This window comes from Sphingomonas sp. BL-S-28 (assembly GCF_055521515.1).
In genome coordinates this window covers 1,817,017-1,874,173 of sequence record NZ_CM145483.1, presented here as the reverse complement: position 1 = coordinate 1,874,173, position 57,157 = coordinate 1,817,017, and the positions used below count along the sequence as shown (strand labels likewise).

50 protein-coding genes (2 of these 50 running past the window's edge) are annotated in these 57,157 nt (G+C 65.2%); 17 read left to right on the top strand and 33 right to left on the bottom strand.

The annotated features are described in order from the left end of the window. The 6 genes from ACZ1JC_RS07980 to ACZ1JC_RS07955 form a co-directional block, all read right to left on the bottom strand. A protein-coding gene (locus ACZ1JC_RS07980; protein WP_465140077.1) for a TonB-dependent receptor crosses the window boundary here: on the bottom strand, positions 1-273 show its beginning. It extends 2,463 nt beyond the left edge of the window; the window shows 273 of its 2,736 coding nt (coding positions 1-273); the start codon lies at positions 271-273; its stop codon lies beyond the left edge, outside the window. 232 nt (positions 274-505) lie between these two features. Continuing rightward, positions 506-2,080 (bottom strand): family 43 glycosylhydrolase, encoded by a 1,575-nt coding sequence (locus ACZ1JC_RS07975; RefSeq protein ID WP_465140078.1) that lies wholly within the window; start codon positions 2,078-2,080, stop codon positions 506-508. Further along, positions 2,070-3,869 carry a DUF885 domain-containing protein gene (locus ACZ1JC_RS07970; RefSeq protein ID WP_465140079.1) on the bottom strand — a complete coding sequence of 600 codons (1,800 nt, stop codon included), beginning with the start codon at positions 3,867-3,869 and terminating at the stop codon, positions 2,070-2,072. Before ACZ1JC_RS07970 ends, ACZ1JC_RS07975 begins: the two co-directional genes overlap by 11 nt. A 1-nt stretch (position 3,870) precedes the next feature. After that, entirely contained in the window at positions 3,871-4,899 is a 1,029-nt protein-coding gene (locus ACZ1JC_RS07965; protein ID WP_465140080.1) for an Ldh family oxidoreductase, read from the bottom strand. A gap of 11 nt (positions 4,900-4,910) precedes the next feature. Further along, on the bottom strand, positions 4,911-7,277 hold the full coding sequence (locus ACZ1JC_RS07960) for a beta-L-arabinofuranosidase domain-containing protein (protein ID WP_465140081.1): 2,367 nt from the start codon (positions 7,275-7,277) through the stop codon (positions 4,911-4,913). Between the two features lie 257 nt (positions 7,278-7,534). Beyond that, complete coding sequence (locus tag ACZ1JC_RS07955) at positions 7,535-8,266, bottom strand: FadR/GntR family transcriptional regulator (protein WP_465140082.1); 732 nt, start codon at positions 8,264-8,266, stop codon at positions 7,535-7,537. 137 nt (positions 8,267-8,403) lie between these two features. On the opposite strand from ACZ1JC_RS07955, the gene ACZ1JC_RS07950 reads away from it, so the two are divergent. Beyond that, the gene (locus ACZ1JC_RS07950) at positions 8,404-10,797 is read left to right on the top strand and encodes a S9 family peptidase (RefSeq protein WP_465140083.1); all 2,394 of its coding nucleotides are present in this window, start codon (positions 8,404-8,406) and stop codon (positions 10,795-10,797) included. Positions 10,798-10,817: 20 nt separating this feature from the next. Then, on the top strand, positions 10,818-13,571 hold the full coding sequence (locus ACZ1JC_RS07945) for a DUF5695 domain-containing protein (protein ID WP_465140084.1): 2,754 nt from the start codon (positions 10,818-10,820) through the stop codon (positions 13,569-13,571). A 125-nt stretch (positions 13,572-13,696) separates the two neighbouring features. Here ACZ1JC_RS07945 and ACZ1JC_RS07940 read toward each other — a convergent pair whose 3' ends face one another. The 4 genes from ACZ1JC_RS07940 to ACZ1JC_RS07925 form a co-directional block, all read right to left on the bottom strand. Then, positions 13,697-14,584: a LysR substrate-binding domain-containing protein gene (locus ACZ1JC_RS07940; protein WP_465140085.1), complete on the bottom strand. Its 888-nt coding sequence runs from the start codon at positions 14,582-14,584 to the stop codon at positions 13,697-13,699. Positions 14,585-14,776: 192 nt separating this feature from the next. Beyond that, positions 14,777-16,207, bottom strand: a complete 1,431-nt coding sequence (locus tag ACZ1JC_RS07935; protein WP_465140086.1) for an NAD-dependent epimerase/dehydratase family protein — start codon at positions 16,205-16,207, stop codon at positions 14,777-14,779. Between the two features lie 151 nt (positions 16,208-16,358). Continuing rightward, a complete protein-coding gene (locus ACZ1JC_RS07930) occupies positions 16,359-18,743 on the bottom strand; it encodes a TonB-dependent receptor (protein ID WP_465140087.1) in 2,385 nt (794 codons plus the stop codon). A gap of 79 nt (positions 18,744-18,822) precedes the next feature. After that, positions 18,823-19,905 (bottom strand): hypothetical protein, encoded by a 1,083-nt coding sequence (locus tag ACZ1JC_RS07925; RefSeq protein ID WP_465140088.1) that lies wholly within the window; start codon positions 19,903-19,905, stop codon positions 18,823-18,825. A 232-nt stretch (positions 19,906-20,137) separates the two neighbouring features. Here ACZ1JC_RS07925 and ACZ1JC_RS07920 point away from each other — a divergent pair, with 232 nt between their 5' ends. Beyond that, positions 20,138-22,060: a flavin-containing monooxygenase gene (locus ACZ1JC_RS07920; protein WP_465140089.1), complete on the top strand. Its 1,923-nt coding sequence runs from the start codon at positions 20,138-20,140 to the stop codon at positions 22,058-22,060. 58 nt (positions 22,061-22,118) lie between these two features. Beyond that, on the top strand, positions 22,119-22,772 hold the full coding sequence (locus tag ACZ1JC_RS07915) for a TetR/AcrR family transcriptional regulator (protein ID WP_465140090.1): 654 nt from the start codon (positions 22,119-22,121) through the stop codon (positions 22,770-22,772). A gap of 6 nt (positions 22,773-22,778) precedes the next feature. On the opposite strand, the gene ACZ1JC_RS07910 is transcribed toward ACZ1JC_RS07915, so the two are convergent. The 19 genes from ACZ1JC_RS07910 to ACZ1JC_RS07820 are packed head-to-tail and all read right to left on the bottom strand — an operon-like array spanning position 22,779 to position 40,515. After that, complete coding sequence (locus ACZ1JC_RS07910) at positions 22,779-24,326, bottom strand: FadD3 family acyl-CoA ligase (protein ID WP_465140091.1); 1,548 nt, start codon at positions 24,324-24,326, stop codon at positions 22,779-22,781. 14 nt (positions 24,327-24,340) lie between these two features. Next, a complete protein-coding gene (locus ACZ1JC_RS07905) occupies positions 24,341-25,543 on the bottom strand; it encodes an acetyl-CoA C-acyltransferase (protein WP_465140092.1) in 1,203 nt (400 codons plus the stop codon). Positions 25,544-25,558: 15 nt separating this feature from the next. Further along, positions 25,559-25,936 (bottom strand): nuclear transport factor 2 family protein, encoded by a 378-nt coding sequence (locus ACZ1JC_RS07900; protein ID WP_465140093.1) that lies wholly within the window; start codon positions 25,934-25,936, stop codon positions 25,559-25,561. A gap of 10 nt (positions 25,937-25,946) precedes the next feature. Further along, positions 25,947-26,408 (bottom strand): MaoC family dehydratase, encoded by a 462-nt coding sequence (locus ACZ1JC_RS07895; protein WP_465140094.1) that lies wholly within the window; start codon positions 26,406-26,408, stop codon positions 25,947-25,949. After that, positions 26,405-27,190, bottom strand: a complete 786-nt coding sequence (locus ACZ1JC_RS07890; protein ID WP_465140095.1) for an SDR family oxidoreductase — start codon at positions 27,188-27,190, stop codon at positions 26,405-26,407. Before ACZ1JC_RS07890 ends, ACZ1JC_RS07895 begins: the two co-directional genes overlap by 4 nt. Continuing rightward, positions 27,187-28,365, bottom strand: a complete 1,179-nt coding sequence (locus ACZ1JC_RS07885; protein WP_465140096.1) for an acyl-CoA dehydrogenase family protein — start codon at positions 28,363-28,365, stop codon at positions 27,187-27,189. The genes ACZ1JC_RS07890 and ACZ1JC_RS07885 overlap by 4 nt, the downstream gene beginning before the upstream one ends. Further along, positions 28,362-29,417 (bottom strand): acyl-CoA dehydrogenase family protein, encoded by a 1,056-nt coding sequence (locus tag ACZ1JC_RS07880; protein ID WP_465140097.1) that lies wholly within the window; start codon positions 29,415-29,417, stop codon positions 28,362-28,364. Before ACZ1JC_RS07880 ends, ACZ1JC_RS07885 begins: the two co-directional genes overlap by 4 nt. Before the next feature lie 13 nt (positions 29,418-29,430). Continuing rightward, a complete protein-coding gene (locus ACZ1JC_RS07875; protein WP_465140098.1) occupies positions 29,431-30,336 on the bottom strand; it encodes an SDR family oxidoreductase in 906 nt (301 codons plus the stop codon). Positions 30,337-30,341: 5 nt separating this feature from the next. Further along, the gene (locus ACZ1JC_RS07870; protein WP_465140099.1) at positions 30,342-30,986 is read right to left on the bottom strand and encodes a phenylacetic acid degradation protein PaaY; all 645 of its coding nucleotides are present in this window, start codon (positions 30,984-30,986) and stop codon (positions 30,342-30,344) included. Between the two features lie 2 nt (positions 30,987-30,988). Then, positions 30,989-32,140 (bottom strand): acetyl-CoA C-acetyltransferase, encoded by a 1,152-nt coding sequence (locus tag ACZ1JC_RS07865; RefSeq protein ID WP_465140100.1) that lies wholly within the window; start codon positions 32,138-32,140, stop codon positions 30,989-30,991. Continuing rightward, on the bottom strand, positions 32,133-33,191 hold the full coding sequence (locus ACZ1JC_RS07860) for an acyl-CoA dehydrogenase family protein (RefSeq protein WP_465140101.1): 1,059 nt from the start codon (positions 33,189-33,191) through the stop codon (positions 32,133-32,135). Before ACZ1JC_RS07860 ends, ACZ1JC_RS07865 begins: the two co-directional genes overlap by 8 nt. 14 nt (positions 33,192-33,205) lie before the next feature. After that, positions 33,206-34,351, bottom strand: coding sequence for an acyl-CoA dehydrogenase (locus ACZ1JC_RS07855; protein ID WP_465140102.1), 1,146 nt, complete (start codon positions 34,349-34,351; stop codon positions 33,206-33,208). After that, on the bottom strand, positions 34,351-35,100 hold the full coding sequence (locus tag ACZ1JC_RS07850) for an enoyl-CoA hydratase family protein (RefSeq protein ID WP_465140103.1): 750 nt from the start codon (positions 35,098-35,100) through the stop codon (positions 34,351-34,353). The genes ACZ1JC_RS07855 and ACZ1JC_RS07850 overlap by 1 nt, the downstream gene beginning before the upstream one ends. Positions 35,101-35,117: 17 nt before the next feature. Then, positions 35,118-36,203, bottom strand: coding sequence for an NAD(P)H-dependent flavin oxidoreductase (locus tag ACZ1JC_RS07845; RefSeq protein ID WP_465140104.1), 1,086 nt, complete (start codon positions 36,201-36,203; stop codon positions 35,118-35,120). Then, the gene (locus ACZ1JC_RS07840; RefSeq protein ID WP_465140105.1) at positions 36,200-37,102 is read right to left on the bottom strand and encodes an enoyl-CoA hydratase; all 903 of its coding nucleotides are present in this window, start codon (positions 37,100-37,102) and stop codon (positions 36,200-36,202) included. Before ACZ1JC_RS07840 ends, ACZ1JC_RS07845 begins: the two co-directional genes overlap by 4 nt. 20 nt (positions 37,103-37,122) lie before the next feature. Then, entirely contained in the window at positions 37,123-37,932 is an 810-nt protein-coding gene (locus tag ACZ1JC_RS07835) for a CoA-transferase subunit beta (protein WP_465140106.1), read from the bottom strand. Next, positions 37,932-38,810 (bottom strand): CoA transferase subunit A, encoded by an 879-nt coding sequence (locus ACZ1JC_RS07830; RefSeq protein ID WP_465140269.1) that lies wholly within the window; start codon positions 38,808-38,810, stop codon positions 37,932-37,934. The genes ACZ1JC_RS07835 and ACZ1JC_RS07830 overlap by 1 nt, the downstream gene beginning before the upstream one ends. Further along, positions 38,810-39,742: a VOC family protein gene (locus ACZ1JC_RS07825; RefSeq protein ID WP_465140107.1), complete on the bottom strand. Its 933-nt coding sequence runs from the start codon at positions 39,740-39,742 to the stop codon at positions 38,810-38,812. Before ACZ1JC_RS07825 ends, ACZ1JC_RS07830 begins: the two co-directional genes overlap by 1 nt. Before the next feature lie 5 nt (positions 39,743-39,747). Continuing rightward, on the bottom strand, positions 39,748-40,515 hold the full coding sequence (locus tag ACZ1JC_RS07820; RefSeq protein WP_465140108.1) for an SDR family oxidoreductase: 768 nt from the start codon (positions 40,513-40,515) through the stop codon (positions 39,748-39,750). A 180-nt stretch (positions 40,516-40,695) separates the two neighbouring features. Between ACZ1JC_RS07820 and ACZ1JC_RS07815 the strand changes: the two genes are divergently transcribed. From ACZ1JC_RS07815 to ACZ1JC_RS07770, 10 genes are all read left to right on the top strand, one after another. Beyond that, positions 40,696-41,907, top strand: a complete 1,212-nt coding sequence (locus tag ACZ1JC_RS07815; RefSeq protein WP_465140109.1) for an acyl-CoA dehydrogenase family protein — start codon at positions 40,696-40,698, stop codon at positions 41,905-41,907. Between the two features lie 14 nt (positions 41,908-41,921). Beyond that, positions 41,922-42,737 (top strand): alpha/beta fold hydrolase, encoded by an 816-nt coding sequence (locus ACZ1JC_RS07810; RefSeq protein WP_465140110.1) that lies wholly within the window; start codon positions 41,922-41,924, stop codon positions 42,735-42,737. After that, positions 42,734-43,537: a fumarylacetoacetate hydrolase family protein gene (locus ACZ1JC_RS07805; protein ID WP_465140111.1), complete on the top strand. Its 804-nt coding sequence runs from the start codon at positions 42,734-42,736 to the stop codon at positions 43,535-43,537. The genes ACZ1JC_RS07810 and ACZ1JC_RS07805 overlap by 4 nt, the downstream gene beginning before the upstream one ends. 31 nt (positions 43,538-43,568) lie before the next feature. Beyond that, positions 43,569-44,510: an acetaldehyde dehydrogenase (acetylating) gene (locus tag ACZ1JC_RS07800; RefSeq protein WP_465140112.1), complete on the top strand. Its 942-nt coding sequence runs from the start codon at positions 43,569-43,571 to the stop codon at positions 44,508-44,510. A gap of 19 nt (positions 44,511-44,529) precedes the next feature. Beyond that, the gene (gene dmpG / locus ACZ1JC_RS07795; protein WP_021234620.1) at positions 44,530-45,567 is read left to right on the top strand and encodes a 4-hydroxy-2-oxovalerate aldolase; all 1,038 of its coding nucleotides are present in this window, start codon (positions 44,530-44,532) and stop codon (positions 45,565-45,567) included. 70 nt (positions 45,568-45,637) lie between these two features. After that, entirely contained in the window at positions 45,638-47,137 is a 1,500-nt protein-coding gene (locus ACZ1JC_RS07790) for an FAD-dependent oxidoreductase (RefSeq protein ID WP_465140113.1), read from the top strand. Further along, positions 47,134-47,904 carry an SDR family oxidoreductase gene (locus tag ACZ1JC_RS07785; RefSeq protein WP_465140114.1) on the top strand — a complete coding sequence of 257 codons (771 nt, stop codon included), beginning with the start codon at positions 47,134-47,136 and terminating at the stop codon, positions 47,902-47,904. The genes ACZ1JC_RS07790 and ACZ1JC_RS07785 overlap by 4 nt, the downstream gene beginning before the upstream one ends. A gap of 22 nt (positions 47,905-47,926) precedes the next feature. Further along, positions 47,927-48,475 (top strand): SRPBCC domain-containing protein, encoded by a 549-nt coding sequence (locus ACZ1JC_RS07780; protein WP_465140115.1) that lies wholly within the window; start codon positions 47,927-47,929, stop codon positions 48,473-48,475. A gap of 4 nt (positions 48,476-48,479) precedes the next feature. Continuing rightward, positions 48,480-49,016 carry a nuclear transport factor 2 family protein gene (locus ACZ1JC_RS07775; RefSeq protein ID WP_465140116.1) on the top strand — a complete coding sequence of 179 codons (537 nt, stop codon included), beginning with the start codon at positions 48,480-48,482 and terminating at the stop codon, positions 49,014-49,016. Between the two features lie 19 nt (positions 49,017-49,035). After that, positions 49,036-50,001, top strand: coding sequence for an aldo/keto reductase (locus ACZ1JC_RS07770; protein WP_465140117.1), 966 nt, complete (start codon positions 49,036-49,038; stop codon positions 49,999-50,001). 56 nt (positions 50,002-50,057) lie between these two features. Here ACZ1JC_RS07770 and ACZ1JC_RS07765 read toward each other — a convergent pair whose 3' ends face one another. Beyond that, a complete protein-coding gene (locus ACZ1JC_RS07765) occupies positions 50,058-50,864 on the bottom strand; it encodes a sugar phosphate isomerase/epimerase family protein (RefSeq protein WP_465140118.1) in 807 nt (268 codons plus the stop codon). Positions 50,865-51,132: 268 nt separating this feature from the next. Here ACZ1JC_RS07765 and ACZ1JC_RS07760 point away from each other — a divergent pair, with 268 nt between their 5' ends. Continuing rightward, entirely contained in the window at positions 51,133-51,828 is a 696-nt protein-coding gene (locus ACZ1JC_RS07760) for a hypothetical protein (protein ID WP_465140119.1), read from the top strand. A gap of 10 nt (positions 51,829-51,838) precedes the next feature. Here ACZ1JC_RS07760 and ACZ1JC_RS07755 read toward each other — a convergent pair whose 3' ends face one another. Further along, complete coding sequence (locus tag ACZ1JC_RS07755) at positions 51,839-52,921, bottom strand: DUF1214 domain-containing protein (protein ID WP_465140120.1); 1,083 nt, start codon at positions 52,919-52,921, stop codon at positions 51,839-51,841. Between the two features lie 31 nt (positions 52,922-52,952). Between ACZ1JC_RS07755 and ACZ1JC_RS07750 the strand changes: the two genes are divergently transcribed. Then, positions 52,953-53,432 carry a nuclear transport factor 2 family protein gene (locus ACZ1JC_RS07750; RefSeq protein ID WP_465140121.1) on the top strand — a complete coding sequence of 160 codons (480 nt, stop codon included), beginning with the start codon at positions 52,953-52,955 and terminating at the stop codon, positions 53,430-53,432. On the opposite strand, the gene ACZ1JC_RS07745 is transcribed toward ACZ1JC_RS07750, so the two are convergent. Beyond that, the gene (locus ACZ1JC_RS07745; protein WP_465140122.1) at positions 53,417-54,160 is read right to left on the bottom strand and encodes an SDR family NAD(P)-dependent oxidoreductase; all 744 of its coding nucleotides are present in this window, start codon (positions 54,158-54,160) and stop codon (positions 53,417-53,419) included. The two genes, ACZ1JC_RS07750 and ACZ1JC_RS07745, sit on opposite strands and share 16 nt — an antisense overlap. A gap of 38 nt (positions 54,161-54,198) precedes the next feature. Then, a complete protein-coding gene (locus ACZ1JC_RS07740; protein WP_465140123.1) occupies positions 54,199-56,598 on the bottom strand; it encodes a TonB-dependent receptor in 2,400 nt (799 codons plus the stop codon). A gap of 218 nt (positions 56,599-56,816) precedes the next feature. On the opposite strand from ACZ1JC_RS07740, the gene ACZ1JC_RS07735 reads away from it, so the two are divergent. Continuing rightward, a protein-coding gene (locus ACZ1JC_RS07735; RefSeq protein WP_465140124.1) for a GMC family oxidoreductase crosses the window boundary here: on the top strand, positions 56,817-57,157 show its 5' end (the start). It continues 1,315 nt past the right edge of the window; only the first 341 of its 1,656 coding nucleotides appear in the window; its start codon is at positions 56,817-56,819; its stop codon lies off the right edge, out of view.

Here is a 57,157-nt window from a genome sequence, read left to right as displayed (position 1 = left end):
CAGCGCGTCGACCACGTTGTTGTCGGGCAGCTTGCCCACGTCCTCGGCAACCACCGAGTCCACGATCTGCTTCGACTTCTGTTTCTTGGTCGCAGCAGCCTCAACCGCGCCGCGCACGCCGGTGACGACGATGTCGGTCCTGGCGGCTTCGTTCTGGTCCGACAATTCAGTGGCCGAACCGGATTGGTCCTGCGCCCAGGCCGGAGCGGCAGCGCCGATCGCGATCACCGTGGTGAGCGCAGTGGAAAGCTTCAAAATCTTTAGCGATGTCATAGCAAAACCCCCTGTTTCGATCCCTGCCGCCGTGCTTTCCGGCTGTCATGTTTATATCGTATACGTCCTACGATATCTGAATCGAGTCAAGGCGATTGTGACAGTGATTGTGATTTTTTGTCTGAGTAATGACGGTATGTGAAATTTCCGGAATGCGAATGCGAAGCGGGGCGCAAGTCCATCGACTTGCGCCCCGCGAAGAACCCGGCTGAATCCGGCGGAATTACGATGTTTAGCGGCAATCCGGCGCGCCAGCGTCCTTCCGTACGACGACGGACATCGGCTTCGGCGCCAGCGCCTCCCATTCCAGCACGCCGAGCGCCGCATGGGTCTTGCCGTCGGTGGATGCGTCCATCACCGCGCGCAGGCAGCGCGTGGTGATCGGGCGGAAAGACACGCTCTGGAACGCGTCGGTCGCGGTGCCGTAGGCGCTGGCGCCGGGAACCTGTTTCCAGCCCTTCTGCCAGTACTCAAGATGCCATTTGGCTGGCGGAGCGACGCCCACGCCCGAACCGGCGGGCTGGTCGTTCCAGAAGCGGATGCGCGATCCGTTCACTGTTACCGGCTTGTCCCAGCGATATTCGATCCACTGGCTGGGCGGGTTGTTCGGCGACCAGCTGCCCCACATGTCGGGCGGCAGCGGGGCCTCCTTCACCACGCCGTCGTTGAGCGACTTGATCCAGAACTGCACCGGCACCGGCACGTTCGAGGCAGTCGCCCATGCGGCACGCGCGATATTGCGCGTGGGCGCCAGTGGCGGCTGCGGGCGCAGTGTCGGCACGACCGGCAGGATGCGCGCGGGCGAGACGCTGTCGTCCCACTCCATCTTGTCCAGCGCGACGCTGCGGCGGAAATGGCCGCCGCCTTTCGCGTCCGCCGTGTGGTAGGCGAGGTACCACTGCCCCTGGAACTCCACCGCGCCGGAGTGCGAGGTGGTGGAGGACACCGGCTTCAGCACGACGCCGCGATAGGTCCACGGCCCCATCGGCGAAGGCGCGGTGCCATAGGCGATGCAGGCGTGGTAGACGGCGGGCGTGCAGTCCGAAGTCGGGCCGGCCTTGTTGCCGGCGTAGAGCATGTAATAGGCGCCCTTGCGCTTCATGATCCACGGCGCTTCGAAGAAGCCGGTCAGCCCCTTCATCTCCAGCTCCGGCCCCTTGGGCGTGACCATGTCGCGCGCGAGTTCCATGCCGCGAAGCTGGCCGAACGTGCCCCAGTAGATGTAGACCCGGCCATCGTCGTCGATCATCACGGTCGGGTCGATGTTCTGGATATCGTTGGCGACCGGCACCTTCTGCGAGATGATCGGGCCCGATGGATGCGCGTCGCGCCAGGGGCCGAGCGGGCTGTCCGCCACGGCCACGCCGATGGCGAAGCGGTCCTTGGCGTCGCTGTTCTTCTCCAGCACCGGGGCATAAAGATAGTAGCGCTTGTCGGGCCCTTGGATGATCTGGCCGGCATAGGCGCGGGCTTCTTCGGCCCATGCGAAGACGTTTTCGGGCTTCAGGATCGCCGGATAGTGCGTCCATTTGTGCGAGGCGGGGTCGGCCGTCTTCAGCAATTGCCATTCGGGCATGATGAAGTCGTTGACGTCGCTCGCCGCCTCATCCCGGCCGGCGAGGATCCAGAGCTGGCCGTCCGCCACGAAAGGCGCGGGATCGGTGGAGTAATAGTCCCCGTCGGCGAGGATCGGGTTGCCCGGAATGGTCAGTTCACGGGCGACAGGCGCCTGTTGCGCGAAAACGGGTGCCGAGGCGGCGGGCGCAAACGCGCACGCCGCCAGCACCACTGCGAGACTATTCCTCATCGGGGTAAGGCCCCTTGCCACCGTCCTTGATCAGCTGGTCCACGCGCTGGTCGATCACCGGCAGCGGCACGCCGCCCAGTTCGAGCACGGCATCGTGGAAAGCGCGAATGTTGAACTTCGGCCCCAGCGCGGTTTCCGCCTTCTTGCGCGCATCCATGAAGGCCAGTTGGCCCATGTAGTAGGACAGCGCCTGACCCGGCCAGGAGATGTAGCGGTCCACCTCGGTCTCGATCTCGTGATCGGAAAGCGCAGTGTTGTCGCGCAAGTATTGCTGCGCCTGTTCGCGGGTCCAGCCCTTGGCGTGAATGCCGGTATCGACGACGAGGCGCGAGGCGCGCCAGGCCTGATAGCTGAGCATGCCGAAGCGGTCATAGGGCGTTTCGTACATGCCCATGTCCTCGCCCAGCGCCTCGCAATAGAGCGCCCAGCCCTCGCCATAGGCGGAGAGATACGTGTCGCGGCGGAAGGCCGGCAAGTCCTTGTTCTCCATCGCCAGCGGCATCTGCATCGCATGGCCCGGCGCACTCTCATGCAGGGTCAGCGCGATCTGCGAGTAGAACGGACGGCTAGGCAGGTCATAGGTGTTGACGAGGTAGATGCCCGGGCCGCCGCGCCCGCCGGTGTAGAACGGCGCGATGTCATCGGGCACCGGCTTGATCGCGAAGCGGCTGCGCGGCAGGTGGCCGAAGAACTGCGAGGCCTTGCCGTCGAAAGTCTTGGCGATCCACGCGGCGCGGTAGAGCAGCTCGTTCGGCGTCTTGGGATAGAACTGCGGATCGGTGCGCAGGAAGTGCAGGAACGCCTTGAGGTCGCCCTTGAACTGAACCTGCTGCATCACTTCGTTCATCTGCGAGCGGATGCGCGCCATTTCGCTGAGGCCGATCTGATGGATCTCCTCCGGCGACTTGTCGAGCGTGACGAACTCGGCAATCTTCGACTGATAATAAGCCTTGCCGTCCGGCAGTGCATAGGCGGCCAGCGTCTTGCGGGCCTGCTTTTCGTACTCGCTGCGCATGAACGTCAGCAACTTGGCGTGCGCGGGCACGACGCTGCCGGTAATCGCGGCGCGGGCCGCGGCGCGCAGCTTTTCCTGCTCGGCGGCCGGGATCGTCGAGGGCAGCTTCTTGAACGGCTCGTAGAACGGCGAATCCTCGGGCGTCTTGGCATCGACGACGAGTTCGATGCCCTTGTCGCGGCCGGTCAGCGTGACTTGCGGGGCGGAAAAGCCGCGCTTCAGGCCCGCGCGCATGTTGTCGATCTGCTGATCGTAGTAGCGCGGGATTTCGCGCAGCATTTCCACGAAGTCTTCGGCGCTCTGCTGGTCGCGCAGCGGAGAGCGGGCCCAGTCGGCCAGTTCGCCCCAGAAGCTGGTGTCCGCGTTGAACGGCTTTTCGTAGTCACGATAGCGCTGCGATGCGACGAAGGCGTCGATCTGGCCCTTGTAGACCGCGAAGTTCACGCGGTTCGCGGGCGAAAGCTTGGCCGGATCGATCGCGGCAAGCTGCTTTTCGACCTTTTCCCACGCAGCAAGGCGGTTGGCCTGCGCCTTGGCGCCAACATCGGGAAGCGCGAGACGCTCGGCCTTGGGGCCATCCTCGCTAGGGCCGCTCTGCTGCAGACGCCAGGCGTATTCGGCGGTGTAGATGGCCTCGAAAGCTTCGTCGGTGGTCTGGGCTCCAGAGGTCTTCGGCGCGGTCTGGGCGGCGGGGGCGGCAATCGCAGCGTGAGCCATGCCCACGGCAAGCGCCGCGCCTGCCAGCAGCAGCGCGCGGCCAAGCGTATTCTTCACGTCAATTTCCCCTTTCGAGAATTTCGAGAATGTCGGCGTGGAGCTGCGCGGGGATGCGCACGCCTTCCACTTGCGAACGGGCACGGGCGAGCAGGCGGCGCGCGCCGGGAAGGCGGGCGCCCTGCCCTTCGATGGTTTCGAACATCGTCTCGGCGCGCTTCAGGTATTCGTCCAAGCTGTCGCCCAGGAAGCCTGCCGGATCGATCACGACGATCAGTTCGCCGCCGATCGGCGAGCCGCCACGTCCTTCGTCAGCGGCAAGCGATTCCGCGCTGGTCATGTCGCCGATCAGCGGCCCGGCCAGCAGTTCGACCATGGCTGCCAGCGCCGATCCCTTGTGCGCGCCGAACGTGCGCATCGCACCGTCGAGCACGGCCTTGGCATCGGTGGAGGGACGGCCATCGGCGTCATAGCCCCACTCGGGCGGGATCGCCTTGCCCGCGCGGCGGTGCAGTTCGATCTCCCCGCGCGCGACGGCGCTGGTGGCGAAGTCGAACACGAAGGGCGCGCGATCGGGGCGTGGCCAACCGAAGGCGATCGGGTTGGTGCCGAACACCGGCTTGGTGCCGCCCTCCGGCGCGACCCAGGCGTGGCTGGGCGTGAAGGCCAGCGCGACAAGGCCCTGCTCGGCCAGCGCTTCCACCTCGGGCCAGAGCGCGGCGAAGTGGACCACGTTGTTCAGCGCCATGGCGGCAATGCCGTAAGCCCTGGCCTTCTCCACCAGCAGCGGCATGCCCAGCTCGAAGGGAAGCTGGGCGAAGCCGCCCTTGCCGTCCACCTTGACCAGCGCCTTGGCCGGCTCGCTCACTTCCGGCACCGCATCGGGCACCACCACCCCGCGCGCCACCGAATTGGCGGCGACGAGCAGGCGGTAAAGCCCGTGCGAGGTGCAGCCGTCCCGCTCGCCCGAAACCATGGTCTGGGCCACTGCGGCGGCATGGTCGGGCGCCAACCCGCAGGCCAGAAGGACCTTGCGGGCAAGAGCATCGGCTTCGCCGAGCGACAGGGCGACTTCGTTATGGGCAGTCATGTTCGTTGAACTCACTTGGCGGGCTTGGCCGTGAACAGACGCATGCCGAAGATCGGACCGGCCGAGCTGCGGTCATGCGGCACGATGCGCACCTTGACCTCGCTCTTGCCCTTGGTCAGCGCTTCCGGCAGCGGATAATCGACATCCATGAACTTGCCCGGCGTATCGTTGTCCAGCTTCTGGGTGACGACCTTGGTGCCGTCGACGAAGATGTCGAACACGCGCGAACGCTCGCTGCCCCAATAGGTAGCCTGCAGCAGCAGCGGACCGGGTTTCACCTTCATCGTGAACTCGATGTAGCCGCCCGAGCGGGCATCGCGCCCGTTCCGCCCGCGGTACGAGACCGGGTAGGAGATTTCCGAGGTCAGGTTGTGGTCGCGCTCGGGCTGCATTTCGCCCAGGTGCATGACGTCGATCGAGCGGGCGGCGATGTCCTTCTGGCGCGCCTGTTCGGCCAGGAACGAGGCTTCCTCGCTCTTCCAGCCGGCTTCGGTGAAGCGCTTGAAGTAGACGGCGCTGCGGCGGTCGTACTGGCTGTAGAACGGCACGAACGTCAGGTCCGCCGGGCGCATCACGCCGGTGGTCTGGAAGCGCGGACGGTCCGACACGATCGGCGCGAAGGCGCCGAGCGGATTGTCGCCCACCATCGCCGGTTCGACGCCGGTGAAGTCCATTTCGGCAGGGCCAAGGTCCGCCGCCATGACCAGCGGGCCGCGCAGCACGGCCACCACGTCCTGCGAACCGGCTGCCGCCTCGAACCGCAGATCGAGCGGCAGGGTGAGCGAGATCGTGTCGCCCTTCTTCCAGCGGCGATCGATCACGGCATAGCCGTTCACGGCATTAGCCGGAACCGGCGCGCCGTTGACGGACACCAGCGCGCGGCCGTTGGCCCAGCCCGGAATGCGCAGCGCGAGGGTGAACTTGCCGTTCTTCACCGCATCCAGCGTCACGCCGACTTCGGGCTTGAACGGATATTCGGTGGCCAGCGTCAGCGCCACGCCCTTGGCCTTCCACTCCGCCTTCGACGGGATGAAAAGGTTCACGAACAGCGTGTCATCACCCTGCCAGTAGATGGAATCGCCGTGCTTCGAATGGCTTTCCATGCCCGAGCCGACGCAGCACCAGAAGGCTTCCTCGCCCGGCTGCGAATAGCCGCGCGGGGCGCCGCTCATCATCGGCGTCATGTAGGTGAAGCCGCCGGTGTGCGGGTTGTGCGCGGACATCACGTGGTTGAGGTGCGCACGCTCGTAATAGTCGAACAGCGCGCCGTCCGGCTGCCACGAGTAGAGCTGACGGGTCAGCTTCAGCATGTTGTAGGTGTTGCAGTGCTCACAGGTCGATTCCGTGAGGTGCAGCGCGATATTGTCCGGCTCGAAGAAGTATTCGCGGTCGGCATTGCCGCCGATCACATAGCTGTGATGCTGGGTCACGCGCTCCCAGAAGAAGCGGGCGGCGCGGCCCGGCTCGTCCTTGCCGGTCAGCTCGTGAATGCGCGCCAGACCGATCAGCTTGGGCACCTGCGTATTGGCGTGGAAGTTGGCGAGCTTGTCCTCCTGCGCCACCAGCGGATCGAGCACCTTCTTGTCGTAGATGCGTTCCGCCACCTTCAGCCAACGCAGATCGCCGGTCTGGGCATAGAGTTCGGCATAGCTTTCGTTCAGGCCGCCATATTCGCAGCCCAGCAGTTCCTGCATCTGCTTGTCGTCAAGCGCGGCGAAGACCTTCTCGAAGTATCCGCCCAGGCCGATGACCACTTCCAGCGCCTTGGCATTGCCCCAGGCGGCATGGATATCGAGCAGACCCGCGAAGTACTTGTGCACGGTGTAGAGCGGCGACCACGAACCGTTGAGGTCGAACCCGCCCGACTTGATCTCTCCGCGCATGACTTCGGGGAAGATTTCCTGCCCGTCGACGACCTTGCCGTCCTTGGTCTTGCGGCCGAGCGCGCCGATGTAGCCATCGCTGCGCTGCGCCTGGCAGAGCGCCAGTTCGTCAACGATATAGTCCGCTCGGCGGCGGCATTCGGGGTTGCCGGTCTGCTGCCACGCCAGCACCAGCGCGGTCATGTAGTGGCCCAGCGTGTGCCCGGCGATGGTGTCCGATTCCCAACCGCCATAGATCGGCGCCTTGGGCTCAAGACCCGCATACTTGCGGAAATTGTGCAGGAAGCGATCGGGGCTGAGCGACATCAGGTAGTCGACATTGACGTCCACCGCAGTCGCATAGTCCGAAGCCATCAGCCGCACGTCATTGAGCGGCAGCGGCTTCGCCTTGATCGGAAGCTTGGGTGCGATGACAGCCGCGAAGCCCTTGAGAGGGACAGAGCTGATAGCCAGCGCCGCCACGCCAGCCATCCATTCGCGCCGATTGGCCTTCATCACCAGAAACTCCTATCGAATATCGTATACGGTTATTGATAAGGTTCGAGGGCTGCGAGTCAACCCTGTTGCAGGTGCCGCCGGACCGTGACGCGCCCGAGTCCGTTTGAAAAATCCGCCGCAGGCGGATTTTGGCGGCACCGGCCCACTCCCCCACCCGACCACCCACTAGGGTACAATCGTTGGGTGGTCGGGTGGGGGAGTGGGCCGGTGCCGCCTCAAAAATGCCCTTCCGGGCATTTTTCAAACAGCCTCCCTCAGCGCCGAAGCGCGACGCGGGTATCCGCATGGGCCAGATCGATCAGGGCGATCATCGCCTTGCGCGCCTGCTTCGCATTGCCCTCCGCAATGCAGCGATAGAGCGCGTGATGCTCTGGCATCGGATCGCGCGGGGAATCCCCCAGCCGCTGCTTGATCGCGGTGGTGGAGGCGATCGCCGTGGAGATCGAGGTGGAAAGCGCCTGCATCAGTTCGTTGCGCGTCGCCTCCAGCACCAGTTCGTGAAAGCGGATGTCGGCCGCACGGCCCTTGTCGGTGGTGAGCGTGCAACGCTCCATCGTTTCCAGCGCATTGGCCATATCGGTCAATTGCCGATCGTCGCGGCGCTGCGCCGCCATTTCCGCCGCCTGCGGCTCGACGACCAGGCGCAGTTCGAACAGGTCGCGCAGGAATTCGTCGCTGGCGCCGCACTGGATCTGCCAGGCCAGCACATCGGGATCGAGCAGGTTCCAGCTCTTGCGTTCGTTCACGCGGGTGCCCGCCTTGGGGCGGCTGCTGACCATGCCCTTGGCGGTCAGGATACGGAAAGCCTCACGCAGCACGGACCGGGAGACGCCCAGCCGATCGGCATGTTCGACTTCGGCCGGAAATACGTGCCCGGCGGGTACTTCGCCGCTGACGATCGCGGTCGCCAATTGGCGCGCAACCGCGTGATGGAGGCGGCCGCTGGAAAGCGGAAGCCCGGTTTCGGCCGGCAGTGGTGCGGTCATCTATGTCATCCCCAGCCAATGGATCGAGGCAAGATTTGAAATGCTCCGATCATATATCGTATAATTTTTCTTGACCCTTTCCGTGATGGGCGTCAAGAACCCATGCATCTTCCGAAGCCAAGCGATGGGTACATGCCATGAGCACCCCCTTGATTTCTCGTCCTTTCGTTCGCGTCTTTAAAAAACCTGCCGCAGTCAGCCTGCTGGCGCTTGCCATGGCCCTGCAGCCGGGCACTGCGCTGGCGCGCCAGACGCACGCGGCGACGGCCCAAACGTCGCCGCCCAGCATCGCCGATCGCTATATTGCGGCCGATACGTTCCTGGGCAACGGCATTGCCGATCTGATCGATAATGCCAATGTCGCGCCCAGTTTCGTGGGGGGCGAAAAGACCGCCAGCCTGTTCTACCGCACCGGCAACCGCACTGACCAGCGCTACCTGATCCTCACCCTTGCGACGCAAGAGGTGCACGAGGTGGCAAGCACGGCCAGTCTGCTCGCCGCACTCTCGCAGGCGAGCGGCAAAGCCGTAACGCTGGATGACGCGCACCTGGCCGATGTCGACTACGATCCGGACAAGGCCACGCTGACTTTCGCTGCGCTGGATGCCCATTGGCGGATCGGAGCCGACGGCAAGGCTGAGAAAGTCGCACCCGAGGCGCCGCAGCTCGATCTGCCCTCGCCGGACGGCAAGACGAAGATCGTTGCGCGCGGCTACAACCTCTATGCGGTGGACGTGGCCTCTGGCCGCGAAGTGGCGCTGACCTCCGATGGCACGCGCGAACAGCCCTATGGCCGCTCGATCCCCGAACTCTCGCAGATCCTGCGCGAAGGCACCGAGGAACCGGCGATGCCCGTCACCGGCGCATGGTCGCCCGATGGGCGCTATCTGCTGACATGGCGGCTCGACACGCGCGAGGTGAAGAAGCTTTCGATCACCCAGCAGAACCCGCCGGGCAGCTTCTATCCGCGCAGTTTCTCGTACATCTACCCGCTGGCGGGTGCGGAGAAGCTGCCGCAGGCGACGCGCCTGGTGGTCGATGTGCAGGCGGCGTTGAAGAGCGGCAAGGCAAAGGTCGTGCCGATCCAGATGCCGGCCGAATCGATCCTCTACCCCTCGCCGCCCGACATGAACTGGGTGAACGGCAAGCCGCGCATGCAGTGGACCGAGCGCGGCTATCGCCAGCAGGCCGTCTACGTGGCCGATCCGGCGACCGGTGCCACCAAGATCGTCGCGCATGAGGCGGTGAAGCCGGTGATCACCGTCACCTCCTCGATGATCTTCCCCGCGCCCGAACTGGGCGGCGAACTGTCGATTTCGGAGCGCAGCGGTTGGGCGCAGCTCTACCTCGTCACCCCGGACAACCCTGAGGGCGGCAAGGCCCTCACCACCGGTGATTGGGAAGTTCTCTCGGTAGACAATGTCGCTGAGGACAAGTCCTCGCTGATCGTCACCGGCGTGGGGCGCGAAGCCGCGCGCAATCCCTACTGGCGCGCGCTGTACCGCGTTTCGACCAATGGCAGCGGCCTGACCGAACTTACGCCCGAACCGCTCGATCACGATGCGCAAGTCTCGCCCGACGGCAAATGGATCGTCGATCAGATGTCCAGCCCGACGACGCCGACCCGCGCCGTACTGCGCGACGGCGCGACCGGCAAGATCGTGATGGAACTGGCCAAGGCCGATAACAGCCGTTTACTCGCGGCCGGCTACACCCCGCCCGAACCCTTCAAGGGCGTGGCGGCGGACGGCAAGACGCCGATCTACGGCATGATCTATCGCCCGGCGCACTTCGATCCGAAGCGCAGCTATCCGGTGATCGACAACGTCTATACCGGCCCCACCACCACCGACGTGCCCTCCACCTGGGGCATGGCGCTGCGCGTTCCCGGCAACAGCGTCGCGCAGATCGGCGCGGTGGTGGTGATGATCGACGGCACCGGCACCTCCCGGCGCGGTCAGGCCTTCCGTCTGCCTGCCTACCAGAACCTGGGCGAAGTGGGGCTGGACGATCACATCGCGCTGATCCGCCAGATGGCCGCCAAGTACCCCTACATGGACGTGAACCGCGTCGGCGTGTTCGGCGGATCGGCGGGCGGCTACGACACCGCGCGCTTCGTGCTGCGCCGTCCCGACTTCTTCAAGGTGGGCGTCTCCGCATCGGGCAACCACGACCTTCGGCTCGACAAGACCTGGTGGCCGGAAGTCTCGATGGGCGAGGCGGACGCCGCGACGTGGGAACGCAATTCGAACATGGCGGTGGCGAACCAGTTGAAGGGCCACCTGCTGCTCGTCCACGGCGATATCGACGACAACGTGCCGGTCACCGAAAGCTTCCGCCTTGCGAAAGCGCTGATCGATGCCGGGCGCGATGTGGACATGGTGGTCGTGCCCAATGCCACGCACAACGTTTACCAGCCCTTCTTCTGGAAGAAGCTGCGCGACTATTTCACCCTTTATCTGCTCGGCGAGACACCGCCGCCGCTCGGCCCCGTGAAGCCTGCCACACCGGCAGTCGCGCTGGCCCACTAAGACACCCACGAGGTCCTGACATGAAGCGTCTTCTGAAGCCCCTCCCCCTGATCGCGCTGGTCTTGGCGCCGGTGCCGGCCCTGCTGCCGATGGCGGCGGCGCAGGCGCAGGAAGCGGAGAAACCGAAGCCGGTCTATCCGCCGATCCAGAAGACCGAGATGCAGACGCCCGCCTTCGATCTGGCGCTGCGGGCGGATACGCAGACGCTCGCCCACCTTTCGCCCAAGGGCAATGCCGCGTTCGATTACGTGCCTGCGGGCCGTGAGGCCGAACGCGCGGCCGATGGCTATGTCCACATCGGGGATATCCATATCCGCCTGAAGACGGCGGGTTCCGATTGGCAGGACTTCTCCTCCGCCCACGCCCGCAAGCAGATCGCCGCGCTGACGGGCGGCAAGGGCGTGCTCGCCGCCGCCGACATTACCGCATCGATGGGAGCCGGAATTCCGCTGCGCGTCGAGCGCCGCTGGGTGAACGAGGACGGCGTGCTCGTACTGCGCTTCACGCTGGTCAACACCAGCAGCGCCGCCGTGGAGATCGGCGGCCTCGGCATGCCGATGGTGTTCGACAACATCATCCTCGACCGCGATCTCGATTCCGCGCACGCGCAGGCCAGCTTCGTCGATCCCTATATCGGCCGCGATGCCGGCTATCTGCAAGTCACGCGCCTGAACGGCGAAGGCCCGGCGCTGCTGGTACTGCCCGAAAAGGGCACGCCGCTCGAAGCCTATCGCCCGATTGCCGAGGCGCGCGCGGGCCGCAATGGCGACATCTTCACCGACAAGAGCCCGCGCACGCAAGTTTCCGAAGGCTTCTACGACTGGACCGTCGCCAGCAAGGGCTTTGCCGAAAAGGAATGGGCCAAGGCCGGCCAGCAGTGGAACGAGCCGACCAGCATCACCCTGGCCCCGGGCGAAAGCCGCACTATCGGCGTGCGTTTCGTGACCGCGCCCAGCATCCGCGCGATCGAGGATACGCTGGTCGCCCAGAAGCGCCCGGTGGCGGTCGGCATACCCGGCTATGTCGTGCCTACCGACCAGACCGCCAGCCTGTTCCTGAAGACGCCGAGCAAGGTTGCGAAGATCGAATCCTTCCCCGAAGGTTCGCTCACCGCCACCTCCGAGAAGACCGGAAACGGTTGGGCCCGCTACCAGATCAAGGCCAGCGGCTGGGGTCAGGCGCGCCTGACGGTGACTTATGCGGACGGGCAGAAGCAGACCGTCAGCTACTACATCACCAAGCCGCTTGAACAGGTGATGGCCGACATTGGCCACTTCACCACCACCGATCAGTGGTTCGAAGGCAAGGGCGATCCCTTCCACCGTTCGCCCGCGATCCTCTCCTACGACCGTGAGGACAACAAGATCCTCACGCAGGACGGCCGCGTCTGGGTTTCGGGCATGAGCGACGAAGGCGGCGCCGGTTCGTGGGTCGCGGCGATGATGAAGCAGCTCGACAATCCGAACCCGGAAGAAGTCGCCAAGCTGGAGCGTCTCGTCAACGAGACCGTGCTGGGCACGTTGCAGGTGAAGGACGGCCCGCAGGCCGGTGCCGTCAAGAAGAGCATTTTCTATTACGATCCGGTCGAGTTCCCGAACTATTACGATCCCAAGATCAACTGGAAGAACTGGACCGCGTGGTCGAAGAAGGATGCCGGCGATCTCGGCCGGTCCTACAACTATCCGCACGTCGCCATCGGTCACTGGGTGCTCTACCGCCTGGCGCGCGACAATGCCGGGCTGGTCAAGCAGCACGACTGGAAGTTCTACCTTGAATGGGCCTACCGCACGACCGTCGCGATGATGCGCGATGCGCCCTATTATGCCGAGTTCGGCCAGATGGAAGGCGACGTCTTCGTCGACATCCTGAAGGACCTGAAGCGCGAAGGCATGACCGCAGAGGCCACCGAAATGGAAGGCCTGATGAAGCAGCGCGCCGATCACTGGCGTTCGATGAAGTATCCGTTCGGCAGCGAGATGGCGTGGGATTCCACCGGCCAGCCCGAAGTCTACGCCTGGATGCGCTACTTCGGCTTCCAGCCGCAGGCGGACGAGACCCGCGAAGTGATCCTGGGTTACGATCCCACCATCCCCAGCTGGGGCTATAACGGCAATGCGCGCCGCTATTGGGACTTCCTCTACGGTGGCAAAGTCTCGCGCATCGAGCGGCAGATCCACCACTATGGCTCCGCGCTCAACGCGGTGCCGCTGTTCGACGCCTATCGCCAGAACCCCACCGACCTGCATCTGCTGCGCGTCGCTTACGGCGGCATGATGGGCGGCATCACCAATATCGACCAGAAGGGCTTCGGCTCGGCCGCGTTCCACTCCTGGCCGGACATGATGAAGTGGGATGCGATCACCGGCGACTACGGCATGGGCTTCTACGGCCATGCGATCACGGCGGCGAGCTACATGGTCAATGACCCGCAGTTCGGCTGGATCGGCTTCGGCGGCGATCTGACCACCAAGGGCAGCACCGTAAGCCTCGCCCCGAAGGACGGCGCCCGCCGCCGCCTGTTTGTGGCGCCCGCCGGTCTGTGGATCACGCTGGAAGCCGGCCGCATCCAGAGCGCCGACTATGACAGCAAGACCGGCAAGGTCGTGCTGACGCTCGATCCCGCCAGCGCCACCGATCCCGCTGCGCGCCTGCTGTTCCAGACCACCACTGCGGGCGGCCGCACTTACGCGACCGATACCGGCACGGCGGACCGCGACGGCTATGCCATCACGCTGGGCGGTAACCCGACGGTGGTGACGCTGACGCCGCGCTGATCTTCAGCCCCACCCATCCCAAAACCCTCGTCGTCCCCGCGCAGGCGGGGACCCCGCTTCTCTTCCTGCAACCTCGCAAGGAAGAAGCGGGGCCCCCGCCTGCGCGGGGGCGACGGATTAGAGAGTCACGAAAACTCAGCCCTCAGCCGCGCAGCCAGCCACGCTCCGAACGCGGCGATGGCATCCAACCGCGGCTGGGGCGTGTTCGCATCCCAAACGAAGTGATAGGCCCCTTCGAACGGGATCTCCACTTCCGACAACCGCACCAGCCGCCCCGCCTGCAACGCGTCATGCGCGATGACGCGGCGCACCAGCGCTATGCCGTGGCCGGCGATGGTCGCCTCCAGCATCAGCGCGGCATCGTCGTAGGGGAGGCTGTCGGCCGGCTCGGGCAAGGCAATTCCGGCACGCTGGAACCACGGTGTCCAGGTCTGCCAGCTGTTGCGCAGAAGCCGGCAGCGCGCGAAGTCCTCCACATTCTCGATCGCCATGCGCGCGCGATATTCGGGCGAGCAGGCGGGAAACAGCATGTCGGTCAGCAACCGTTCGCTGGCAAGGCCCGGCCAGTTGCCGCCGCCATACCGGATCCCGGCGTCCAACCCGTCCGCACCGATCCGGCTGACATCGATCCGCGCATCCATCGCGATCAAGATACCGGGATGCGCCTCGTGAAAGTCCGCCAGCCGTGCCACCAGCCACTGCGCCGCGAAGGAGGGCAACACCGCGATCTTCAGCACCTGCCGCTCACCCGGCGGCGGCGCGGGGAACACGCTGGCGATCAGTTCCAATGACTGGCGCACCGTGGGCAGAATCTGCCGCGCGGCCAGCGTCGGCTCCATCGTATTCCCGCGCCGCTCGAACATCGGCGCGCCCAGCCGTTGCTCAACCTCACGCACGCGGTGGCTGATCGCACCGTGCGTCACGCCCAGTTCCTCCGCCGCGCGGGTGAAGCTGCGATGACGCGCCGCCGCTTCAAGCGCGCGCAAAGTGTTGAGCGAGGGCGGACGATACATGGTCCGGCCATACTTAGGTTCTAAGAGAACGTTTGAAAATTCGCGAAATGCGAATTTTGCGGCACCGGCCCTCTCCCCCACCCTACCACCCGCAGATACTACCGATGGGTGGTAGGGTGGGGGAGTGGGCCGGTGCCGCCTCAAAAATGCCCCTGCGGGCATTTTTCAAACGGACTCTAAGGCCCCGGTTTCTCAATCCCTGTCGGGCCAGACTTGCGCGAAAAACGGATTTACGGCGGCATTGCCATCGTAACTGTCCTGATCGGTCATGCAGGTGGGGCACCAGTGCCCGCCCTTCAGATAGAGCCGCGGCGTCATTTCGAAGTCGTGGCCCAAGGCGCAGCGCCATTGGGTCGTGTCGTCGGCGGAGCAGTCCCCGCCGAGATGCTTGCCGCCGCGATACTGCGCGGCTTCGGAATAGACGGCCGCCGTCCAACTCGCGGGATCGGCCTCTGCATCGTAGCCGTGATCGAGCAGGGAAACCTCCGTCGACGGGCGCCGCAGGGTGACACCGGCCCAATCGTGCGGAAGCGCTTCCCACGCCTGCCGCGATCCGAAATAGGCATCGATATGCGCGCGGTCATCGTGCTCCAGCCAGTGGAGCGTGCCGCCCGGCCCGCGCGCCAGCCTTTCCAGCCGCCTGCGCCCCAGCGCCGGCGCATGGCGGGCCACGAACTTCACGAAGCCGGGAATCGCATTCGAGAGGCCTTTAGCGAAATCGTCCAACGTCTCCCGCCGAAACGGAACCAGCGCTTCCAGACGATCCGAGTCCGCGTACCATTGCCCATGGAAATTCCGCGTCGCAAACCAGTGCGGCTTGTAGCTGGCGAAGGCGTCGCGGGTGCCGAGGGCGCCGGCCAGGATTTGCGCGAACTCATGATTGGCCACGCGCATCGCCGCACCGCCGCCGATGTTGTAGAACCCGCGCCAGAACGCCTCCGGCACGGCATCCTCACAGGTATTCGCAGCAAGACGGCCGGAATCGCCGACCGACACCCATTCCAGCACGCCGTTAAACGGATTGTGGAAGATGATGGGATCGAAGATCTTCCACATGTTCGGATGGGCAATGCCGGTCTGCCGCAGGGAAACCCAACGTTTCAATCCCGATTGCGCGACGATCGCCTCGGCCATGGTCTTGCTGACGGCATAGTGATCGTAACGGCTGATCTTGATCGGATCGCCCGTGCGCCCCCAGTGTACCGGGGGATTGCGATGCCCCGTCTGCGCCACTGTGCCGATGTAGACCAGCGCGATGCGGTCGGGATCGGGCTGGGCCTTGATGGCCGCCACGATGTTGCCCGCCCCGCCGACGTTGACCTTCATGGTCAGTGCGGGAACGTGATCGGCCATGGGCGAGACCAATCCGCCGATATGCAGCACCTGATCGACACCCGTCACCGCATCCAGCACGTCCTCGTACCGGGTGAGGTCGCCCCACACGAACTCCAGCGCGGGATTGCGCTGATGCTGCCTGACGACCGGGTGTGTCTTTTCCTCGGGCCGCACGAGTGCGCGCACACGCAGGCGGTCGCTGCGGGCCAGCAGTTCGACCAGCGTGGCACTGCCCATGTTGCCGGTCGCGCCGGTAAGGAGGATGGTCTTCTTGTCCTGCAGCGCCATGTGGCGACCCTCTCGATATGTCAGAGCCGCCACGAATGTCGCGGCGGCTCACTGGAATGGCGTTAGAGCCCGTTTGGATATGCGTTGAAAGAGAATTTCGCGACACATGCGCCTCGAAAATGCCCCGCAGGGCATTTTCGAGGCAATCCCCCTACCAGCGGAAGATGCTGGTGATGCCGAATTCGCGCGGCGGCGTGATCGTTGCCGTGCGATAGCCGGAGTTGAACGGAATGCCGGAGGCTCCGGTGGGGTTGAAAGTGAAGTCCAGTTCGCTGGTCGGCTGCTGGAACTCGCTGTCACCCACTGCAAGCGCGCGGGTCTGGTTCAGCAGGTTCTTGGCGAAGAGATTGACTTCCCAGCGTCCGTCCTCCCCGCGCACGCCCAGGAACAGATCCATCTTCACGTAATCGCGATAAGTGTAGTTGTCGCGAAGCGAGTTGAAACCGGGCCGATAGGTGACCAGCCCACGGATGAACGGCGTGACCGAACCCACCGGCATGCGCATTTCGCCATTGGCGGTGAGGTTGAACTTCGGGATTTGCGCCAGGCGGTCCTTGCTCTGGCAGGTCGAGATTTGCTGGCCCACCGGCACGGTCGGATTGCCGCTCGCGTCGTAGGTGTTGCAGGGGATTTCCGCGTTGTCGTAATGCGCATCGGCGTAAGAGGCATTGATCGAGAAATCGATGTTCTGGTTCGGCCGCACCGAAAGCTGCATTTCCGCGCCCTGCGAGATGGCATCACCGGTAAAGGGCAGCGGCGAGATCACCGAGTCTATCACGCCGTCCCGAGCAGAGGCCGTGTGGAATGCCGGGAAGTACGAGATGTAGTTATTGAACTTCTGGTAGAAGCCCGCGAAGTTCAGTGCGACCTTGCCATCGAACAAGTTGAACTTCACCCCCACTTCGCCGCCGTCCGATGTTTCGTCCTTAGTCAGCAACAGCGAGGGATCGAGTGGCGTGGTCACGCCAACCGCAAAGACGCCGGGGCGGAACGAGTGGCCATAGCTGGCATAGGCGGTGATGTCGGGCGTTGCCTGCCAACTGATATTGGCGCCGCCGGTGAAGGCCTTCTTGTTCTGGGTGGAATCATCGACCGTCGCCGGCAGGGTCAAGCCGTAGTCCGGTAGAGTAACGACGGTCGACTGGATGCGATGCACGTCCGACCAGGTGTGGCGCAAGCCGCCCGTGATCTTCAACCCATCAACGATCTCGTAGCCCAGCGTGCCGGCAAGTCCGTATTCCTTCAGGTTCACCGAAATATCGGCATCGACCACGATCGGGAAGTACGCCGTCGACGGCGGGATCGGCCCCACGCCCATCAGCGCGAACAGCTGATCGTTATCCTGCGTCAAAGGCACCGAGTTCTTCTGCCAGCGGTAATTGCCCGACAAGGCCCAGGTGAAGCGGCTGCCCGGCGCGGATTCCACGCGCAGCTCATTGTTCCAGATCTTGTAGCCGACATCCAGGCTCTGATTGCGGATATAGTTCGGCACCGCGTTGCCCACGTCCTGATCGCGGTCCTGCTGGAGGAAGCTGTCCTGATAGCCGCCGTTATAGACAAGGCGCGGCCCACCAAGGTCATAGGCAGCATTGAAGGTCACGAAATCGGTGCGATTCTGGAAGCGGAAGTTGCCTTCCGTCACCGACTTGCGATCCTTCAGCGAAAGCACCGGCCCGGTCGACGAAGGATCGCCGAGCGCCAGTGAGGGCTGGTTGCCGTCCCCGAACACCGCACCGAACGGCGTCGTATCGGCGGTCAGGTGCTGGTACATCAGATTGGCGGTCAGCGGCCCGGTATCGAGCGCGAAGCTGACGCGGCCGCTCATCGTCTTGCTGCTGGAATGGCGGCCATCGACATTGGTGACATTGCCGACGCGGTTCTGATCGTAGAGCAGCGCCGCGCGCATGGCCAGCACGCCGGGGATGATCGGCAGGTTCGCCGCGACTTGCGCGTTGATCGCATGGCGGTCGGTCGCGGTGCCCTGGGCATAGCCGGTGAAATCGTAGACGTTGGCCTTCTGCGTGCCCAGCAGGATCGAACCCGCCGGGGATGTGCGGCCACGGAACAGCCCCTGCGGCCCGCGCAGCACTTCGATCTGGCCGATGTCGTAGATTGCGGTGAACACGGTCTGCGCGTCAGTGGGCACTTCGTTCAGGAAGATTTCGACGGCGGGGCTGCTGCCCGAATCCGGATCGAACGTCACGCCGCGCAGCGTGGCGACGTTGGAGCGGCCGTCGTTATTGGTCAGTTGCAGGCCCGGCGACAGGTTCTGGATTTCCTTGGCGTCGAACACGTTCAGCTTGGTGATGGCATCGGCGGTGACCACGTCCACCGCCATTGGCGTATCCTGCAGCGTCTGTTCCTGACGTGTGGCGGTGACGATGATCTCGTTCACCGAGGCGGTCGCCTGAGCCTGCGCCTGCTCTGGCGCTTGCGGATCGGCCTCCGCCGCCCATGACGCCTGCGGCAAGGCGATCGTGCTGACAGCACAGCACAGCAGCAGCTTCCGGCTGCTCGCAAAAGTCCGGTTCTTCATATCTTCCTCCCCAGGAAATGTTCCGGCACGCCCCGCCTTTGGCCAGCGGGTTCCCCTCCGGATCCGTTGTTTCAAGGCATCAGGCGGCCTGTGTGTAGAGCGCGGTCACGGGCGCCTCCGGCGGATAGCTGGCGGGCGTGCCGAAATCGTAGGCGGCGATCAGCGTGCGGATGAATTGCGGATCGCGCATCGGATCGCTGGGCGTTTCCACCGCGATGCCGCGAGCGCGCAGATCCTTGAGGAAGGTGTCGAAGACCCGGTCGTAAGTCAGGTCGTCGCTGCCATCCATGTTCTTCTTCAGCTCTGCAAAGTCCGCGAAGACTTCGGCCGACCAGTGGACCAGGAACCGCAAATCGCGCGTGTGGACATTGGCGACGGTGTCATTGCCGTTCATCAGCCGCCAGTTGTCGCGGTCGGCGGGATCGCCGGTGAACACGGTATCGAAGGCAAGGCCCGCCGGGCGCTGCAGATCCACCGGGCCGTTGGCTTCGCCGCGGTGCATCATCATCTCGTTCTGGACCACCACACCGCGATTCCAAACCGGGGGCTGCAGCCGCTGCGGCGGGTGTGCGGGGCCTTCCGGCCAATATGTGAAGCCGCTGCCGCTATCGTGGCTGAACCAGGTGATGACTTGCGCCATCTTGATCAGGTAATCGCGGAACAGGCCGGACTTGCCCATGACCGAGCAGAGCCAGGTCGGCGCGTTTTCATAGCGGATGCCGCGAAAGCTGGGGGAATCGAGATGCCCCGGATCGGTATTGCCGCAAGGTCCGTTGATGTTGAACAGCATCATTTGCGGCTTTGCGTAATCCGCACCCCAATATGACTTCGCATGTTCAAGGAACTGCGCGTTGTAGAAACAGTCGTGAATTTCGGGATAGAGCGCGGCCGAATAATTCGCGTAGAAGCCCCGGAAAGTCGGCGTCAGGAACATGTCCAGCGTGGGGGTGAAGCCTTCCGGCATCGCGCCGGACATCGTCGCGATCAATTCCTCCGCATTGGCGAAGTGCTGCGCGATGATCAGCTTCCATGGGCCCTGCGTGCGCACCACGTCCAGCAGGCGTTCGCGCTGATCGTCGGTGTAGATGTTCTCCAGCACGCGCGGCGTCGAAACCGGGCGCAGAATGTCGGAAAGCGCCTGCCGGTCGGCAAAGCCAGTCATCAACCGTCTCCCATCATGGCACCTTGCGATGCACTTAAGTTAGTTCATACTTACTACGATGAGATCGCCGGTCAACGTGATTCGAACGGTCGCGTACAAAAAATTTCCGGCCGCGTGCCAGATCGGGAATTACGAACGACCATCGTCCACGATTTGCGTACTACAACTTGCATTTGCATTCGCATCTGTTTCTTGTAAGTACACACTTACAAAATTGGGAGAGATCGAATCCATGCAACAGACTCTCGCGGCCGAGAGGCCAAGGCTCCTTCCGGATTCGCCGGAACTGGCTATGGCGCTTGGCGAAGCCAATCTTCCCACGCTGCTGGCGGCCTACACCTTCCTTTCGCATGACGGCGAATTCCTGGAACGGTTCGCGGCACACATCCGGCCCGCCTTCTCGCCCAATCCCACCGCCATTCCCGATGACCTGGCCGATGACCTGCGTGCCCGTCTGCACCGGCTGCTGACAAGCGGCGAAGGCGCGAAGGAGGCGCCGCCGAGCGATGGCCTGATGCTGCGCATCATGTCCGTCACCGTGGGTGAGCCGGTCGATGCCGAATTCCTCGAACTCGTCTACGACCAGTGCGGCTTCCGGCCGTGGATCGACCGTTCGCAGCTGCCCCATCGCAAGGCGCCGCCGCCCGGCTTCAAGGTGCTGGTGATCGGCGCCGGGATGACCGGCATGGCCGCCGCGATCAAGCTGCGCGAGGCGGGCTACGATCACATCCTGATCGAGAAGAACCCCGAAGTGGGCGGCACCTGGTACGAGAACCGTTATCCGGGTGTCGGTGTGGATACGCCCAGCCATTTCTACAGCTACAGCTGGGAAATCTGGCCCGATTGGCAGCACTATCACCCGCACGGCGCCGACATGCAGCGCTACATGCTGGACGTGGCGGACAAGTACGGGCTGCGCGGCAATATCCGCTTCGGCACGACTGTCGAAACATTGGTCTATGACGCAAAGGACGCCGTCTGGAACGTCACCGTGCGCGGGGCCGACGGCAGCCGGGAGACCATCGTCGCCAATGCCGTGATCAACGGTCATGGCCCGGTCAACCGATTCAAGTGGCCGGACATTCCGGGCCTGCACGAATTCGGCGGCACGCTGGTCCACACCGCCGCCTGGCCGGACGGGCTGGACCTGAAAGGCAAGCGCGTGGCCGTGATCGGCACCGGCGCCAGTGCGGCGCAGCTTGTCGGCGCGATTGCGCCCGAAGCGGCCGAACTCACCGTCTACCAGCGCACCAAACACTGGGTGATCTACAACCCGGAGATCGCGCATGAAGTGAACGAGGGGATGAAATGGGCTCTCTCCCACATTCCCAGCTTCAAGGAATGGTTCCGCTTTCGCGTCTACTGGTCCGCCGCCGATGGCCTGTTCGCCAATGTGCTGAAGGACCCCGCGTGGGAGGGCAACGACATTGCGGTTTCCGCGCACAACGAACAGGCCCGGCAATACGCGCTCTGGTACATGAGCCAGAAGTTCGCCGACCGTCCGGACCTGATCGCCAAGCTGACGCCCGATTTCCCGATCTTCTCCAAGCGGATCATTCTGGACAACGGCTGGTTCGACGCTCTCGCGCGGCCCAACGTCCATCTGGAAGACAAGGGCATCGCCCGCATCCTGCCGAATGGTATCGAAGCCAAGGACGGTTCCGTCTTCGAATGCGACGTGATCGTCTGCGCGACCGGGTTCAACGTCTCCCGGATGATCGGCAACCTCACCATCAAGGGCGTGGACGGGCGCGATCTGGGCGTGGAATGGGGCGATGAGGATCCGCGCAGCTATCTTGGCATGTGCGTGCCGGGCTATCCCAACTACTTCCACACCGTGGGGCCGAACAGCGCGCCCAATCACGCGGCGGGGCAGAACCTGATCTCCGAAGCGCAAGTGAACTGGATCATAGAGGCGCTGGACCGCACCGTGGAGGCGAACGCCCGCGCCTTCGAAGTGACGCAGGAGGCGTTCGATGCGTGGAACCGCAAGGTCGATGCGCGGATGCCGGAGATGATCTGGACCCACCCGCGCGCCAATTCCTACTACAACAATTCGAAGGGGCGGGTCTTCCTTTCGTGGCCATGGCGTCTCGTAGACTTCTTCAACGAGACGCGGCGGCCCGAGGACGGCTCTTACCGATTGCATCCGTGATAAATCGAGGCCCGGTCGCCCTTGCGCGATCGGGCTTTTCGCTTCTAGGTTCCCGGCGATGAAGCGCACCCGCCTGACAGCCAGCGAACGCAAGGCCCTGATCCTGGAATCGGCCCGCCGCATCTTCTCGCGCCACGGCTACGAAGCCGCGCGCACGCAGGAGATCGCGCGGGAATCGGGCGTATCGGAAGCGCTGATGTACCGTCACTTCCCGTCCAAGCAGGCGCTCTATCGCGCGGTGCTGCGCCAGACGATCCGCGAACAGGACGAAAGCTACGAAGTGCTCGGCATGCAGGAACTGACGGGGCGCGGCCTTGTCACCAACATGCGCGACTATTTCACCATCGTCGCCTCGGACGGAAACGAGCATTTCAAGGAAGGCTTCCGTCTGCTGCTGGCCAGCCTGACCGGCGACGGCAGCTTCGCCACGCTGGTCTATCGCCGGTCACGCCGGCTCATGGGTGACCGCATCCGCATCGCGCTGGATCAGGCGCGCAAGGATGGCGACATCGTCGGCATCGCCATCGACGATCGCAACACCTCCATGTTCATCGAACACGTCGGCACCATGCTCAACGCGATCCAATCGCTGGGCCCGCAGGCAGCGATCTACGCGGGCGACCGCGACCGGATCGTGCGCGATGCCGTGTGGTTCTGCTGCCGCGGCATCGGCTTTACCGATGCCGCGCTGGAACGCCACTACGCCAGCTAAGCAGCTCTACGCGCGCAGTTCGGTCTTCAGCACTTTCCCCGCCGCATTGCGCGGCAGGTCCGGCACCAGCACGAAGCTGCGCGGCACCTTGTAGTTCGCCATGTTCGCCTTGGCCCATGAGGCAAGGTCGGCGGCGGTCAGCGCCGCCCCGCTGCGGGCAATCACGTAGGCACGGCCCACTTCGCCCATGCGCTCGTCCGCCACGCCAACGACGGCCGCCTGCGCGACCGCCGGATGGGCGTTGAGCAGCTTCTCCACTTCAGCCGGATAGACGTTGAACCCGCCCGAGATGAACATGTCCTTCTTGCGGTCGGTAATCGCCAGATAGCCGCGCGCATCGATGGTTCCGATGTCCCCGGTATGCAGCCAGCCTTCGGCATCGATCGCCTCTGCCGTGGCGGCGGGATCGTCCAGATAGCCGCGCATTACCGCATGGCCGCGCACCAGAATCTCCCCCGCTTCGCCCGGCGGCAGGTCGCGGCCCGCGCCGTCCACGCAGCGCACTTCGATCCCCGGCAGCGGATAGCCGCAAGTGTGGGCGATCGTATCGGCATCGTCACCCTGCCGCGTCATCGCGATGGCCCCGCACTCTGTCATCCCATAGCCGTTGACGACGTTGGACATGCCCAGTTCGCCGCGCATCCGCTCCACCAGCACCGGCGGTACCGGCGCCGCCCCTGTCACCGCCACACGCAGCGAGGAAAAGTCGCGCGGCCTGTCACCCGCCAGTTCCTGAAGGAGCGACTGGTAGATCGTCGGCGGGCCGGGAATGAAGCTGATCTTCGCCGTTTCGATCAAGCGGACCATCTCGCCCACGTCGAACATGGCCATCGGCACGATGGTCGCGCCGCGCAGCAGGCACGGCACCCAGCCCGCCTTGTAGCCGAAGGTATGGAAGAACGGATTGACGATCAGATAGCGATCGCCCTCCCGCAGATCGACGCGGACCGACCAGTCTCCGAAGATCTGGATCGCCTGCCGATGCGCGGTCAGCGCGCCCTTGGGCCGCCCGGTCGTGCCGGAGGTGAAGATCACATCGCTGAGGTCGTCCCCGGTCAGGCGCGCCATGGCGGCATCGACGGCGGGATCGTTCGATCCCTTGCCGCGCGCCACGAAAGCATCCCAGCCGCTGTCGATCCGGATCGTTTCGATGAGATCGGGCAAGTCCTCCCCGCCGATCAGGTCTGCAAAGTCCTGCCCCAGGAAATCGCCCGGCGCGAACAGCATCCGCACTTTCGCACGGCGCAGGATATCGCCCGCCTCCGCGCCCTTGAAACGGGTGTTGAGCGGCACCACGGTCGCCCCGGCCACATGGGTGGCCAGCGCGGCAAGGATCCATTCGCGGGTATTCGGCGCCCAGATCGCCACCCGGTCGCCATGGCCCACGCCGCTGGCCATGATCGCCGAAGCCGCCGCCCGCGCGTCGGCCCAGAGCTGGGCGAAAGTCCACTGCCTTTCGCCCACGATCAGGCCCACCCGATCCGGCCAGCGTTCGGCCGCCACCGCCGCCGCGCCGGGGATCGTCGCCGGCCAGGTTCCCATCGCTTCCGTCATGCCACTCATGCCCTTCAGGCGACTTCGAACAGGCCGGCCGCGCCCATGCCGCCCGCCACGCACATGGAGACGACGACGTACTTCACGCCGCGCCGCTTGCCCTCGATCAGCGCGTGGCCGACCAGCCGCGAACCGGTCATCGCGAAAGGATGACCGATGGCGATGCCGCCGCCGTTGACGTTCAGCCTGTCAGGATCGATGCCCAGTTCACGCTGGCAATAGATCGCCTGACTGGCGAAGGCCTCGTTGATTTCCCAAAGCCCGATGTCGTCGATCTTCAGTCCGTTGCGCTCCAGCAGCTTGGGGATCGCGAAGACCGGGCCGATGCCCATCTCGTCCGCGCCGCAACCCGCGACCTGAAAGCCGCGATAGACGCCCAGCACCGGCAGTCCTTCCTTCTGCGCGGTGGCAAGGTCCATGACGACTTGCGCCGATGCGCCGTCGGAAAGCTGGCTGGCATTGCCCGCCGTCACGTGGCGGCCTTCCTTGACGACCTGCCCGTTCTTGAACACCGGCTTCAGCTCGCTCAATTTCTCGAACGTCGTGCCCGCACGGATGCCTTCGTCCTTGGCAAGCGTCAGCTCTTCCTTGCCGGTCTCGTTCCCTTCCTTGTCGAACAAGGCCTTGGTGAGCGCGATCGGCACGATCTCGTCATCGAAGCGGCCCGCTTCCTGCGCGGCGGCGGCGCGCTGCTGGCTGAGCGCGGCGAAACGGTCCTGATCCTCGCGGCTGACGCCGTAGCGTTCGGCCACGATCTCCGCCGTCTCGATCATCGCCATATAGGCATAGGGATCGTGCTGCTTCACCCATTCCGAACGGTTGCGGAAATTGGGATAGTGCTTGTCGATCGTCAGCGAGACGTTCTCGGTCCCGCCCGAAAGCGCTACGTCGATCTCATTGGCGATGATGCCCCGCGCCGCGAAGGCCAGCGCGTTCAGGCCGGAGGAGCACTTGCGGTCCATCGCGAAACCGGCAGTGGTATCGGGCAGGACCGAACCATGCACGGCAAGGCGGCCGATGTTGTAGCTTTGCGTGTTCCACTGGTTCGCGCAGCCCATGTAGACGTCGTCGACGCGGGCGGGGTCGATCCCGGCGCGGGCGATGGCGGCGTCCACGACATGGGCGGCCATGCGCGGCGCCTCGGTATCGTTGAACGCGCCCCGATAGGCCTTGCCGACGCCGGTGCGGGCAGTGGAGATGATGGCGGCTTCGCGCATTTCAGGCAGTTCCTCTCAGGTAAATCCGTGCATGTTCTGAGGGCCCCAAAAGGCCCGCATTTCGGCGACCTTGCCGCCCTCGTCGAAACGGAAGCTGTCGATCACGTCGATCCGCTTGGCCCCGCCCTCCCATTCGAGGTGGACGGAAAAGGCGAAGACCGCATAGTCGGCCACCACGCGCACCGGCCCTTCCAGGGTCAGTTTCGCGCCGGTCGCCATCGATCCTTCGTAGAAGGCGCGGATCGCGGCCAGCCCTTCGTGGCGCGGCGATCCGACCGGATCTTCGACAGTCGCGTTATCGGCAAAGAGGGCGGCAACGCGGTCCGCGCTGCCGGCAGAGAAGGCCGCCACATATTCGTGCACGGCGGCTTCCATAACCTTCGGATCAGACATCCTTCTCTCCTTACGGGTAGTATCGGCTGATGGTGTCGATAACGAGCGCGGGCTTGTCGCTGCCTTCGACCTCTACGGTGACGCGCACGGTCGACTGGATCGCGCCCTTGATTTCCTCGGCCGCGACCACTTCGCCCCTCGCACGCAGGCGCGATCCGACGAGGACGGGGGCAAGGAAACGCGTGCGGTCCATCCCCACGTTCACCCCGGCCGAGAACCCGCGCACTTCGATCATCTGCGGCAGGAACATGTTGACCAGGCTGAGCGTCAGGTAGCCGTGAACGATGGTGCCGCCGAACGGCCCCGCCTTCGCCCGTTCGACATCGACGTGGATCCACTGATCGTCACCGGTCACTTCGGCGAAGCGATCGACCCGGCCCTGATCGACGGCGAACCAGTCCGTCGGGCCCAGTTGCGTCCCTTCCGCGCCCATGAGCGCGGCGGGCGTTGCGAAGACGAGTGGCTCGCTCATGCGTGCTGGCTCGATACCGGCACGATTTCTCCGGTCATGTAGGAAGACAGATCGCTGGCCAGGAACAGCATGACATTAGCCACTTCCCACACTTCCGCCGGGCGGCCGTAGGCTTCGCGCTTCACCAGTTCGGCCAGCGTTTCCTCGGTCGTCACTTTGGCAAGGAAGGGGTGCATGGCCAGGCTGGGTGCCACGGCATTGATGCGCACGCCATTGTCCGCCGCTTCCATCGCGGTGCAGCGGGTAAAGGCCATGACGCCGGCCTTGGCGGCGGCATAGTGCGCCTGCCCCTTCTGCGCCCGCCAGCCGAGCACGGAAGCGTTGTTGACCATCACACCCCGCTTCGCCGCGTACATCACCGGCAGGAAGGCGCGGGTCATGCGGAACAGCGAAGTGAGCGTGACGTCGAGCACACGGCTCCACTGGTCGTCGGTCATGTCCACGACATCGACCTCTCCGCCCAGTCCGGCGTTGTTAATCAGCACATCGACGCCGCCGAGGCGGGCCACCGCCGCATCGCGCAGCGCCTGCACCTGATCCTCGACCGTCACGTCGCAAACGAAGGTTTCCGGCCGCGCGCAGCCCACTTCGGCGGCGATGCGATCGGCCGCTTCGCCCAGGCGGCGCTCATGAAAATCGCTGATCAGCAGGCGCGCGCCTTCTTCGGCCGCACGTTTGGCGACGGCGAAGCCGATGCCGGTGCCGGCAGCGGCGGTAACCACCACGCTGCGGTTCTTCAGAAGCCCGAGGGGGGTGGGATAGGCGGGTACGGGAACGGTCACAGGTCACCTCTGGGTTCTTTGGGCAAGCCGAGGCCACGCTCGGCAATCAGGTTGCGCTGGATCTGGTTGGTGCCGCCGTAGATCGTGTCGGAACGGCTGAAGAGGAACAGGTTGGGCAGCATCGGCCATTCGTACTCGGCGCCCGGCGCGATCTCGCCGTCCTGCCCCAGCACGTCCATGGCCAGTTCGCCCAGATTGCGGCGCCATGTCGCCCACTGGATCTTGTACGTGAGCGCGGCACCGTCGATGGCGGAATGATCGGCGTTGGACAGCATCCGCAGCGCGCCGTAGCGCATCAAACGCAGGCCGATCTCCGCCTCCGCCACGCGCTGGCGGATCACCGGATCGCGGTCTTTCCCATTGGCGCGGGCGGCGGCGATGATGCCGTCCAGCTCGTTGCGGAAGCCCATCTGCTGCGCCAGCGTCGAAACCCCGCGTTCGAAAGCAAGCAGCCCCATGGCCACGCGCCAGCCGTCGCCGGGGGTGCCGATCAGGCTGTCCGCCGGACAGCGCGCATCGGTCAGGAAGGTCTCGTTGAACTCCGCCTCTCCGTTCATCTGGCGGATCGGGCGGACTTCGATGCCGGGCTGGTTCATCTCCATCATCAGGAAGGTCAGCCCCTTGGGGCCCTTGGTGCCTTCCTGACTGCGGGCGATGACGAAGATCCAGTCGGAAAAATGGGCTAGGCTGGTCCAGACCTTCTGGCCGTTGACCACCCATTCGTCCCCTTCCAGCCGCGCCTTGGTGCGCACGTTGGCAAGGTCGGACCCGGCATTGGGCTCCGAATAGCCCTGGCACCAGATCGCGGTTCCCGCCGCGATGCCGGGAAGGAAACGCGCCTTCTGCTCCTCGGTCCCGAAGGCAAGGATGGTCGGCCCGGCCAGTTCGACACCGATGTGGTTGATCCGGCCCGGAGCACCGGCGCGGGCATATTCCTCGGCAAAGATCACCTGCTGCGCCAAGGTCGCGCCGCGTCCGCCCCACTGTTCGGGCCAGCCGATGCACGACCATTTGTGCGCGGCCAGTTCCTGTTCCCATTCCCGCCGGCGCTCGATCTTCGAGACCAGATTGGGGATGCCGCGAATATCGGCAAAAGGCCCGGCCATCTGCGCCTGCAACCATGCGGCGCATTCGCTGCGGAAGGCCTCGTCCGCCTTCGAAAAGCCCAGTTTCATGCCGGGTCTCCCATGACGAGGTGTGCCACTTGCTCACGGTGCCACTGGCTGTCGCCATAGAGCGTCGCGATCGAGCGGGCGCGTTTGAAGAAGAGGTGCGCGTCATGCTCCCAGGTGAAGCCGATCCCGCCGTGAAGCTGGATCATGTTGCCCGCGCACATGCGATAGGTATCGGCGCAGAACGCCTTGGCTGCGTGAACCGCCAGCGCGGCCTCCTCCGCCTGTTCGTCCACCGCGCAGGCTGCCCAATAAACGGCGGATCGGGCCTGCTCGATCTCCACCATCATGTCGGCCAGCCGGTGCTTGTAGGCCTGAAACGATCCGATCGGGCGGCCGAACTGCACGCGCTCTTTGGCGTATTCCACCGTGCGGTCGAGGCTGGCCTGCGCACCGCCCAGCGCTTCGGCGGCAAGACAGATCCAGCCCGCCGCGTGCAGGCCGTCGATGGCATCCGCGCCGTTTTCCAGCACTTCGGCCGGCGCGGCATCCAACGTGACGGTCGCCAGCGGACGGGTCTGGTCCATGGTGACATGGGCCGTGCGGCGCACACCCTCACCCGCCAGATCGACCAGCCAGACCTGCCCGGCCGCATGAAGCAGCAGAACCTCGGCAATCGCACCGTGCGGCAGATGGGCGATCGTGCCGCTGACCGCGCCGTCGTGCACCTCGAAAGCCGCGTTCCAGCTGACGGTCGCGATCACCTCGCCAGCGGCGAGGCGGGGCAGCCATTGCTCCTTCTGCGCCTGCGCACCGCCGCGCACCAGCGCCTGCGCCAGCATGGCATGACCCAGCAACGGCAGCGCGGCAACTTGCGCGCCGGCCGCCTCTGCAACCACCGCCAGTTCCACCATGCCAAGGCCGGCACCGCCGAAATCCTCCGGGATGCCGATTCCGGCAAGGCCCAGTTCCCCGGCAAAGGCGGCCCAGAGATCGCGGTCGATCCCCACACCTTCCATCGCCGCACGGGTGCGCTCGCTGGTGGCGTTCTCGGCGAAGAAGGCGCGGACGGTGTCCGCGATCATCACCTGTTCGTCGGTCAGGGCGAATTCCATCGCGCCGTCTCCCTCAGGCCATGCCCCAGACCTTGCGCGGCAGGGCGCGCTCGGCCAGCAGCCGCTCGACTTGCGCGCCCACTTCGGCGGGCTGCCAGCGCGCCGCCTGATCGACGAACGGCCCTTCGCGCCAGCCCTGCTCCAGCATGATCTTGCCGCCTTCCAGTTCGAAGACGCAGCCGGTGACATGGGCGCTTTCGGCCGATCCCAGCCAGACCACGGTGGAGGCGACGTTGGCCGGGTCCATCACGTCGAACGCGGATTCCTGCGTTGCCATCTTGTCGGCAAAGGCCTGCTCCGTCATGCGCGTGCGGGCCGAGGGGGCCAGTGCATTGGCGGTGATGCCATAGCGGCCGAGTTCGGCCGCCTGCACCAGGGTCAGCGCGGCAATCCCGCCTTTCGCGGTCGAGTAGGCGGCCTGCGCGATGGAGCCCTGAAGCCCCGCGCCGGAGGAAGTATTGATGATCCGCGCGTCCACCGGTTTGCCGGCCTTCTGCTGCCCGCGCCAATAGTCCACCGCGTGGCGAGAGAGGCAGAAATGGCCGCGCAAGTGGACGTGCATGGTCGCGTCCCACTCTTCCAGAGTGGCCGAAACGAACATGCGATCGCGCACGATGCCGGCATTGTTGACCACGACATGAAGGTCACCGAAAGCGTCCAGAGCGGCACCTACGATGCGCTGAGCCGCGTCCCAGTCGGTAATATCCTCGTAATTGGCGACGGCCTTGCCGCCGACCGCGCGAATTTCCTCCACCACGCCGTCGGCCGCGCTGGTATCGCGCCCGTCACCACCCAGCGAGGTGCCGATGTCGTTGACGACGACGTTGGCCCCTTCGGCCGCGAAGGCGAGTGCGTAAGCCCGGCCCAACCCGCGCGCGGCGCCGGTGATGATGACGGTACGGTTGTCGCAGATTCCCACGAAAGTCACTCCTGTTCGATGGTTTGGGCCGCGCGGGCTTCGCGCGCGGCGGCGGTGCGGCCGGACAGGCGCACGGCAATGGCTTCCGACGCCAGTCGGCGGCGGTCGGGTTCGGGGGCGGGCAGCGGCGTTACTTCGACGATGCCGGTCAGCGCTTCCCGCGCCAGGCGCTGGTATTCGCCCTGCCCGTCGTTGCGCCATGTCACCTGATGCGGTTCGAAGCTGCGCACGACTTTGGCGGGGTTTCCGGCGACAAGGCTGCGCGGCGGTGTTTGCGTTTCGGACTTCACCAGCGCCAGCGCGGCGACGAGGTTTTCCGGGCCGATCACGGCATCGTCCAGCACCACCGCGTTCATGCCGATCAGGCTGTTCTGACCGATCTCGCAGCCGTGGATGATCGCTCCGTGCGCGATGGTCGCGCCCCGGCGGATCACCGTGTCCCGGTTGGAATTGGCGTGGACGGTAACGCTGTCCTGGATCGAGCTGTCACCCTCCACCACGATGCGCCCGAAATCGCCGCGCAGCGAGGCGCCCGGCGCGATGAAGCAGCCGGGGCCGACGATCACGTCCCCGATCAGCGAGGCCAGCGGGTGGACATAGCTGGTCGGATCGACGACCGGCACGATCCCCTGATAGGCGTAGCAGGGCATCGTCAGAGCCGCTCGATAATGGTGACGTTGGCCTGCCCGCCGCCCTCGCACATGGTCTGCAGGCCGTAGCGGCCGCCCGTGCGCTCCAGTGCGCCCAGCAGCGTCGTCATCAGCCGCACGCCGGTCGCGCCGATGGGATGGCCCAGCGCGATCGCCCCGCCCTGCACGTTCACCTTTTCGTGCGGGATGTTGAGTTCCTTCATCCAGGAGAGCGGGATCGAGGCGAAAGCCTCGTTGCATTCGAACAGGTCTATGTCCTCCACCCGCATTCCCGCCTTGGCGAGCGCGTGCTGCGTCGCGGGGATCGGGCCGGTCAGCATCCACACCGGGTTCGCGGCGCGGACCGAGATGTGGTGGATGCGCGCGCGGGGCTTCAACCCGAACTCCTTCACCGCGCGTTCGCCGGCGATCAGCATGGCGGCGGCGGCATCGCAGTTCTGGCTGGCAACGCCCGCCGTGATCGCCCCGCCCTCCCGCACCGGATTGAGCGCGGCGAGCCCTTCCAGCGTGGTGCCGGCGCGGATCGTCTCGTCCCTCGCCAATCCTGCAAACGGGGCAACTTCGGCATCGAACCAGCCCGCATCCCAGGCCGCCTGCGCGCGCTGGTGGCTGGCGAGGCTGAATTCCTCCATCGCCGCGCGCGAGATGCCCCACTTTTCGGCAATCATCTCGGCCGAGCGGATCTGGTTGACCTCCTCATCGCCATAGCGCGCGTCCCAGCCCTTCGAACCCTGAAACGGGCTGTCGAAGCCATAGGCGGCGCCCGCGAACATCGCGGCCGAGATGGGGATGGCGTTCATCGCCTGACTGCCGCCCGCGACGACAAGGTCCTGCGTGCCCGACATCACCCCCTGCGCGGCGAAATGAACCGCCTGCTGGGAGGATCCGCACTGGCGGTCGATGGTCACGCCCGGAACATGTTCGGGCATTCCCGCCACCAGCCAGGCAGTGCGGCCGATATCGCCGGCTTGCGGGCCGATGGTGTCGCAGCACCCCCAGACGACATCGTCGACGAGGGCCGCGTCTATGCCGGTGCGCTCGACCAGTGCCTTGATCGGATGGGCGCCCAGATCGGCGGGGTGGACATGGGCAAGGCTGCCCTTCTTGCGGCCCACGGGCGAGCGGACGGCGTCGACGATATAGGCTTCAGGCATGGATGATCTCTCTGGTGGCCGCAGCGGCATGGTTTTCGCGGGCGAAAGTCTGGTCGGGGCCGGCCGGCTGGGTGAACAGGCGGGCGGCGATGCGCGCGCGGTGGAAGGCGGGGGTGCCCCAACTTTGGGTCAGCGCCAGCGTGCGCTTGAGGAACAGATGCGCGTCGACTTCCCAGGAATAGCCCATGGCGCCGTGCACCTGGATCGAGGCGCGGGTCGCCTTGTCCGCCGCTTCCAGCGCGGCGATCTTGGCATGGCTGACGCGCGATCGGGCCTGCATGTCGCGATGGGCGATCTCGGCCGCGGCGGCGCGCACCACCGGCCGCGCGAATTCGATGGCGACTTGTGCGGAGGCAAGGTGGTGCTTCACCGCCTGATAGGAGCCGATCGGCTTGCCGAACTGCTGGCGCTCCTTCGCGTATTCCACTGCCATGTCGACCGCGCGCTGGGCAAGGCCAAGCCCCTGCGCGGCGGCGAACAGCGCCGCCCGGTCCAGCGCGAGATCCCAATCGGCAAGACCAAGGTCTTCCGCATCGGCGGCATCCCATTCCACGCGGAACAGGCGGCGCAGCGGGTCGATGGTTTGGGCAGGCGTCAGGCACACCTGATCGGCGCGGGCCAGGAAGGCATGGCCGTCATGCTCCAGCAGGATCGCGGCAGCGCGGTCGGCATCGGCCACCACCGGATTGAGCGGATGGGCCACGGCAAGGGTTGCCTCCGGATCGGCCAGCAGCGGATGTGCGGGCGCCAGCGCCGCCAGCATCGGCGCGGCCACGCCCGCGCTTTCGATCAGCGGTTCGGGCAGCGCGACGTAGCCCGCTTCCTCGGCAATCAGCGCGAAGTCCAGTTCGCCAAGGCCCATGCCGCCAGTCTCTTCAGGCAGCAGGACCAAGGTGAAGCCGTTTTCGACAATCGCCGCCCAGCGTTCGGGGTCGGTGTTGTCGCCGCGCTCCATCATCTTGCGCCAATGATCAGGCGTGCAGGTATCGCCCAGCAGGGTGCGCGCGGTTTCGGCGAACATCTGCTGTTCGTCGCTCAGGGTGAAATCCATGGCCGTGCCCTCCCTCAGCGCGGCAGGCCGAGCATGCGCTCGGCAATGATGTTGCGCTGGATCTCGTTCGATCCGGCGTAGATCGGCCCGGCCAGGGCGAAGATGTAATCGTCCAGCCAGTCATGCTCGCCCGGCTGGGCGACCAGTTCGGCCTCAGGGCCGAGGATCGACAGCGCGGTCTGGTGCAGGTGGATGTCCAGTTCCGACCAGAAGATCTTGTTGGTCGATGCTTCAGGCCCGATCTTCGCGCCCGCCATCAGCCGCGATGCGGTCTGGTAGATCGACAGCGCATAGGCATCGGCATTCATGAAGGCGCGCACGACATCGGCTTCCAGAACCGGATCGGCATCCTGCTTGTGGTCCTGCCACAGCCCGGCCAGCGCGGCGGCGGCGACCTGATAGCGTGCCGGGCTGCGCAGCATCAGCCCGCGTTCGAACCCGGCGGTCGCCATGCAGATATGCCAGCCCTGCCCTTCGTCCCCCAGCCGGTTGAAGGCGGGGACGCGCACGTCCTCCAGGAAGATTTCGGCGAAGCCGACATGGCCGTTGATCTTGCGGATCGCGTTGACGGTGACGCCCGGTGCATCGAGGGGGAAGAAGATCAGGCTCATCCCCTTGTGCCGCTCGCTCCCCGGTTCGCGGAACAGGCCGAAGGCCCAATCGGCAAAGACCGCGCGGCTGGACCAGATCTTGTGGCCGTTCAGCACGTATTCGTCGCCGTCTCGCACGGCCGTCGCGCGCACGCCGGCCAGGTCAGACCCCGCCTGCGGTTCGGACCAGGCCTGCGCCCAGATTTCCTCACCCGATGCCATCGGCGGCAGGAAGCGCTGCTTCTGTTCGGGCGTGCCGAACTCGATCAGGGTGGGGCCCAGCAGGAAGATGCCGTTCTGGTTGACCCGGCCAGGCGCGCCGGCGCGGTAGTATTCCTCCTCGAAGATCAGCCATTCGATCAGGTCCAGCCCGCGCCCGCCGTACTCCTTGGGCCAGGTGACCATGCCCCAGTCGCCGGATTTCAGTGTGCGTTCCCATTCGCGGTGCGCTTCGAACCCTTCGCGCGTGGCGTCGAAATGTTCGAGCGGCTCGGCCGGCACGTGCGCCTCAAGCCATGCGCGCACTTCGGCACGGAAGGCCTGCTGTTCGGGGGTGTAGGACAGGTCCATCAGAACGAGGCCGCCTTGCCGGTTTCGACGAAGGCATCGCGCGATTTCTGGCTGTCCTCATGCATGTACATTTCGAGCGTGAAGCCCTGTTCCCAGCGGTAGCCGCGATCGACGTCGCGCGCTTCCAGCCCGTTCAGCGCTTCCTTGGCGATCACCAGTGCCTTGCGGGACTTGGCGGCGATGCGCGCGGCGAAAGCGCGGGCCTCGATCTCCAGTTGATCGCGGGGGACCACCATCTCCACCGCGCCCAGACGATAGGCTTCCTGCGCCGGGATATTGCCGCCGGTGAAGAAGGCCGCGCGCACTTTGTGCAGCGGCAGCATGCGCGACATGTGGCTGGCGCCGCCCATGGCGCCGCGATCGATTTCCGGCAGCGAGAAATAGGCGTCGTCCGCCGCGATGATCGTGTCCGATGCACCGCAGATGCCGATGCCGCCGCCGATCACGAACTTGTGCACGGCAACCACTACCGGCACTTCCGCCTCGTGAATGGCCTTGAAGGTCAGGTAGTTGCCGCGATTGAGCAGCGGGATGCGTTCGGGGTGCGCCTGCATCTCCTTGATGTCCACGCCGCCGCAGAAGCCGCGCCCTTCCGCACGGATCAGCACGCAGTGGACTTCGGGATTGCGCGCCGCTTCGTTGATGATCGCGGGCAGGCTGTTCCAGGTCTCGCTGTCGAAGGCGTTGACCGGCGCCACGTCGAAGACGATTTCGGCGATCCGGTCCTGAATGGTGCAAGTAATCGGCATGGGTGGTCCTCTTCCGTTCAGGCCGTAACGGGTGCGGCCGCGGGTACGCCGAGCGCGGCAAGCCTTTCGCGCGCCTCGGCCATGATGCTGTCGACAAGCTGCTGGCAGCTCGGCACTTCGCGGATGCGCCCGCCGACGACGCCGGTGGCCATCACGCCGTTCTCGATATCGCCTTCCACCATCGCCTTCTGGATCAGCATGGGCATGGTGGCGGCCATCATCGCCTGCTTCAGCGGCATCGCGCCGTGCGCGGTCATGCCGCGTGCGCTGCCGATGAAATCGCCCCACGACGCGCCGGTCTGGCGCTTCATCGCGCGGCCCGCCTCCAGCGCGCGCAGCCACATGGCCAGCGGGCCGGACTTCTCGATCCGGTCCATCAGCCGCGTGCGCACCATGCGCTGGGGAATGCCGTCCAGCTTGGTCGTGACGACGATGCCGTCGGTGGAGGCCGCGAGGTAGGCGGCCTTGGCGCTGTCCGGCACCGGGCTTTCCTGCGTCAGCAGGAAGCGCGTGCCCATGGCGATGCCCACCGCACCGTAAGCCAGTGCCGCCACCAGTCCGCGCCCGTCGGCAAAACCGCCGCTGGCGATAACCGGCACTTGCACCGCGTCCAGCACTTGCGGCAGCAGTACCGTGGTCGGCACCGATCCGGTGTGGCCGCCGCCCTCGCCGCCCTGCACGTTGACCATGTCCACGCCCAGTTCGACCATCTTCTGCGCATGCTTCAGCGCGCCGACGGTGGGGATGCAAAGGATGCCGGCATCCTTGAACGCGCCGATCATCTTCGCATTCGGACCGCGCCCGAACGAGACGGCGCGCACTTGTTCGCGGTTTTCGAGGATCAGCTCGACGATCTTGTCCGCGCCGGGCTGGAAGCTGTGGAAGTTGACGCCGAAGGGCCGATCCGTACCGCGGCGGACTTCCAGCAGTTTCGCCCGCGCCTCGTCCGGCGTCATCACCGCCGCGCCCAGAAAGCCGAAGGCCCCTGCATTCGAACTGGCGATGACCAGAGAGGGTTCGGCCACCCAGCCCATCGCAGTCTGGATCACCGGCACCTTGCAGCCCAGCCGCTCGACAAGGATGGTGCGGAGAGGGTCGGTCATTTACCCTCTCCCGCTTGTTTTTTATTCGCGGCAGCCATGGCGCGGCCGTCGAGGCCGGCGATGGAATTGCCCTGCACCAGATCGTTCTGGGCATGGGCGAAGTGGTGCATGTGGAACACCGTATCCATCGCCGTGCGCTTGCCGCGCAGTTCCTCGACATGGTTGACGGCCTGCTTGGTCAGCCAGTTGCCAAGCCGCGGCTGTGCGGCCAGTTTCGCGGCCATTGCCGCCGCTTCCTCGCGCAGTTTCTCACGCGCGACGATCTTGTTGACCATGCCGAACTGTTCGGCACGCTGCGCGCTCATCCGCTCGCCCAGCAGCAGGAATTCCTTGGCGACGCGCGGCGGCAGTTCGAAAGCGTGGGCGAAGTATTCGACGCCGGGAATGCCCATGCGGTTGACCGGATCCTGAAAGAACGCGTCTTCCGAAGCGACGATCAGGTCGCAGACCCAGGCCAGCATCAGCCCGCCGGCGATGCAGGCCCCCTGCACCATGGCGACAGTGGGCTTGGGAATGTCGCGCCAGCGGCGGCACATGCCCAGATACTGCTCCTGCTCGCGGGTATAGAGCAGCTCCGCCGCCGGCTTGTTGACGTGGCCCGGCACCATCAGCCGGTTGTCGAACGCCTTGTGGAGATCGCGCCCCGGCGTGCCGATGTCATGCCCGGCGGAGAAGTGCTTGCCATTGCCCGCCAGCACGATGACCTTCACCGCATCGTCCTGCACGGCGCGGTTGAAGGCATCGTCCAGCGCATAAGTCATCTGGCCGTTCTGCGCATTGTTGAAGTCCGGCCGGTTGAGCGTCACCCAGGCGACCGCTCCGTGCACCTCGTAAAGTACGGGGCTGTCGGTCTCGTACGTGATCTCGACCTTTTTCGGTTCGACCAGATCGTCGCTCATGGTGCCTCTCCCGATCCCGCTCAGGCCCTGACGGCCGGCGGGTTGTCCTTGATGACGGTGGCGCGGATGTCGTGCGGATCGAGCGCGGCGATCACTGCCAGCGCCTCTGCACCGGGCAGCGGCGTCACGGTGATTTCCGGCGCCTTTTCAAGCGCGAAGCCGGTCGCTTCCTGCACTTCGTCGAACGTGACGCCGGGGTGCAGGGAGACGACGCGGATCGCGTTGTCCGTGCCTCCGAAGTCCATCACGCAAAGGTTGGTGACGATGCTCTTGAGGTCCACGCCGGAGTAATTGCCGCCCGCCACGCGCTTGGCCGGATTGTAACCGACGCCGGAGATCATATCGACTTCGCCCGGCACGAAGACACGCGGGCCATGCGCGGGGAAGAAGAACGAATTGGCGTGGTAGATCGTGTTGCCCGGAAAGCCGCGCACGCCCAGCATCTGCGTCTTGGGCTGGCGATAGGTGCCGCCCATGTACGAGAGGTTGATCTGGCCGAACCGGTCCAGCTGCGTCGGCGTGACCATCGCGTGGCGGCGGCCGGTCCATACCGCGCTGTCGAAGAAGCGCGAGAACGGCAGGTAGCCCGCCGGCTTGCGATCGTCATAGGCGCGCGGGCCGATCGGCACCGGCTGCTCCACCAGATAGGCCTCGCCATCGGTCATCATCAGTTCGGGGCTGTGCGTCAGCTTGGCGAGCCCGGCGGCAAGGCGCGGCACGGGGCCGACGCCGGTGGCGATCACTTCGCCATTGCCCCGGAAAGCCTCCGAGGCCGCGAAAATGCAGAGTTCTGCCAGTGTGATCGTGCTGATCGTTGTTACCTGGGTCATCAGAATATCGGGAGCGGGAGAGCCGCCACCGCCTCCTTTCCGCCAATGCTGTTGAGATAGTCGGCCTCGTCCGCGCCGACGAAACGGTCTTGCACCGCGCTCCAGTCGCCCGGATCTTTCGCGGCGGCGGCGTAGGCCTTGAACGCCTTCATGTCCCAGCCGTAGTGCGGGGGCATCGAACTGGGATGCGCGCCGCCCGGCATTTCGATCACGCCGCTGACGAAGCAGCGTTCGAACAGGTTGTCCCGCGCCTGCTCAGGGTAATGGTCCTCCATCCGGTCGACCAGTTCCTCGCAGGAAACGAAAGTCTTCGCGGCTGCCTTGGCGAACCACTCGTCATAGTAGGAATCCGGCCCGAAGACCTGCACGTTGCCGCGCCAGTCGCTGCGGTTGACGTGCAGCAGCGCGACATCGAGCTTGAGCGCAGGCATCGCGATCAGCGTCTCGCCATCGTCATAGGGGCTCTGCACCGTCTTCAGCCCGCCCAGCGCGGCCAGATCAGTGCCGAGGCCGACGCGGGTGGGCAGGAACGGCAGCCCGAACGCGGCGGCCTTCAGGCCCCACTGGAACATGCCTTCATCCAGTTCGAGCACTTCGAGCGCGCCGCTTTCGCGGCTCTTGCGGAACCACGGTTCCAGTGGAATCGCGTCGAGCGAGACGAAGGCGAAGACCAGCTTCCGAACCTGCCCCGCCGCGCAGAGCATGCCGACATCGGCGCCGCCATAGGCGACCACGGTGAGGTCCTTCACGTCCGAACGCAGCAGTTCGCGCACCAGCGCCATCGGCTTGCGGCGCGGCCCCCAGCCGCCGATCCCGACGGTCATCCCGTCCTTTATCTGCGCGACGATTTCCGCCGCGCTCATGCGCTTGTCGAGCATCACGCCCCCTTTTCCTGTTCTTTCTGGTCCTGTTCTTCGAGAGCCTTCTGCCAGGCCCAGACATGGCCCCATTCGCTGGGGACGAGATGGGCGGTCGGCTCCCAACTGGCAGGGTCGATCACCAGCGGATCGGCGCCGATCTCGAAATCGAAGCCGCCGGGGCACTGCATGTAGAAGCCGAAGGTCTGATCGTTGACGTGGCGGCCGATCGAGGCGCTTTCGGGCACTTTGGCCAGCCGCATCCGGTCGTGGCACTTGCCCACGTCCGCCTGCGCCTTCATTTCGAGCATGAGGTGGACGCAGCCCGACGGCGGCATCGGCATCTCGCCCAGCGCGACCGAGTGGTGGCGGCCGTTGTCCGCGTGCATGAAGGCAAAGCCCATGCCCGGATCGTCCGCCGCGTCGCTGAAGTGGAAGCGCGGAATGTCGGTGTCGTGGAAACCGATGCTGCGATAGAATTCGTGGCATTCGGTGAAGTTCGGCGCGGCGAAGACCGTGTGGCCCATGCCCATGTCGCCGGTGACGAAACCGCTCACGCCCGCAGGCGAGACGAAAGCCACGTCATCGCGCACATCACCCTGGAAGAACTCCAGCCCGTTGCCGGCCGGATCGCTGGTGCGGAAGAAGGCGGCAACGCCGCGCTCGCGCGCTTCGTCGGCAGTGCCTTCCTCGATCGGACGGCCGGCTGCCGCCACCTTTTCGCGAACTTCGGCCAGTTCCTGCGCATCGCCCACTTCGTAGGCGGCGGCGCGGAAGTGTTCCTTCTCTCCGGTTTCGATGCGAAAGCGGAACGGGCGGTCGTCGATCCGGTACAGTGCAACGCCGTCGCTATTCCCGGCCCGCATCGTTCCCACGATGTCGGCCAGGAAGGCATCCCATTCGGCGGGCTTGGCCGTTTCGATCACTACGTAACCGAGCGCCTTGATACCCATGGCTGTCAGTTTCCTTTCACGAGGTCGAGGAAGTACGGCCGCTCGCCGCCCCCATCGACGTTGATGCGGGCGCCGCTCACCCAGCTCGCCAGATCGGAGCAGAGCCAGAGAACCGCGCCGGCGATATCCTCACCGCGCCCCATCCGGCGCAGCGGCAGCGAATTGCCGACCGCCGCCTGCGCTTCGGCATCGCCGTAAGTCGCGTCGGTTGTTTCGGTCTGCATCAGGCCGACGATCACCGCGTTCACGCGGATGCCGTCCGGGCCCCATTCCTGGGCAAGGCTCTGCGTCAGGTTGAGCAGGCCCGCCTTGGCCGCGCCGTAAGCGGCCGTCTGCGGTGACGGGCGAATGCCCGAAACACTGGCGATATTGACCACGCTGCCGGCGCCCACCGCGCGCATCGGCGCGTGCGCGGCCTGCGCCATGTACATGGCGGCGTGCAGGTTCAGCCGCACGATGGCATCGAAGAAGCGCGGGCTGGCGGTGGCGGCATCGGCCTGCGGCGATCCGCCGGCGTTGTTCACCAGAATATCGAGTCGCCCATGATCGGCGACCACGCCTTCCACCAGTGCGCGCGCCTGATCGGCCTCGCGAATGTCGGCGGCGCGGAACTCCAGCCCGGCAGGCAGCGCGTCGGGCTGGTTGCGACCGCACACCACCACATGCGCGCCGCTGTCCGCCAGCATCCGCGCCATCGCCAGCCCAAGGCCGCGCGTACCGCCAGTGACGATCGCCACGCGCCCGGAAAGATCGATCTCTTGCCTGCCCTTCACGGGGCCTCTCTCCCTTCGTTGTCCGATTGCAAGATTCGTTCCTGCATCAGATTCGAATTTGGCAATATCGAAAGCGGAATGGGTTTTCAATTGACGATTTGCGTATCGAGTGCCATTTCAAATTACGAATGTAGCGCCAAAGGGCGTAAATTGATTCGAATGAAGGGAGAGATCGCAAAGATGGCCAGCGCAGCCTCCGCGCCGTCCGACGCCGCCGTGCCCAGTCCCGAGGATCTGGTTGCCCGTGCACGCGCCATGGTGCCCACGTTAAAGGAACGCGCCCGCCGCTGCGTCGCAGAGCGCGACGTTCCGGCAGAAACGATTGCCGAGCTTCACGAAGCCGGGTTCTTCCGCATCCTGCAGCCGCGCCGCTGGGGCGGCTATGAAATGCATCCCAATGTCTTCTTCGATGTGCAGAAAACTCTGGCCGAGGGCTGCATGTCCACCGGCTGGATGTATGGCGTGGTCGGGTGCCACCCTTACGAGATCGCGCTGTTCCACGAAGAGGCGCAGGTCGAGATCTGGGGGGAGGACACTTCCGCCCTCGCTTCGTCCAGCTATCAGCCGGTGGGCAAAGTCACGCCGGTGGACGGCGGTTTCCGCCTGTCGGGCCGCTGGGGCTTCTCCACCGGATCGGTCCACTGCCAATGGGTGATCCTGGGCGCGCTGGTGCCGCCCAGCGAGCCGGGCGGCGCGCCGGACATGCGCGCGTTCCTGCTGCCGCGCAGCGACTACACTATCGATACCGACGCCTGGCACGTCTTCGGCCTTCAGGGCACCGGCAGCCATGACGTGATCGTCGACGATGTCTTCGTGCCCGAATACCGCACGCACCGCGCGATGGACGGATTCCTTTGCGCCAACCCCGGTCAGGAAACCAATCCGGGGCCGCTCTACACGCTGCCCTGGGCGCAGGTCTTCACCCGTTCGGTCTCCACCGCGGCCTTCGGCGGCGCGCGCGCGGCGATCAATGCGGCGATGGACATCGCGCAGAGCCGCATCTCCACCAACACCGGCAAGGCATCCAAGCACGATCCCTTCCTGCTCGCCGCGATCTCACGCGCGGAAGCGGAAGTGACCGAGATGGAACAGACCCTGCGCCTGACGTTCGAGGACCTGATGGGCCATGCCGAACGCGGCGAGGAGATCCCGATGGAGAAGCGCACCCGCTACGCCTACAACTCCTCCTCGGTCGTGCGGCGCATGGCCGAACTGGTGGACGACATGGTCAAGCTGCTGGGTGGCCGCGCGGTCTATATGTCCAGCGAGATCATCCAGCCCTGGCTCGATCTTCACGCCGGCCGCGCCCACGTCGCCAACGATCCGAACAACCGCACGACCGATTTCGTCGGCGGGATGCTGGGTCAGGCGCCCACTTTCACGTTCCTTTGAGGGGAGGCGACACGATGGCGACGTTAAAAACGGCCCGTCACCGCGTAAGCGGCGGCCACGAAATCCAGATCCAGGAGGCAGGCGAAGGCCCTGCCGTGGTGTTCATCCACGGCAGCGGGCCGGGCGCATCGGGCGGATCCAACTTCCGCGGCAATATCGACGCCTTCGTGGCGGCGGGCTTCCGCGTTATCCTGCCCGACCTGATCGGCTATGGCGCCTCATCCAAGCCGGAGGGGATCGACTACACGCTGCAGCTGTTCACCGACACACTGCATGAGGCGCTGGTGGCGCACGGCATCGAACGCGCGGTGCTGGTGGGCAACTCGCTGGGCGGCGGCATCGCCCTGCAGATGACGCTGGACCATCCTGCCTTCGCCGAGAAGCTGGTGCTGATGGCCCCCGGCTGCGTTGCCGAGCGGGAAGCCTATTTCGTGATGCCCGGCATCGCCAAGATGGTCTCCAACTTCGGCGGGCCGGACTTCAACCTGGACGAGCAACGCCGCCTGATCGGCAACCTGCTCCACGCCGAAGCGCACCACCTCATTACCGAGGAACTGGTGGCCGAACGCTTCGAAGTGGCCCGCACCCAGCCCAAGGACGTGATCGTGCGAATGCGCACGCCCGACCTTAGCCCCCACCTTGCCAGGATTGCGCAGCCGGTCTTCGTGCTCTGGGGGCTGAACGACGAGTTCTGCCCGGAAAGCCACGCCCGCCTCTTCCTGGAACGCTGCCCGAACGTGCGCGCGATCACTTTCGCCCACACCGGCCACTGGGTGCAGGTGGAGCGCGCGGCGGAGTTCAACCGCTATGTCGTGGAGTTCCTGCGATGACGGTCGCGACACGCCACGGGCAGGAACTCTATGAAGCCCTGCGCGAACGCCGCACCCTCTCCCCGCTGATCGCGCGCGATCCGGCGCTGACGGTGGACGATGCCTATGCCATCAGCCTCGATTTCCTGAGGCGGAGGCTGGCCGATGGCGAAAAGGTCGTCGGCAAGAAGATCGGCGTCACCAGCAAGGCGGTGCAGGACATGCTGGGCGTGCACCAGCCGGACTTCGGCTTCCTGACCGACTGGATGCATGTCGAAGGCGATATCGATGTGGACGCCAAGGCGCTGATCGCCCCGCGCGCGGAGGCGGAGATCGCCTTCATCCTGAAGGAAGGGCTCTCCGGCCCCGGCGTCACCGCCGAACAGGTCTTGGCGGCGACCGAGAGCGTGGTGCCCTGCTTCGAGATCGTCGACAGCCGCATTACCGACTGGAAGATCGGCATCGTCGATACCGTGTCCGACAATGCCTCCTGCGGCGTCTACGTGCTGGGCGAAGAGCGGCTCGACCCGCGCGCGTTCGATCTGCCGGGCCTGCACGTGGCCGTCACCAAGAACGGAGAGCCGCTTTCGGAAGGCTATGGCCATGCCGTGCAGGGCGATCCCGCGCAGGCGGTGGCCTGGCTGGCCAATACGCTGGGCGCTTATGGCGTCACGCTGGATGCGGGCGACGTGATCCTGTCCGGATCGCTCGTCCCCCTCGCACCCGCGGTGAAGGGCGACAGCTTCGAAATGATCCTCTCCGACAGGAACCCCGCGGCGGGCGGCCAGGCCATCGGCCGCTGCCAGGCTCGATTTGTTTGAGAATTACCCGCTTTGTAAGGATACCGGAACCATGGCACGCGTGAAGGCCGCCATCATCGGCTCGGGCAATATCGGCACCGACCTGATGATGAAGATGATCAAGTACCCCCAGAACATGGAACTCGCCGCCGTGGTCGGCATCGATGCCGCTTCGGAAGGCCTTGCCATGGCCCGCCAGCACGGCATCGCCACCACGCATGAGGGGATAGAGGGGCTGAAGAAGCTGCCCTGCTATCCCGAAATCGGCATCGCCTTCGACGCCACCAGCGCCTACGCCCACAAAGTGCATGACGAGGCGCTGCGCGCCGACGGCATCCAGGTGGTGGATTTGACCCCCGCCGCCATCGGGCCGTTCATCGTGCCTCCGGTCAACATGCGGGCCAATCTGGACGCGCCCAACGTCAACATGGTGACCTGCGGCGGACAGGCGACGATCCCGATGGTCGCCGCCGTCAGCCGCGTGGGCAAAGTGCACTATGCGGAAATCGTCGCATCGGTCTCCTCCCGCTCCGCCGGGCCGGGCACGCGCGCCAATATCGATGAGTTCACCCGCACCACCTCCCGCGCTATCGAAGCCGTGGGCGGCGCTACCAAGGGCAAGGCGATCATCATCCTGAACCCCGCCGAACCGCCGATGATCATGCGCGACACCGTCTTCACCCTATCCGAAGGCGGGGACGAGGACGCCATCCGCCAGTCGGTGCAGGACATGGTGGCCGAAGTGCAGAAATACGTGCCCGGCTACCGGCTGAAGCAGGAAGTGCAGTTCGAACGCTTCGGCGACAACAACCCGCTGAAAATCCCCGGCATGGGCGTGTTCACCGGGATCAAGACGATGATCCTGCTCGAAGTGGAAGGCGCAGGCGATTACCTGCCCAGCTATTCCGGCAATCTCGACATCATGACCGCCGCCGCCAAGGCCACCGGCGAACTTCTCGCCGAGCGCCGCATGGCCGCCGCGACCCCGGCCTGATCCGCAGGAGTTTACGACAATGGGCAAGTTCAACGTCGATGCGGGCGAAAAGCTCTACATCCAGGACGTGACGCTGCGTGACGGGATGCACGCCATCCGCCACATGTACGGCATCGACCATGTGCGCGCGATCGCCTCTGCGCTAGACAAGGCGGGCGTGGACGCGATCGAAGTGGCGCATGGCGACGGCCTCAGCGGCACCAGCTTCAACTACGGCTTCGGCGCGCATACGGACTGGGAATGGCTGGAAGCCGTTGCCGACGTGCTGGAAAACAGCGTGCTCACCACGCTGATCCTGCCGGGCCTTGGCACCGTGGAGGAACTGCGCCGCGCCTATGACATCGGCGTGCGCTCGGTCCGCGTCGCCACCCACTGCACCGAGGCGGACGTTTCGAAGCAGCACATCGGCATCGCCCGCGATCTGGGCATGGACGTGTCCGGCTTCCTGATGATGAGCCACATGATCGAGCCCGAGGCGCTGGCCGCGCAGGCCCTGCTGATGGAAAGCTACGGCGCGCACTGCGTCTATGTTACCGACAGCGGCGGCGCGCTGGACATGGACGGCGTGGCCGCGCGCCTTGCCGCCTATGACCGGGTGCTGAAGCCGGAAACCCAGCGCGGCATGCACGCGCATCACAACCTCTCGCTGGGCGTCGCCAACTCGATCGTCGCCGCGCAGGAAGGCGCGGTACGCATCGACGCCTCGCTGGCGGGCATGGGCGCGGGCGCGGGCAATGCGCCGCTGGAAGTCTTCGTGGCCGCCGCCGATCGCAAGGGCTGGAACCACGGCTGCGACGTCATGGCGCTGATGGATGCGGCCGAGGACCTCGTGCGGCCGCTGCAGGACCGCCCGGTCCGCGTCGACCGAGAGACGCTCGCGCTCGGCTATGCCGGGGTCTACTCCTCGTTCCTGCGCCATGCGGAGAAGGCGGCGGAGACTTACGGCCTCGATACCCGCACGATCCTGGTCGAACTGGGCCGCCGCAAGATGGTGGGCGGTCAGGAAGACATGATCGTCGATGTCGCGCTGGACATGCTGAAAGCCCAGACGGCCTGAAAGTCCAAGAGGTGCAGCCCCCGCATAAAGACGGGGGCGCACTGCCGAGAGAGGATGCCGGGGGAGAACCATGGCGGAAATATCGTTGCACAAGCCCTTCCCGGCCGCGGACGTGCCGCGTTGGGATCATGAGACGGACGTCGCCGTCGTCGGCTTCGGCGCGGCCGGCGCTTGCGCCGCGATCGAGGCGCGCAGTGCCGGGGCCGAAGTCCTGCTGTTCGAGCGCAATTCGGGCAGCGGCGGCGCTTCGGCGCTGTCCGGCGGGGAAATCTACATCGGCGGCAGCGGCGGCACCGATGCCCAGCGCAGCGCCGGGTTCGAGGACGCGACCGAGGATTTTGCCCGCTATCTGAAGATGGCCGGCGGCCCCTGCGCGGACGAGGCGAAGTGCGACCTCTATGCCCGCGAGTCCCTGGCCCACTACGAATGGCTGAAGGCGCAGGGCGTGCCCTATCGCGGCAACTTCCTGCCCGGAAAGCACATCGAGCCGACGGACGATTCCACCCTGATCTGGTCCGGCAGCGAAGCGGCGGCGCCATTTCGCGATCACGCCAAACCGGCCCCGCGCGGCCATGTGATCCAGCACATGGGCTGGGGCGGCGGACGCCCATTGGTGGACATTCTGGAAGCCCGCGCCCGCGATGCCGGTGTCCACGTGATGACCGACGCCCGCGTCGTGGCGTTGATCGAAGAAGGCGGGCACATCGTCGGCCTGATCGCCCGGATCGACAATGCCAACCGCTTCGTCCGCGCGCGCCAGGGCGTGGTGCTGGCAACCGGCGGCTTTGCGATGAATCCCGACATGCTGCGCCGCTATGCCCCGCTGACCAGCAAGATCCACGATCCCATCGGCGAGAAGGACGACGGCACCGGCATCCTGCTCGGCATGGGGGCGAGTGGGGATGCGATCCACATGGACCAGTTCTTCACCACCTGCCCCTGGACGATGCCGGAGAGCCACGCCTACGGCGTCTTCGTCAACGAGCAGGGCCAGCGCTTCATCAACGAGGATTGCTACCACGGCCGGGTCAGCCGCACGATGCTGGACCAGCCGGGCAGCAAGGTGTTCCTGCTGCTGGACATGGCGCATTTCGTGCAGCCGCTGGAAATCGCGCGCATTGCCATCGCCGCGACGGGCGAGACGTGGGAAGAGGTCGAAGCCGAACTGGAGATGCCAGCAGGCACGCTGGCAGCCACGATGGCCTTCTACAACCGCCATGCCCACGAAGGCCGCGATCCGCTGTTCGACAAGCAGGCGCCGATCCTGACGCCGCTCGATCAAGGTCCATTCGTGGCGCTCGAACTGAATTTCGACAGTTCGTATTTCTCGTTCTTCACGCTCGGCGGGCTGCACACCGATCTGGACGGACGCGTGCTGGGCCGGGACGAGCGGCCGGTTCCGGGGCTCTACGCGGCCGGGCGCTGCACGTCGGGCCTGCCGGCATGGGGGCATGGCTATAGCTCGGGCCTCAGCCTGGCCGACTGCACCTTCTTCGGACGGCAGGCGGGCAGCGCAGTGGCCGGTGAAACAGTCGCACTGAAAGCTGTAACGGGGGGAGAACTGGCATGATCCTCAAGGACAAAGTCGTCATCGTCACCGGCGCAGGCCCCGGCATGGGGCAAGCGCTCTGCCGCGCCGCCGCGCGCGACGGTGCGCGCGTGGTCGTCTCGGCCCGCTCTCGCGATGCCATCGAGGCGCTGGCCGCCGACATCCGCGCAGACGGCGGAGAAGCCATCGCCGTGCCTTGCGACGTCGCCGACATGGCGCAGTGCCGCGCACTGGCAGAGGCGGCATTGGCGAAGTGGGGCCGCATCGATGGGCTGGCCAACTCGGCCTACTATCACCCGGACTGGCAGCCGCTGGAAAGCCATGACCTGGACCAGTTGCGCACCGCGCTGGACGTGATCGCGATCGGCGGCCTGCGCATGGCGCAGGCGGTGATCCCGACGATGAAGGCGCAAGGGGCGGGCGCGATCGTCAACGTCTCCACCCTTGCCACGCGCAAGCCCATGCCCGGTGAAGGCGGCTATGCCATGGGCAAGGCGGCGCTGAACCAGATGACGCGCCAGTTGGCTGTCGAACTTTCGGGAACGGGCATCCGCGTCAATACCGCGCTGATGGGCTGGATGATGGGCGCGCCGCTGGAGACCTGGCTGGAAACGCTGGGCGACGGCGCCGAAGCCTTCCGCAAGGAACGCATCGCGCAGATCCCGGTGGGCCGCATCCCGCCCGACGCCGATTGCGCCAAGGCCGTGCTGTTCCTGCTGTCCGACTATGCCAGCGAGATCACCGGCGCCGCGCTGGACGTCAACGGCGGCGACTGGGTCGCACCCTGAGGTAATGGACGCGGAGATGCCTATGTTGCCCGAATGGATCGCCCTCGACTGGATGAAGACCGCGCGCTCGCTGGCCGAAGACCCGCTGGAGGGGCTGGACCCCGATGCGGTGACCGTCAGCGAAACCGTGGAGATCGCCGCGCCTGCCCGCGTGGTCTGGCAGGTACTGACCGATCTGGACGCCTATGCCGACTGGAACCCCTTCTGCGTGCGCGCCCGTTCCACATTGGAAATGGGCGCGCCGGTCGAGATGGCGCTGGTGAACTATGCGGTGCCCGGCACTTTGGTGCCCAACTGCGAATTCGTCTGCGGTTTCGAGCCGGAGCGGCTGCTCTCATGGTCGCTGCCGTGGTCGCGCGAATGGCCTTACCCGGCGCGGCGCGATCAGGTGATCGCGGCGAGTGGGCCTGAATCCTGCCGCTACGCCTCTACCGACGCCTTTCTCGGCATGAACGGCATTCACGTCCACCGCTTTGCCGGCCCCTGGGTCAAGCGCGCCTTCGATGACAGCGCCCGCGCCCTGAAGGCCCGCGCCGAAGCGCTCTGGGCCAACGAAACTCAAGGAAACTGACACCATGGCCATGACGCTTCAGCAACTGACCGATCTCGAAGAGATTCGCATGCTCAAATACCGCTATTTCCGCGGCATCGACACGGCCGACATGGCGCTGCTGGAAGGGCTGTTCACCGACGATATCGCCGTGGACTATCGCGGCGGCACTTACCGCGTGGCCTTTGCCGGCAAGGCAGAGATGATGACGTTCCTGGCCAACTCGTTCCATTCGGGCGCGCTGGCCATGCACCATGGGCACAGCCCGGAAATCACCCTGACCGGCGACAATTCGGCCGAAGGCGTGTGGTATCTGGAAGACGTGTTCATCGATATCGAGCGCGGCGATCACACTTTCGGCACCGCCATCTATCGCGACCGCTATCGCCGCGAAGGCGGCCAGTGGAAGGTCGCCAGCACCGAATACGACCGGGTGATCGAAGTGGTGCAGCCGATCGCGGCCGGGATGCAATTCACGGCGCACCGGCTGGCGAAGACCGGGTTGAAACCCGCCGATCGCACCGACATCGCGCACCTCATCCAGTGGGACACGGTCGCCTGACCGACAGGGGAGACTTCCTATGCTTTCACGCGTGACTCTGGGCGGCACCGATCTTTCGGTCAGCCCGCTGTGCTATGGCACCAACATGCTGGGCTGGATGATCGATCAGGATCATTCGAACGCGATTCTGGACAGGTTCGCGGCGCTTGGCGGCAACTTCATCGACACCGCCCGGTCCTATGGCGACTGGATGCCGGACGCGCCCGCCGGCGCCAGCGAACGTGCGCTGGGGGCATGGCTGAAGACGCGCAACCGGGCCGATTTCGTGATCGCCACCAAGGGCGGCTTCTTCGACTTGCGCAAGGGCGACTATCGCAACCGCTGCACGCCCGAGGATGTGGCGCAGGATCTTGCGCAAAGCCTCGATCACCTCGACGTGGACATGGTCGATCTCTATTTCCTGCACATGGATAACGAGGATGCACCGGTTGAGGTCATCGTCGATGCGCTGATCGGCCATCAGGAAGCGGGGCGCATCCGCCATTTCGCCGCTTCCAACTGGTCGGCGGAGCGGATCAGGGCGGCCAATACTTACGCCGCCTCCATCGGCAAGCCCGGCTTCGTCGCTTCCGAAACCTTTTGGGGACTGGCGGTGCCCGATGTCGCCGCCGCCGCGCAGCAGGGCTACGTCCATTATTACGAGGGCGAATACGAAGGCGTTCACGCCGCCGGGCTGCCGATCCTGGCCTATGGCGCGCAGAGCGGTGGCTATTTCACCAAGCGGGCCAAGGGCGCCGACCTCGGCGAGCAACTGACCGCGCGCTATGCCAATCCTGCGAACGACGCCCGCCTTGCCGCTGCAGAGGCGCTGGCGGAACGGCACGGCGTTTCGATCAACGAAGTCGTGCTCGCCTATCTCACCAACCAACCCGACCAGACGGTACCGATCTTCGGCGGCTCCAGCCCGGAGCAAGTGACCGAAAGCGTCAAGGCGGCGGCGCTTACCCTTTCCGCAGCGGAGCTGGCCCAGCTCCACGCGGCCTGACCCACCTAGACCGCGGGTTAGGTAACGGCGGGGAGCGGGGAGGCTCCCCGCCGTTTTTATTGTTCGGGAAGGGCCCTGCGCACGCTTTCGACCGCGCGCCTCGCCCGTGCTTCGCGCGGTTCGGCGATGGCGTGATTGCGCGGAATTTCCACGCTGAGGGGCGTGCCTATGGGCAAAGCGCGTACGAAGCCGGGAAGGTCGAAATCTCCCTCACCCGCCAAATGCCGCGCAGATGAGGCTTCCGCATCGAGGTCGTCCGGCGCCATCATGGGGCCGTCGCAAAGCTGGCCATAGAGGATGTATTCGGCCGGCGCCGCCGCCAGCTCCGCCAGCGTTCCGCCGGAGCGCATGAGGTGCAGCAGATCGACATTGACGCCCACCTGCCCCGGCCGCCCGACCGCGCGCACGAGGTCCAGCGCCGCCGCCAGCGAGCGCACTTGCGACGGCGGATAGAATTCGACCGCAACACGCAGCCCGTGCACCGACGCCCGTTCGCAGAAGCGGCCCAACACATCGATCCGCCTTGCCGGGTCACGGTCGTAGGCCAGCACATTGATGAGGCCCGCCTCAAGCTCCGCCGCACATTCCAGCGCCTGTTCGAAGCCGTCAGGGTCGGTTCGGCCGGCCAAGGTGAAGGGATAAGCAAGGTCCAGCGAGACGCCGCAATCCTGCAGGACACGCTTGAAGTCGGCACGTGCGCGGGCGTCGCCCATGATGTCGAATTTCGGCATCAGCGGCAGAACCGCCATGGGTTCCATGAACAGGCATATCCCGTCGCACCCGGCCGCCTGCGCCGTCTGCGCGAGTTGGACCGGAGTGGCATCCACCGCCGTAATGTGATCGAGGGCGAGTCGCGTGGTCATGCCCTAGCGATAGCGCGGACGGCTTTCGCATAATACGCAAAGATCGATAATTTTCTTCATTTGGTTGTGATGGAGATTTTTTAGAGCACCCACGATACGCAAACATTGCATTTCCGCGCATCCTGGCTCATTGTCCGTCGAGCGAGAAAATAAGCACGTTTTTGATTGTAAGTGCTCACTTATAATATTGCCTGCATCCTCCAGACGCGATAAGCAGACACCCAAGCGCGGAGCGAATGGCAGGACGACAAGCCGAGAGGACGCTGCCATGGCCTTGGTGCCCGCGAACGATACGACGAATGCCCTGCCCAGCCCCGAGGGTCGCACCATGGGTCATCTGGCGCTGCATTATGGACCGGCTGGGGATGGCCCGGCGGCCGCGCGGCTGCTGTCGCTGTTGGGGCTGGTCGAAACCCAGATGTTGCCCCTGCCCCACGGAAACTTCTACCGCTTCGTGGTCAATTCCGGCCATTTCGCGCGGGGGGACGGGATCGTCTACCTCTCCGCCCTGCCCGAACCGCAAGTGCGGCTGATCGCGGCCATGCACGCGGCGCTGGGGATCGGTACCCCGCAGGAGAACCCGTCAGTGGGCGCCTACCGCGCGATGCTGGCGTCCGATCCGGAGGCCAGCTTCCACTTTGGCTTCCTGGTCCCCTCACTGGAGGATCTGGAGGATATGGTGCTGACCTTGCGCGATCTGGCCGAAAACGATCCCGAATTTCGCGGCCGCATCACGATCACCGCCAACCGCGCACGGCGCGGCGATGCCGCCGTCGACGCGCGGCTCGATGCATCCCCGGTGTTCGGCGATTGCACCCGCTTCGCCTATGGTCGCAATGGCGTGCAGGTCTTCATCGAGACCGACCTGATCAAGGCCGGGCAGCTTGGCGAGTGCATGCATTTCGAACTGGACTATGTGTTTCCCGGCGCCGGCGACCACATTCTGTCCGTGGTCGAATTGTGACGCCGGACAATCACACTTCCGCCAGCTTGACGACGCGGCAGCGCGGCACCGGATAGTCCTTCGCGCCGATCCAGCGCCACAGCCCCGTCCCCGAACGATGCCCGGCCAGATCGATCCAGTTGCCGAAGCCGGGATCGGCATCGGCGCAGACCACCACCACGCTGCCGTCCGCCTCGTACCGCGCCTGAGAGCCATTGACCCAGACTTTCTGATGCACGTGATCCAGCGATTCCATCCACCAGTTGTCGATCTGGAAGTTCCACATGCGGCATTCGGGCATTTGCGCCTCGATCACAAGCGCCTCCCCCGGCGCAAGGTCGAAATGGAGGTGGCCGTACCAGATGTTCGGATCGCCGCCGGCCTTCCAGAACACCTGCTGATCGCCGTCATAGACCGCGTTGGACTGGCTCTTGAACCATTCGGACCAGTCCGCAAACGTATTGGCGGTGCCGCGGACCCATTGCGCCGCGCCCATCAGCTGCCCCTCGATCGCGGCGGGCGTCAGAATGGCAGGCGTCGCAGGACCGGCGCCGATCCGCTCCACATGAACGTCCGCCGCCACTTGCGTGCGCTTGTCATCGAACGTCTGGCGCACGATCAGCAGCGAGGTGTCCTGCGCCATCGGCAACCAGTTGCCCGGATGCGGCGCGGCGCTGACGATCACTTCGAAGCTGCCGTCCGGGCCGAATTCCATGTCCGCGAACTCAAGCTCTCCGGTGGAGACCATCGTGCCGTCGGTGGCGTAGCGGTTCGCCTTGCTGCCGATGGAAAAGTAGGGAACCGTGTTGCGCTTGCCGGTGATGCGATAAGTCCGGTCCGGGCTGACGACGCATTGCTGGTAGATATTGTCCGGGTTGTCCGCCCCGATCTTGATCCTGTCGTCACAGAGCATGAACAGGCGCGGGAAATCGGGATCGGCGGAGTCCACCAACATGTTCAGCGCCGTACGCGTCAGGCGGCTGAGATAGCGCAGCCCTTCCGCCTGATCGATCGGCGTGATGGGCGTGGCCGGCCGCGCCAGCACTTCGCCCGCCTCCGCCAGCGCGGCGCAGAACTGGCGCCAGACACTATCGAGATGACCTTGTTCCGCCATGGCTGCAAACCCCTTTCCGATGGGAGAAACGATGTCCGAATTGCTTGAAACGCTGGCCGCGCGGCTGCGTGTGCTGGAAGACCGCGAAGCGATCCGCGATCTGATCGCCAGCTATGGTCCGCTGGCCGATGCCGGAGAGGCACAGGCGCTGGCCGCGCTCTGGGCCGAGGATGGCATCTACGAAGTGGTCGGCTTCGCGCAGGCGCAAGGCCATGCCGCGATCGCCGCGCTGATAGAGGGGGATACGCACCGCGCGCTGATGGCCGATGGCTGCGCGCATCTGCTGGGCCCGGTGGCCGTGGTGATCGATGGCGATAGAGCCACCGCACGGGGCCACAGCGTCGTATTCCGCCATGGCCCCGAAGGGTTCGCGCCCTATCGCGTGGCCGCCAACCGCTGGACGCTGCGGCGCAGCGCCGATGGCTGGCGGGTGGTTCACCGCCGCAATGCCCTGCTGGATGGGAGCGAGGCAGCGCGCATCCTGCTGGTTCCCGATCAGCCCGCGAGCTGACCGCCGTCCACTGTAAACAGCGCGCCGGTGACCTTGCTGGCCTGATCGCTGGCGAGGAAGGCGAACATGTTCGCCACGTCATTCGGCGAGCATGACCCGTCGCGCAGCTTGGGCGCATTGCGCATCACCAGCGACCAGTCGATATCGCCTTCGGGCGGCGGCGTGTCGCGCGTCATCGGGGTTTCGACATGGCCGGGGCAGATCGCGTTCACGCGCACGCCCTTGGCCCCATATTCGATGGCCAGCCCCTTGGTGATCGCCGCCACGCCGTGCTTCGATGCCGAATAGGCGATCGTATAGGCAATGCCCTGAAGCGCGGCGGTGCTGGCGGTGTTGACGATGTTGCCGCCGCTTTTCACCAGATGCGGCAGCGCCGCCTGGCAAAGCGCGAAAACGCTGGTGGTGTTGATCTTCAGCAGCAGTTCGAAATCCTCGAGCGAGAACGTCTCCGACGATCCCCACTTCAGCATTCCGGCGATGTTGCACAGCACGTCCAGCCCATCGCGGGCTGCCACCTCCACCAGCGTGCGGCACGATGCCAGATCGGTGGCATCGTAGGTCTGGATCACCGGCGCGATCGCCATCAGCGCGGCGGTCTCTTCCAGACCCGCCGCGTTGCGATCGCCGATGGTGACCGCCGCGCCTTCCGCCGCGAAGCGGATGGCGGTGGCGCGGCCGATGCCCGATGCCGCGCCGGTAATCAGTACCTTCTTGCCTGCAAAGAGCATGGCCGTCTCCCGTTCTCGTTCTTGTTTCCGGCGCTGTGTCAGAACTTCACGCCGGCCGTCACCCCGAAAGTGCGCGGTTCGGGGAAATAGCCCACGACCATGCCGCCGAAGCTGGGGCCGAAGTCGATGAAGTTGCCCGGATTGGCTTCCTTCGTCAGGTTACGCACGAAGAACGAAAGTTCCGCATCGGTGCCCAGCAGCGGCAGCTTGGTCAGGCTGGCGCGCAAGTTGACGATGGTGCGACCCTTGGACTGCGTGGTGTGCGCGTTCTGGTCGGACGGATTGTCGGTCACCAGCGCATAGGGGAAGGTGTAGTACTTCGCGACGTAGCTGACATCGGCGTAGAGGTTCAGCTGGCCCCAGTCGCCTTCGGCAACCCGCAGGTCCGCGCCGCCCGATGCCGTAACCTTCGGCGCGTGGGGGAAGGCGCGGTTGTCGGCCACGTTGGTCTCCACCCCGTTCACCAGATCCATGAAGCGCTTGTACTTCGGATCGAGCAGCGCCAGCGATCCGTTCAGCGTCAGCGCGTCGATGGGATGGAACACCGTTTCGAACTCAAGCCCCTGAATGCGCGCCGCACCGGCATTGCGCACGATGGAGGCGGCGCCAAGGCCGGCGGTGAAGACCGCCAGCTGCATGTCCTTATGCTCGTCCCGGAACGCGGAAACGTTGAAGATCAGGCGATTGCCGAAGGTCTTGGTCTTGATGCCCAGTTCGTAGCTGTCGACCGTTTCGGGCTTGTAGGGATTGCACAGTTCCAGCGCGCCCGATGGGCATTCCGGCGTCGGCGCGACGAAGACGTTGGTCTCGCCATTGAAGCCGCCCGACTTGAAGCCCTTGGCATAGCGGGCATAGACGTTGACCTGGTCGGTCACTTCATAGCCCAGCGTAACGGCGGGGGTGAAGCTGTTGTACTTGGCATCGGGCACGCCGCCATAGGGAATGTCGGCCACGACCACGGGCGACGTGATGCCGTTCGCCGCGTCGTAATTGACGCGGAAGAAGCGGCGGATGTCCTTCTTCTCATGCGTGTAGCGCGCGCCTACGGTGAGCTTCAGGCCGCGCAGCAGTTCGTAATCGAGCTGGGTGTAGAACGCGAAAGCCTTGGTGTGCGATCCGTAGTCTGAATCGAGGCTGGTGCCGCCACCGAAATAGCTCTGCGGATTGTCGGTTGCCGCCTTCTCGGTGAAGTAGAACGCGCCCGCCGCGTAGGACAGCTTGTCGGATAGTGCCTTGCCCGTCACCTGCAGTTCCTGGCTGAAGGCGTGATAGTCGGTCAGGCGCTGGGTATAGGCCACCGGCAGCGGCGACCCGTCGAGATCGAGCCCGTCGTCATACTTCAGGTTGCGATAGGCGGTGGTGGACTTCACCGTGGCTTCACCGAATTCGCCGGTCAGCGTCAGCGCGTGGCCGTAGCTGCGGGTCTTTTCATAGACATCGGCATTGATCGATGCGGTCGTGACGCGCTTGGGATCGGTGTAGAGATTGAGCGGGAAATTCGCGCCGACGAAGGGATAGCTGGGCGAATTGGGATCGAAGATATCGCGCGGATCGCCGTTCTGGTTCACCTGCAGCAGCTGCGAAAGCTGCGGCGTCTGCTTGCTGCGGCTGTAGTCGTAAGTGTAGTCCGCCGTGACGTTGTCCGCCAGTTCGGCGCGGACCTGCACCATGAAGCTGCCGCTGTTGATCGAGTCCGTCTTGTTCACGCGCGGCGGCAGTGCGGCGGGCACGTTCGGGATCGGATTCGGCACGATATCGATCAACCCGCCACGGCTGCGGTACTGGCCGGAGAGCTTGACCGAGAAGATGCCCATCTTCGGCAAGTCCAGCACGCCGCGGAACTTCATCTCGTCAAAGCTGCCGTAGGTCATTTCCATCGTGCCGCCCAGTTCGCCGCTGGGCTTGCGCGTGATCAGGTTCACCGCGCCGGCCAGCGCATTGCGGCCGTAAAGCGTGCCTTGCGGACCGCGCAGCACTTCCACGCGTTCCAGATCGGCGATGTCGAAGATCGAACCCTGCGCCTTGGCGATGTAGACGCCGTCCAGATAGAGGCCGACCGCCGGCTCCCAGGTGATTGCAGGGTTGATGGTGACCGAACCACGGATCGAGATCTGCGAGACCGTCTTGGAACCGGGCGCACGCTCGATCTTCATGTTCGGCGCGATTGTACCCAGCTTGTCGATGGAATCGACGCCGCGGCTGTCGAGATAGGCACTGCTGACCGCCGAGATGGCGATGGGCACGTTCTGGACGTTTTCCGAACGCTTCTGGGCGGTGACGACGATGTCGCCGATGCCGATCTCCACTTCCTGCTTCGCCGGCTGGGCAGCCGCTGCCGCATCTGGCGCCCCACCCGGCGCCGCGTCCTGGGCAAGTGCCGGGACGGCGACGATGGACATGCTGGTGGCGAGGGCCGAAGCGGCCAGGAACCTATTCACGATCTTTCTCTCCCGAAACCCTTTGTGCGCTTTCGCGCATCTGACTCACGTCACGCTTTCGCGCATCCGATTCACCCTCATTGAATATGATTCGTCAAATCATATGGCAATATGTTTCTTGTTCGCGCGTATTTTTGATGACATATTTACGCAAATGACGGTTCAACACGTGAAGCAAATCTGCCGCGTGCGTTCGATAAAAGACGTTGGGAGAGAGCATGGCCGATGGAATCGCCCGAACCGGCGATGCACCGCAATTCGACTTTGTGATTGCCGGGGCGGGCGTTGCCGGCTGCATCCTGGCGAACCGCCTCTCGGCCGATCCCAAGTGCCGCGTGCTGCTGCTGGAAGCGGGCGGAAATGACCGCAGCCCGCTGATCGCGGCGCCGGGCGGGTTGCTGCCGATCATGATGCGCGGCAGCCATGCCTGGCGCTACATGTCCGCACCGCAGCGGCACCTCGACGACCGGTCGCTTTACCTGCCGCGCGGGAAGGTTCTGGGCGGCGGATCGTCGATCAATGGCATGACCTATGACCGGGGCTTCCATTCGGACTATGA

Coding starts and splice junctions, on each gene's coding strand:
- ACZ1JC_RS07790 (WP_465140113.1), top strand. CDS start 45,638: ATGGCGGAAATATCGTTGCACAAGCCCTTCCCGGCCGCGGACGTGCCG.
- ACZ1JC_RS07965 (WP_465140080.1), bottom strand. CDS start 4,899: ATGACTGCCCATAACGAAGTCGCCCTGTCGCTCGGCGAAGCCGATGCT.
- ACZ1JC_RS07840 (WP_465140105.1), bottom strand. CDS start 37,102: ATGAGCGACGATCTGGTCGAACCGAAAAAGGTCGAGATCACGTACGAG.
- ACZ1JC_RS07780 (WP_465140115.1), top strand. CDS start 47,927: ATGTTGCCCGAATGGATCGCCCTCGACTGGATGAAGACCGCGCGCTCG.
- ACZ1JC_RS07930 (WP_465140087.1), bottom strand. CDS start 18,743: ATGAAGAACCGGACTTTTGCGAGCAGCCGGAAGCTGCTGCTGTGCTGT.
- ACZ1JC_RS07835 (WP_465140106.1), bottom strand. CDS start 37,932: ATGACCCAGGTAACAACGATCAGCACGATCACACTGGCAGAACTCTGC.
- ACZ1JC_RS07925 (WP_465140088.1), bottom strand. CDS start 19,905: ATGACTGGCTTTGCCGACCGGCAGGCGCTTTCCGACATTCTGCGCCCG.
- ACZ1JC_RS07760 (WP_465140119.1), top strand. CDS start 51,133: ATGGCCTTGGTGCCCGCGAACGATACGACGAATGCCCTGCCCAGCCCC.
- dmpG (WP_021234620.1), top strand. CDS start 44,530: ATGGGCAAGTTCAACGTCGATGCGGGCGAAAAGCTCTACATCCAGGAC.
- ACZ1JC_RS07900 (WP_465140093.1), bottom strand. CDS start 25,936: ATGTCTGATCCGAAGGTTATGGAAGCCGCCGTGCACGAATATGTGGCG.
- ACZ1JC_RS07755 (WP_465140120.1), bottom strand. CDS start 52,921: ATGGCGGAACAAGGTCATCTCGATAGTGTCTGGCGCCAGTTCTGCGCC.
- ACZ1JC_RS07850 (WP_465140103.1), bottom strand. CDS start 35,100: ATGCCGATTACTTGCACCATTCAGGACCGGATCGCCGAAATCGTCTTC.
- ACZ1JC_RS07955 (WP_465140082.1), bottom strand. CDS start 8,266: ATGACCGCACCACTGCCGGCCGAAACCGGGCTTCCGCTTTCCAGCGGC.
- ACZ1JC_RS07800 (WP_465140112.1), top strand. CDS start 43,569: ATGGCACGCGTGAAGGCCGCCATCATCGGCTCGGGCAATATCGGCACC.
- ACZ1JC_RS07880 (WP_465140097.1), bottom strand. CDS start 29,417: ATGGAATTCGCCCTGACCGACGAACAGGTGATGATCGCGGACACCGTC.
- ACZ1JC_RS07920 (WP_465140089.1), top strand. CDS start 20,138: ATGCAACAGACTCTCGCGGCCGAGAGGCCAAGGCTCCTTCCGGATTCG.
- ACZ1JC_RS07805 (WP_465140111.1), top strand. CDS start 42,734: ATGACGGTCGCGACACGCCACGGGCAGGAACTCTATGAAGCCCTGCGC.
- ACZ1JC_RS07775 (WP_465140116.1), top strand. CDS start 48,480: ATGGCCATGACGCTTCAGCAACTGACCGATCTCGAAGAGATTCGCATG.
- ACZ1JC_RS07895 (WP_465140094.1), bottom strand. CDS start 26,408: ATGAGCGAGCCACTCGTCTTCGCAACGCCCGCCGCGCTCATGGGCGCG.
- ACZ1JC_RS07905 (WP_465140092.1), bottom strand. CDS start 25,543: ATGCGCGAAGCCGCCATCATCTCCACTGCCCGCACCGGCGTCGGCAAG.
- ACZ1JC_RS07975 (WP_465140078.1), bottom strand. CDS start 2,080: ATGAGGAATAGTCTCGCAGTGGTGCTGGCGGCGTGCGCGTTTGCGCCC.
- ACZ1JC_RS07745 (WP_465140122.1), bottom strand. CDS start 54,160: ATGCTCTTTGCAGGCAAGAAGGTACTGATTACCGGCGCGGCATCGGGC.
- ACZ1JC_RS07910 (WP_465140091.1), bottom strand. CDS start 24,326: ATGACGGAAGCGATGGGAACCTGGCCGGCGACGATCCCCGGCGCGGCG.
- ACZ1JC_RS07865 (WP_465140100.1), bottom strand. CDS start 32,140: ATGCCTGAAGCCTATATCGTCGACGCCGTCCGCTCGCCCGTGGGCCGC.
- ACZ1JC_RS07845 (WP_465140104.1), bottom strand. CDS start 36,203: ATGACCGACCCTCTCCGCACCATCCTTGTCGAGCGGCTGGGCTGCAAG.
- ACZ1JC_RS07950 (WP_465140083.1), top strand. CDS start 8,404: ATGAGCACCCCCTTGATTTCTCGTCCTTTCGTTCGCGTCTTTAAAAAA.
- ACZ1JC_RS07870 (WP_465140099.1), bottom strand. CDS start 30,986: ATGCCCTGCTACGCCTATCAGGGGATCGTGCCGGTCGTCGATCCGACC.
- ACZ1JC_RS07945 (WP_465140084.1), top strand. CDS start 10,818: ATGAAGCGTCTTCTGAAGCCCCTCCCCCTGATCGCGCTGGTCTTGGCG.
- ACZ1JC_RS07885 (WP_465140096.1), bottom strand. CDS start 28,365: ATGAAACTGGGCTTTTCGAAGGCGGACGAGGCCTTCCGCAGCGAATGC.
- ACZ1JC_RS07765 (WP_465140118.1), bottom strand. CDS start 50,864: ATGACCACGCGACTCGCCCTCGATCACATTACGGCGGTGGATGCCACT.
- ACZ1JC_RS07750 (WP_465140121.1), top strand. CDS start 52,953: ATGTCCGAATTGCTTGAAACGCTGGCCGCGCGGCTGCGTGTGCTGGAA.
- ACZ1JC_RS07770 (WP_465140117.1), top strand. CDS start 49,036: ATGCTTTCACGCGTGACTCTGGGCGGCACCGATCTTTCGGTCAGCCCG.
- ACZ1JC_RS07825 (WP_465140107.1), bottom strand. CDS start 39,742: ATGGGTATCAAGGCGCTCGGTTACGTAGTGATCGAAACGGCCAAGCCC.
- ACZ1JC_RS07815 (WP_465140109.1), top strand. CDS start 40,696: ATGGCCAGCGCAGCCTCCGCGCCGTCCGACGCCGCCGTGCCCAGTCCC.
- ACZ1JC_RS07830 (WP_465140269.1), bottom strand. CDS start 38,810: ATGCTCGACAAGCGCATGAGCGCGGCGGAAATCGTCGCGCAGATAAAG.
- ACZ1JC_RS07855 (WP_465140102.1), bottom strand. CDS start 34,351: ATGGACCTGTCCTACACCCCCGAACAGCAGGCCTTCCGTGCCGAAGTG.
- ACZ1JC_RS07785 (WP_465140114.1), top strand. CDS start 47,134: ATGATCCTCAAGGACAAAGTCGTCATCGTCACCGGCGCAGGCCCCGGC.
- ACZ1JC_RS07915 (WP_465140090.1), top strand. CDS start 22,119: ATGAAGCGCACCCGCCTGACAGCCAGCGAACGCAAGGCCCTGATCCTG.
- ACZ1JC_RS07960 (WP_465140081.1), bottom strand. CDS start 7,277: ATGAAGGCCAATCGGCGCGAATGGATGGCTGGCGTGGCGGCGCTGGCT.
- ACZ1JC_RS07810 (WP_465140110.1), top strand. CDS start 41,922: ATGGCGACGTTAAAAACGGCCCGTCACCGCGTAAGCGGCGGCCACGAA.
- ACZ1JC_RS07940 (WP_465140085.1), bottom strand. CDS start 14,584: ATGTATCGTCCGCCCTCGCTCAACACTTTGCGCGCGCTTGAAGCGGCG.
- ACZ1JC_RS07860 (WP_465140101.1), bottom strand. CDS start 33,191: ATGGATTTCACCCTGAGCGACGAACAGCAGATGTTCGCCGAAACCGCG.
- ACZ1JC_RS07935 (WP_465140086.1), bottom strand. CDS start 16,207: ATGGCGCTGCAGGACAAGAAGACCATCCTCCTTACCGGCGCGACCGGC.